At 42.8% G+C, this 57,671-nt stretch carries 54 protein-coding genes, 1 tRNA gene and 1 pseudogene (2 of these 56 cut by a window edge); 21 read left to right on the top strand and 35 right to left on the bottom strand.

Annotation, left to right across the window (positions count from 1 at the left end):
* The 12 genes from JMX70_RS10790 to JMX70_RS10735 form a co-directional block, all read right to left on the bottom strand.
* Positions 1–1,417 carry the 5' portion of an ATP-binding protein gene (locus JMX70_RS10790; protein WP_201592024.1) on the bottom strand. The gene continues 269 nt to the left of window position 1, outside the view, so the window shows 1,417 of its 1,686 coding nt (coding positions 1–1,417); its start codon is at positions 1,415–1,417; its stop codon lies beyond the left edge, outside the window.
* Between the two features lie 366 nt (positions 1,418–1,783).
* On the bottom strand, positions 1,784–2,500 hold the full coding sequence (locus tag JMX70_RS10785; RefSeq protein WP_021812806.1) for a response regulator: 717 nt from the start codon (positions 2,498–2,500) through the stop codon (positions 1,784–1,786).
* Between the two features lie 764 nt (positions 2,501–3,264).
* Positions 3,265–3,681: a F0F1 ATP synthase subunit epsilon gene (locus JMX70_RS10780; protein ID WP_191690707.1), complete on the bottom strand. Its 417-nt coding sequence runs from the start codon at positions 3,679–3,681 to the stop codon at positions 3,265–3,267.
* Positions 3,682–3,796: 115 nt separating this feature from the next.
* Positions 3,797–5,230 (bottom strand): F0F1 ATP synthase subunit beta, encoded by a 1,434-nt coding sequence (atpD, locus tag JMX70_RS10775; protein ID WP_144297510.1) that lies wholly within the window; start codon positions 5,228–5,230, stop codon positions 3,797–3,799.
* 50 nt (positions 5,231–5,280) lie between these two features.
* Complete coding sequence (gene atpG, locus JMX70_RS10770; protein ID WP_201592021.1) at positions 5,281–6,162, bottom strand: F0F1 ATP synthase subunit gamma; 882 nt, start codon at positions 6,160–6,162, stop codon at positions 5,281–5,283.
* Positions 6,163–6,411: 249 nt separating this feature from the next.
* On the bottom strand, positions 6,412–7,956 hold the full coding sequence (gene atpA / locus JMX70_RS10765; RefSeq protein WP_144297508.1) for a F0F1 ATP synthase subunit alpha: 1,545 nt from the start codon (positions 7,954–7,956) through the stop codon (positions 6,412–6,414).
* 91 nt (positions 7,957–8,047) lie between these two features.
* The gene (locus JMX70_RS10760; RefSeq protein ID WP_200662732.1) at positions 8,048–8,671 is read right to left on the bottom strand and encodes a F0F1 ATP synthase subunit delta; all 624 of its coding nucleotides are present in this window, start codon (positions 8,669–8,671) and stop codon (positions 8,048–8,050) included.
* A 13-nt stretch (positions 8,672–8,684) separates the two neighbouring features.
* The gene (locus JMX70_RS10755; RefSeq protein WP_201592019.1) at positions 8,685–9,155 is read right to left on the bottom strand and encodes a F0F1 ATP synthase subunit B; all 471 of its coding nucleotides are present in this window, start codon (positions 9,153–9,155) and stop codon (positions 8,685–8,687) included.
* 130 nt (positions 9,156–9,285) lie between these two features.
* Positions 9,286–9,534: a F0F1 ATP synthase subunit C gene (gene atpE / locus JMX70_RS10750; RefSeq protein ID WP_105244316.1), complete on the bottom strand. Its 249-nt coding sequence runs from the start codon at positions 9,532–9,534 to the stop codon at positions 9,286–9,288.
* A 39-nt stretch (positions 9,535–9,573) separates the two neighbouring features.
* The gene (gene atpB / locus JMX70_RS10745) at positions 9,574–10,449 is read right to left on the bottom strand and encodes a F0F1 ATP synthase subunit A (protein WP_201592017.1); all 876 of its coding nucleotides are present in this window, start codon (positions 10,447–10,449) and stop codon (positions 9,574–9,576) included.
* Between the two features lie 720 nt (positions 10,450–11,169).
* On the bottom strand, positions 11,170–11,577 hold the full coding sequence (locus tag JMX70_RS10740) for an ATP synthase subunit I (RefSeq protein WP_144297504.1): 408 nt from the start codon (positions 11,575–11,577) through the stop codon (positions 11,170–11,172).
* 312 nt (positions 11,578–11,889) lie between these two features.
* Complete coding sequence (locus JMX70_RS10735; protein ID WP_201592015.1) at positions 11,890–12,774, bottom strand: metal ABC transporter substrate-binding protein; 885 nt, start codon at positions 12,772–12,774, stop codon at positions 11,890–11,892.
* Positions 12,775–12,998: 224 nt separating this feature from the next.
* Between JMX70_RS10735 and JMX70_RS12625 the strand changes: the two genes are divergently transcribed.
* From JMX70_RS12625 to gluQRS, 6 genes are all read left to right on the top strand, one after another.
* Positions 12,999–13,547 carry a transcriptional repressor gene (locus JMX70_RS12625; protein ID WP_201592013.1) on the top strand — a complete coding sequence of 183 codons (549 nt, stop codon included), beginning with the start codon at positions 12,999–13,001 and terminating at the stop codon, positions 13,545–13,547.
* A 163-nt stretch (positions 13,548–13,710) separates the two neighbouring features.
* Complete coding sequence (locus JMX70_RS10725; protein ID WP_201592011.1) at positions 13,711–14,448, top strand: metal ABC transporter ATP-binding protein; 738 nt, start codon at positions 13,711–13,713, stop codon at positions 14,446–14,448.
* Between the two features lie 66 nt (positions 14,449–14,514).
* The gene (locus JMX70_RS10720; RefSeq protein WP_144297501.1) at positions 14,515–15,360 is read left to right on the top strand and encodes a metal ABC transporter permease; all 846 of its coding nucleotides are present in this window, start codon (positions 14,515–14,517) and stop codon (positions 15,358–15,360) included.
* 284 nt (positions 15,361–15,644) lie between these two features.
* Positions 15,645–16,484 (top strand): metallophosphoesterase, encoded by an 840-nt coding sequence (locus JMX70_RS10715; protein ID WP_201592010.1) that lies wholly within the window; start codon positions 15,645–15,647, stop codon positions 16,482–16,484.
* A gap of 512 nt (positions 16,485–16,996) precedes the next feature.
* Entirely contained in the window at positions 16,997–17,440 is a 444-nt protein-coding gene (dksA, locus tag JMX70_RS10710; protein WP_068404274.1) for an RNA polymerase-binding protein DksA, read from the top strand.
* A gap of 236 nt (positions 17,441–17,676) precedes the next feature.
* Positions 17,677–18,627, top strand: coding sequence for a tRNA glutamyl-Q(34) synthetase GluQRS (gene gluQRS, locus JMX70_RS10705; RefSeq protein ID WP_201592114.1), 951 nt, complete (start codon positions 17,677–17,679; stop codon positions 18,625–18,627).
* Positions 18,628–18,704: 77 nt separating this feature from the next.
* Here the strand turns inward: gluQRS and JMX70_RS10700 are convergent, their stop codons facing one another.
* Positions 18,705–19,829 (bottom strand): FtsW/RodA/SpoVE family cell cycle protein, encoded by a 1,125-nt coding sequence (locus JMX70_RS10700; RefSeq protein ID WP_191690688.1) that lies wholly within the window; start codon positions 19,827–19,829, stop codon positions 18,705–18,707.
* A 430-nt stretch (positions 19,830–20,259) separates the two neighbouring features.
* The gene (gene murD / locus JMX70_RS10695) at positions 20,260–21,678 is read right to left on the bottom strand and encodes a UDP-N-acetylmuramoyl-L-alanine--D-glutamate ligase (RefSeq protein WP_201592007.1); all 1,419 of its coding nucleotides are present in this window, start codon (positions 21,676–21,678) and stop codon (positions 20,260–20,262) included.
* Between the two features lie 674 nt (positions 21,679–22,352).
* On the opposite strand from murD, the gene JMX70_RS10690 reads away from it, so the two are divergent.
* From JMX70_RS10690 to JMX70_RS10675, 4 genes are all read left to right on the top strand, one after another.
* A complete protein-coding gene (locus tag JMX70_RS10690; RefSeq protein WP_201592004.1) occupies positions 22,353–23,852 on the top strand; it encodes a SulP family inorganic anion transporter in 1,500 nt (499 codons plus the stop codon).
* Between the two features lie 147 nt (positions 23,853–23,999).
* Positions 24,000–24,854 carry a universal stress protein gene (locus tag JMX70_RS10685; protein ID WP_201592001.1) on the top strand — a complete coding sequence of 285 codons (855 nt, stop codon included), beginning with the start codon at positions 24,000–24,002 and terminating at the stop codon, positions 24,852–24,854.
* 449 nt (positions 24,855–25,303) lie between these two features.
* A complete protein-coding gene (locus tag JMX70_RS10680; protein WP_011514651.1) occupies positions 25,304–25,642 on the top strand; it encodes a P-II family nitrogen regulator in 339 nt (112 codons plus the stop codon).
* An 83-nt stretch (positions 25,643–25,725) separates the two neighbouring features.
* Positions 25,726–26,988, top strand: a complete 1,263-nt coding sequence (locus tag JMX70_RS10675; protein ID WP_201591998.1) for an ammonium transporter — start codon at positions 25,726–25,728, stop codon at positions 26,986–26,988.
* Between the two features lie 200 nt (positions 26,989–27,188).
* On the opposite strand, the gene JMX70_RS10670 is transcribed toward JMX70_RS10675, so the two are convergent.
* The 3 genes from JMX70_RS10670 to JMX70_RS10660 form a co-directional block, all read right to left on the bottom strand.
* A complete protein-coding gene (locus tag JMX70_RS10670; protein ID WP_068404286.1) occupies positions 27,189–27,572 on the bottom strand; it encodes a DUF2147 domain-containing protein in 384 nt (127 codons plus the stop codon).
* A 283-nt stretch (positions 27,573–27,855) separates the two neighbouring features.
* Positions 27,856–28,119 carry a hypothetical protein gene (locus JMX70_RS10665; RefSeq protein ID WP_201591995.1) on the bottom strand — a complete coding sequence of 88 codons (264 nt, stop codon included), beginning with the start codon at positions 28,117–28,119 and terminating at the stop codon, positions 27,856–27,858.
* A 74-nt stretch (positions 28,120–28,193) separates the two neighbouring features.
* A complete protein-coding gene (locus JMX70_RS10660; RefSeq protein ID WP_227671250.1) occupies positions 28,194–29,039 on the bottom strand; it encodes a DNA/RNA non-specific endonuclease in 846 nt (281 codons plus the stop codon).
* A 194-nt stretch (positions 29,040–29,233) separates the two neighbouring features.
* Between JMX70_RS10660 and JMX70_RS10655 the strand changes: the two genes are divergently transcribed.
* Positions 29,234–29,324: transfer RNA gene (locus JMX70_RS10655), tRNA-Ser, on the top strand.
* A 619-nt stretch (positions 29,325–29,943) separates the two neighbouring features.
* On the top strand, positions 29,944–30,204 hold the full coding sequence (locus JMX70_RS10650; protein WP_201591991.1) for a helix-turn-helix transcriptional regulator: 261 nt from the start codon (positions 29,944–29,946) through the stop codon (positions 30,202–30,204).
* 79 nt (positions 30,205–30,283) lie between these two features.
* Here the strand turns inward: JMX70_RS10650 and JMX70_RS12620 are convergent, their stop codons facing one another.
* The gene (locus JMX70_RS12620; RefSeq protein WP_201591989.1) at positions 30,284–30,712 is read right to left on the bottom strand and encodes a hypothetical protein; all 429 of its coding nucleotides are present in this window, start codon (positions 30,710–30,712) and stop codon (positions 30,284–30,286) included.
* Between the two features lie 259 nt (positions 30,713–30,971).
* Entirely contained in the window at positions 30,972–31,919 is a 948-nt protein-coding gene (locus tag JMX70_RS10640) for a LysR family transcriptional regulator (RefSeq protein WP_201591987.1), read from the bottom strand.
* Positions 31,920–32,082: 163 nt separating this feature from the next.
* Between JMX70_RS10640 and JMX70_RS10635 the strand changes: the two genes are divergently transcribed.
* From JMX70_RS10635 to JMX70_RS12530, 5 genes are all read left to right on the top strand, one after another.
* Complete coding sequence (locus tag JMX70_RS10635; RefSeq protein WP_045452401.1) at positions 32,083–33,030, top strand: glutathione S-transferase family protein; 948 nt, start codon at positions 32,083–32,085, stop codon at positions 33,028–33,030.
* A gap of 21 nt (positions 33,031–33,051) precedes the next feature.
* Positions 33,052–33,870: a DODA-type extradiol aromatic ring-opening family dioxygenase gene (locus JMX70_RS10630; RefSeq protein ID WP_201591985.1), complete on the top strand. Its 819-nt coding sequence runs from the start codon at positions 33,052–33,054 to the stop codon at positions 33,868–33,870.
* 97 nt (positions 33,871–33,967) lie between these two features.
* Positions 33,968–34,771, top strand: coding sequence for an SDR family NAD(P)-dependent oxidoreductase (locus JMX70_RS10625; protein WP_201591983.1), 804 nt, complete (start codon positions 33,968–33,970; stop codon positions 34,769–34,771).
* A gap of 49 nt (positions 34,772–34,820) precedes the next feature.
* Complete coding sequence (locus tag JMX70_RS12535) at positions 34,821–35,093, top strand: DUF2218 domain-containing protein (RefSeq protein ID WP_227671249.1); 273 nt, start codon at positions 34,821–34,823, stop codon at positions 35,091–35,093.
* Positions 35,094–35,127: 34 nt separating this feature from the next.
* A complete protein-coding gene (locus JMX70_RS12530; RefSeq protein WP_227671248.1) occupies positions 35,128–35,649 on the top strand; it encodes a cytochrome b in 522 nt (173 codons plus the stop codon).
* A gap of 376 nt (positions 35,650–36,025) precedes the next feature.
* Here the strand turns inward: JMX70_RS12530 and JMX70_RS12525 are convergent.
* The 5 genes and pseudogenes from JMX70_RS12525 to JMX70_RS10595 all read right to left on the bottom strand — a co-directional run.
* Positions 36,026–36,271: pseudogene (locus JMX70_RS12525) on the bottom strand (hypothetical protein); the annotation flags it as partial.
* A gap of 255 nt (positions 36,272–36,526) precedes the next feature.
* Positions 36,527–36,964, bottom strand: a complete 438-nt coding sequence (locus JMX70_RS10610) for an MgtC/SapB family protein (protein ID WP_201591980.1) — start codon at positions 36,962–36,964, stop codon at positions 36,527–36,529.
* 134 nt (positions 36,965–37,098) lie between these two features.
* Positions 37,099–37,461: a hypothetical protein gene (locus JMX70_RS10605; RefSeq protein ID WP_201591977.1), complete on the bottom strand. Its 363-nt coding sequence runs from the start codon at positions 37,459–37,461 to the stop codon at positions 37,099–37,101.
* Between the two features lie 193 nt (positions 37,462–37,654).
* Complete coding sequence (locus tag JMX70_RS10600) at positions 37,655–38,248, bottom strand: 2-hydroxychromene-2-carboxylate isomerase (RefSeq protein ID WP_201591974.1); 594 nt, start codon at positions 38,246–38,248, stop codon at positions 37,655–37,657.
* A 36-nt stretch (positions 38,249–38,284) separates the two neighbouring features.
* A complete protein-coding gene (locus tag JMX70_RS10595) occupies positions 38,285–39,013 on the bottom strand; it encodes an SDR family oxidoreductase (protein WP_198328177.1) in 729 nt (242 codons plus the stop codon).
* A 102-nt stretch (positions 39,014–39,115) separates the two neighbouring features.
* Here JMX70_RS10595 and JMX70_RS10590 point away from each other — a divergent pair, with 102 nt between their 5' ends.
* The gene (locus tag JMX70_RS10590) at positions 39,116–39,589 is read left to right on the top strand and encodes a winged helix-turn-helix transcriptional regulator (protein ID WP_201591971.1); all 474 of its coding nucleotides are present in this window, start codon (positions 39,116–39,118) and stop codon (positions 39,587–39,589) included.
* Between the two features lie 695 nt (positions 39,590–40,284).
* Positions 40,285–42,072: a potassium/proton antiporter gene (locus JMX70_RS10585; protein WP_201591968.1), complete on the top strand. Its 1,788-nt coding sequence runs from the start codon at positions 40,285–40,287 to the stop codon at positions 42,070–42,072.
* A 150-nt stretch (positions 42,073–42,222) separates the two neighbouring features.
* On the opposite strand, the gene JMX70_RS10580 is transcribed toward JMX70_RS10585, so the two are convergent.
* From JMX70_RS10580 to arsC, 9 genes are all read right to left on the bottom strand, one after another.
* The gene (locus tag JMX70_RS10580) at positions 42,223–43,077 is read right to left on the bottom strand and encodes a patatin-like phospholipase family protein (protein ID WP_201591965.1); all 855 of its coding nucleotides are present in this window, start codon (positions 43,075–43,077) and stop codon (positions 42,223–42,225) included.
* Between the two features lie 294 nt (positions 43,078–43,371).
* Complete coding sequence (locus JMX70_RS10575; RefSeq protein ID WP_201591962.1) at positions 43,372–43,785, bottom strand: PaaI family thioesterase; 414 nt, start codon at positions 43,783–43,785, stop codon at positions 43,372–43,374.
* 952 nt (positions 43,786–44,737) lie between these two features.
* Positions 44,738–45,520, bottom strand: coding sequence for a hypothetical protein (locus JMX70_RS10570; protein ID WP_201591959.1), 783 nt, complete (start codon positions 45,518–45,520; stop codon positions 44,738–44,740).
* An 89-nt stretch (positions 45,521–45,609) separates the two neighbouring features.
* Complete coding sequence (locus JMX70_RS10565; protein WP_201591956.1) at positions 45,610–48,588, bottom strand: hypothetical protein; 2,979 nt, start codon at positions 48,586–48,588, stop codon at positions 45,610–45,612.
* 63 nt (positions 48,589–48,651) lie between these two features.
* Complete coding sequence (locus JMX70_RS10560; protein WP_201591953.1) at positions 48,652–49,257, bottom strand: hypothetical protein; 606 nt, start codon at positions 49,255–49,257, stop codon at positions 48,652–48,654.
* A 183-nt stretch (positions 49,258–49,440) separates the two neighbouring features.
* Positions 49,441–50,067, bottom strand: coding sequence for a hypothetical protein (locus tag JMX70_RS10555; protein WP_201591950.1), 627 nt, complete (start codon positions 50,065–50,067; stop codon positions 49,441–49,443).
* A 470-nt stretch (positions 50,068–50,537) separates the two neighbouring features.
* Positions 50,538–51,848, bottom strand: a complete 1,311-nt coding sequence (locus JMX70_RS10550; protein ID WP_201591947.1) for an arsenic transporter — start codon at positions 51,846–51,848, stop codon at positions 50,538–50,540.
* Positions 51,849–51,914: 66 nt separating this feature from the next.
* On the bottom strand, positions 51,915–52,727 hold the full coding sequence (gene arsH / locus JMX70_RS10545) for an arsenical resistance protein ArsH (protein ID WP_227671247.1): 813 nt from the start codon (positions 52,725–52,727) through the stop codon (positions 51,915–51,917).
* Positions 52,714–53,121: an arsenate reductase (glutaredoxin) gene (gene arsC / locus JMX70_RS10540; RefSeq protein WP_201591945.1), complete on the bottom strand. Its 408-nt coding sequence runs from the start codon at positions 53,119–53,121 to the stop codon at positions 52,714–52,716. Before arsC ends, arsH begins: the two co-directional genes overlap by 14 nt.
* A 162-nt stretch (positions 53,122–53,283) precedes the next feature.
* Between arsC and JMX70_RS10535 the strand changes: the two genes are divergently transcribed.
* Together JMX70_RS10535 and cls are read left to right on the top strand one after the other, a co-directional pair.
* A complete protein-coding gene (locus tag JMX70_RS10535) occupies positions 53,284–54,078 on the top strand; it encodes a YdcF family protein (protein WP_201591943.1) in 795 nt (264 codons plus the stop codon).
* A gap of 102 nt (positions 54,079–54,180) precedes the next feature.
* A complete protein-coding gene (gene cls / locus JMX70_RS10530) occupies positions 54,181–55,632 on the top strand; it encodes a cardiolipin synthase (RefSeq protein ID WP_201591941.1) in 1,452 nt (483 codons plus the stop codon).
* A 35-nt stretch (positions 55,633–55,667) separates the two neighbouring features.
* Here the strand turns inward: cls and JMX70_RS10525 are convergent, their stop codons facing one another.
* Positions 55,668–56,618, bottom strand: a complete 951-nt coding sequence (locus JMX70_RS10525; RefSeq protein WP_201591939.1) for a putative RNA methyltransferase — start codon at positions 56,616–56,618, stop codon at positions 55,668–55,670.
* A 162-nt stretch (positions 56,619–56,780) separates the two neighbouring features.
* On the bottom strand, positions 56,781–57,671 hold the 3' portion of the coding sequence (gene mraY / locus JMX70_RS10520) for a phospho-N-acetylmuramoyl-pentapeptide-transferase (protein WP_191690664.1). 228 nt of this gene lie beyond the right edge of the window; 891 of the gene's 1,119 nt are visible here — the last part of the coding sequence; its start codon lies beyond the right edge, outside the window; its stop codon occupies positions 56,781–56,783.

The following is a 57,671-nucleotide window of genomic DNA, read 5'->3' as shown; positions in this document are numbered from 1 at the left end:
GCCCATCATCTTCTACGCTGACAAAAGCATTACCTTTTTTCACTCCCGCACTAATGATAATCGTACTCTCAGCATAACGTAAAGCATTCCCAGCTAAGTTCTGAATCACCCGGTGCAAGTAACGTCTATCCGCAACCGCCGTCACTTTCGCATTTGGCAGCTTGGTTACTATCTTAATGGGTTTGCCCAAAGCATTGGTTTCACGCTCAATTTGCTCCAGTAACTCGCGCAGATTGACAGGTTCTAAATCCAGTTTTGGTGAGCCTTCTTCAAGTTTGGCGTACGTTAGAATCTCATCAATCAAACCATTTAGAGCTTCGATATCTTCATCAATATAATCACGCTGCATAAAGCGCGAATCTTCATCATCGGTATCTGCCAGCATATCGACAGCGAAACGAATACGTGCAACCGGCGTTCGCAGTTCGTGCGATACTGCCCGCGTCAGCTCGCGCTGTGATTCAATCAGACGCTTAATATGCGCCGTCATCGCATTAAATGTCGCCGATAGACGCGCAATTTCATCTTGTCCGATGACTTGTACTTTGATATCAAGATTGCCTTTACTGACTTCGTTAACACCCACTTGAATCAGTTGCAGCTTCCGCTCTAGCGGGAAAATAAGCGCATACACGCCTAAGCTGATTAAGAACATACTGATCAAAATCATACTGACAATCAGATTGAGCGGGAACCAGTTAAACAAAGGTACCGGCCCGATTAAAATCGCCATATCATTGATTTCAGACGGCACGACCACTTTAATCGACGAATTACTTTTACTGGTATTGGTATCTTGTAATAAGATGACGACCTCATCGCGGCGCAAGCGTGCCATTTGATCGGGGTCTAAATTAAGAGTATTGATCGCTCTAAACTCTAATGGGAAAGAAAACTTCTCTTCCAATTGAGCTAAACGCGCACGCTTATCGGATAAAGTCGCATAATAAGACAAATCATCGAGCAAAAATACAGCGATAGCACGTACTTGCTGCTCGGTCACTTGCGAGATACGCGCGGTTAAAACGCTCTGGTTATCCGGTAAGCGGTAATAAACATCGGCATAAATAGGCTGGGCAACATAGCGAACGACGGTATTACCTTTTTCAAAACGGCGCAGCTCACTGGCATTAAAATCGACCTCGTTAATAGGCACAATATTAAATTCTGCGCCAAATAAACTACTGGCATCAGACAGCCAATATTCACGCTGTGATTCGCTTTCTTGATGGGCAATGCCTTCAGCAACGATATGAAAAGCACCCGTGGCCATGTTTTCGCGGTAAGATTGGACGCGTTCTTTATTGATCGTATCCATCAACAATTGCGCAAATAATGCCACACACAAACAGACAATGAGCAGTCCAGCATAAATACGAACAAAGATACTGTGTTTAAGAGAAGAAACTAATGACATACGTGCCGTGACCAACCTAATAAAAAATTATTGATAAAGGAAGAAGAGAAATTCTTGCAGCGCAATTTATCTCATATAATCAAAATATCCTAAAAACGCTAAGGTATTGCTGATATCAATTTTTTGTAGCCTCTGTCTGCGCAGGCACAGCAAGCAAGAAAAATTGCTATTAGTAGTGCGTGATGTATCGATATTACTTTTCACTCACTATACTATTAATCTAGCGTCCATAATTATCGCTCAATTAAACCACATAACGCAGCATTTAAGTTTAAAAATTAAAATTTAGACCATAAAAAACCAGCTTTACGCTGGTTTTTTATTAAAAAGTATTTTAGTAAAGAGAATTGTATTAATAATTCGCTGTTAATTGCCTTCTTTAACGAACAAATAGCCTTTACTACGCACGGTTTTGATACGTTTAGGATTTTCTGGATCATCGCCAATTTTTGGACGGATACGCGAGATACGTACGTCGATTGAGCGATCTTGACCGTCATATTCGATACCGCGTAGACGCTCAAAGATATCTTCGCGTGACAAGATACGACCAGCGTTAGACGCGAGTAACCATAATAAGTCATATTCAGCACTGGTGAAATCAACCAATTCATCACCCAAATTGACTGAGCGACCACCGTTATCGATAACCAACTCACCAAACTCAAGACGCTGCGGTACATCTTCTGATGGCGCATTTTCTGAGCGGCGTAGTAAAGCACGGATACGGGCAAGCAATACGCGTGGCTGTGCAGGCTTAGCGACATAGTCATCAGCGCCCATCTCCAGACCCAAAACCTGATCCATATCTTCTGTGCGCGCGGTCAGCATCAAAATAGGATTTTGATAGTGTGGACGTACTTCACGACATACCGTCAAGCCATCGCTACCAGGAAGCATGACATCAAGTACGACCAAATCTGGTTGTTCATTGACAATACGGCGAATGGCGCGATTACCATCGGTTTCAATTGCCACTTCTAAACCATTTTTAACCAAGTAATCTTGGGTCAACATGGCTAAGCGCTCATCATCCTCAACAATCAAGATTCGGGGGGTGTTGTCTTCTTCATTCGTTGTCATTGTTATATCCTCTAATACATCTTATTTAAAAGCGGTGAAAATAAGAGCGGTAAATTAATAGCACCGTAACTCAATCAATTTGTAATCCAATACAGGCAGTGACCGTAACACGGTTACAAACTTGGTAGCACAGTATACTATTAAACACACAGCTTCCTATACTATAGCTTATAGTTAGTAACAAAACCTATAAACTACGTCATTTAAAACGTTAGTTTGCGTCCAAAAATTATACCTCTTATTAACTTTAAAAGGCATAGGATAAATTTTATTCAATCATTCTACTGGTCTTATATCGAACCAACGCTTTAAAAGCTCAAACATTAAATGTTATTGAATGACGCCAAATAACTGCTGGACTTTTAAAATAAAAAATGTGGTTGCTACTCTCTAATATAACCATATATCAGCGTTGCCGCTAGTCACTTTTCCATCATTTTATGAAAATCAGTTTAGTTTTTGATAAATATTGCATCACCTAGGAGATTTTCAAATATAGTCAAAATATCCTAAAACGCGACGGTATTGCTGATATCAATTTTTTGTAGCCTCTGTCTGCGCAGGCACAGCAAGCAAGAAAAACTGATATCAACAGTGCGTACTGTATTGATATTACTTTTCACTCACTATAGTAAATGTCTGAGCTATGGCAAATATTAAACGCTAACTACTAGAAAGCTAACTATTAGAAGAACAAGCATAAAAAAACAGCCCCTCATGGACTGTTTTTATGTTTATAACAAAAACTAAAGCGTAACAATGTGCTAGGCGCGGTTTTTATATTTACGAATAGTCTGCAGCTGGGCGACTGATTCAGCCAATGACGCTAATGCCGCATTGGTTTGTACAGTATCAGATTGGTTGACCAGCATTTGTTCAGCTTTCTTACGTGCTTCAACGATTTTACTTTCGTCAAGATTGTGCGCACGCATCGCAGTATCAGCAAGTACGGTGACCATTTTTGGTTGTACTTCTAACACACCGCCAGATACATAAATAACTTCTTCTTCACCGTTAGGCGTTTGTACGCGCATCGGACCGGGTTTTAGCAAAGTAATAAGCGGGGTGTGACCTGGCAATATACCAATTTCGCCTTCGGTACCACTAGCTATTAACATGCTAATTTCGCCTGAATACAACTCTTCACGAGCACTTACGACGCGACATTGTAACGTTGCCATACTTAATTCCTTACCATCAAAGCGCGATCAAAAAACAGTAAAAACTGCGATGCGTTACTGAGGAGTAGATATAAAGGTTATATTATACCTACTCGTTAGCCCATACTTATAAAACTTACGCTGCAGAAGACTTCATTTTTTCTGCTTTAGCAACAACTTCGTCGATGCCGCCTGCCATATAGAAAGCTTGCTCTGGTAGGTCATCGTATTCACCCGCGATGATTGCTTTAAAGCTAGCAATGGTATCGCGTAATGCAACATATTTACCAGGAGCACCGGTGAATACTTCCGCTACGTGGAATGGCTGTGACAAGAAACGCTGGATCTTACGCGCACGATAAACGACTAGTTTATCTTCTTCTGACAACTCATCCATACCTAGAATGGCGATAATGTCTTTAAGCTCTTTATAACGCTGAAGAACTTCCTGCACGCCGCGAGCAACGTTGTAATGCTCTTCACCGATAACCAATGGATCAAGCTGACGTGAGGTTGAATCTAGTGGATCAACCGCAGGATAGATACCTTGTGAAGCGATATCACGGCTTAGTACCACTGTCGCATCCAAGTGAGCAAACGTCGTTGCTGGTGATGGATCTGTCAAGTCATCCGCAGGTACATATACCGCTTGTACAGAAGTAATTGAACCTGATTGCGTTGAAGTAATACGCTCTTGCAGCATACCCATTTCTTCAGCGAGCGTTGGCTGATAACCAACCGCTGATGGCATACGGCCTAGCAGTGCTGATACTTCAGTACCCGCTAGCGTATAACGATAGATGTTATCAACGAACAATAATACGTCACGACCTTTGCCAGTAGCAGGATCTTTGGTATCACGGAAGTACTCAGCCATGGTCAAACCAGACAGTGCAACACGTAAACGGTTACCTGGTGGCTCATTCATCTGACCATATACCATCGCAACTTTAGATTTGCTAAAGTCTTCAACGTTGACAACTCCCGCTTCTTGCATTTCGTGATAGAAGTCGTTACCTTCACGAGTACGCTCACCAACACCAGCAAACACGGATAGACCTTCGTGTTTAAGGGCGATGTTGTTGATCAATTCCATCATGTTGACGGTTTTACCAACACCAGCACCGCCAAACAGACCAACTTTACCACCTTTAGCAAATGGGCAAAGCAGATCAATAACTTTAATACCTGTCTCTAACAGCTCAGTACTGTTTGACTGTTCTGCATAGCTTGGGGCTTCACGGTGGATGGACCATTTTTCTTCAGCAGCAACTGGACCTTCTTCATCGATAGGACGACCAAGAACATCCATGATGCGACCTAATGTACCCATACCGACTGGTACAGAAATAGGTGCGCCCGTGTTAGTCACTGGTAGGTTACGCTTTAAACCTTCGGTTGAACCCATCGCAATAGTACGTACGATACCGTCACCTAGCTGTTGCTGGACTTCTAGGGTGGTCTCAGTGCCGTCTACTTGCAAGGCATCAAAAATTTGAGGAACTTCGTTACGGTCAAACTCAACGTCAAGAACCGCGCCAATAATCTGTACAATACGACCGCTACTCATTGCGTTCTCCTTGAACTTCTGTATATAGTGGGTTTTATAAAGGGTTTCAATTATGAAACAGCAGCAGCACCGCCAACGATTTCCGAGATTTCTCGGGTAATCGCCGCTTGACGCAGCTTATTATAAACCAACTGTAAATCGTTAATTAGGTCACCAGCATTATCTGTTGCCGCTTTCATCGCAACCATACGTGAAGACTGCTCAGAGGCAATGTTTTCCATTACCGCTTGATAGACAATCGACTCGATATAGCGACCAAGTAATTCATCAATCAAGGTTTTAATGTCAGGCTCGTAGATATAATCCCAGCTCAGCTCTGTTTGTATGCCACTTTCTTCATCACCAAATGAACCCTCTGGTAAAGGTACCAATTGGTTGACAATCGGCTTTTGGGTCATAGCGTTGACAAACTGATTATAGACCACATAAATACGGTCTAATTTACCGTTGCTATAGTCTTCTAACATCGCTTGCACCGGCGCGTTTAATTGCTCAAACGTCGGTTTATCACCATAGTCAGTAACGGCTGAAGTGACTTTACCACCGAAGTTTTTAAAGAAACTCACGCCTTTAGCACCAATAACGGCAAACTCGGCTTGTACGGACTGGTCTTGATACTGCTGAATGCTTTTAGATAAAGCTTTGAATAGGTTAATATTCAAACCACCCGCTAGGCCGCGATCTGATGTGATGACAATATAGCCGACTTTATCAACCGGACGCGAGACCATATATAGGTGTTTGTAATCTGATGAGGCATGCACCAAATGCGAAATAACCCGGCGCATACTATCAGCATACGGGCGACCCACTTCCATGCGCTCTTGGGCACGGCGCATTTTACTAGCGGCTACCATTTGCATAGCGCGAGTAATTTTTTGGGTACTTTTAATACTGGTGACTTTGGCACGTATCTCTTTTAAGCTTGCCATAATGATTCCAATATAAGAGGGTTAAAAAGCATGGGCGTATGCAACAATCGTTTAATATAAAACACTGAACTTATCGAAATAATGTCTTTACATCTTGTGGCATGACGCAATCTTAGACCTTCATTGGTTAAAACAGCGGCGCGATTATCTTAAAGGAAAGTCTTTTAGATTTAAAAATTTTCTTAAATAATGCGCCACTTTTTGCGCTATAAAGCAGAGCGCTAACCACTTCAGGTTTAACCCGTTAAATTAATAACTGTGATTTTGTTTAAAGGTCTCTAAAGATGACTTTAAACGACCTGCGATATCATCATTATAATTCGCAGTGCCATCAATCTCACGCATCAATTCACTCTGCTCATCATGCATATAGCGTAAGTAAGCTTCTTCAAAAGAACCAATTTTTTCAACAGGAACGTCTGCTAAGAAGCCTTCGTTCGATGCATAAATAACTGCCGCTTGCTCAGAGATAGACATTGGCTGATATTGTTTTTGCTTCATCAATTCAGTCACGCGCTCACCATGATCAAGCTGTTCGCGAGTCGCATCATCAAGGTCTGATGCAAACTGAGCAAATGCTGCCAATTCACGATACTGAGCTAATGCAGTACGGATACCACCAGATAGCTTTTTGATAATCTTCGTCTGAGCAGCACCACCAACACGCGATACCGAGATACCAGCGTTGACTGCTGGACGGATACCTGAGTTAAATAGGCTAGACTCTAAGAAAATCTGACCATCAGTGATTGAAATCACGTTGGTTGGTACGAATGCAGAAACGTCACCAGCTTGAGTTTCAATGATAGGTAGCGCGGTTAAAGAACCAGTTTTACCAACCACTTCACCATTGGTGAATTTTTCTACGTATGCCGCGTTTACGCGTGATGCACGCTCAAGTAAACGTGAGTGTAAGTAGAATACGTCACCAGGATAGGCTTCACGACCTGGCGGACGACGTAGCAATAGTGAGATTTGACGATAAGCAACGGCTTGTTTTGATAAGTCATCAAATACAATCAGTGCATCTTCGCCGCGGTCACGGAAGTATTCGCCCATCGTACAACCTGAGTACGGTGCGATATATTGAAGTGCTGCTGGCTCTGACGCTGAAGCGACAACCACAGTGGTATATTCAAGCGCACCAGTTTGCTCAAGCTTACGTACCACGTTAGCAATGGTAGAACGTTTTTGACCGATTGCCACGTAGACACACTTAATACCAGAGGCTTTTTGGGCAATGATCGCATCGATAGCCATGGCGGTTTTACCCGTCTGACGGTCACCAATGATAAGCTCACGCTGACCACGACCGATTGGAATCATGGTATCAACGGCTTTATAACCAGTCATGACTGGTTGATCAACTGATTGACGGTCGATAACGCCTGGGGCGATTTTTTCGACTTTATCAGTCATCTTGGCATCGATAGGACCTTTGCCATCAATAGGGTTACCCAAAGCATCAACAACACGGCCTAGCAACTCAGGACCTACGGGTACTTCCAAAATGCGACCAGTACAATAGGCTTTTTGACCTTCTTGTAGTTTTAGGAAGTCGCCTAATACTACTGCACCAACAGAATCACGCTCTAAGTTAAGCGCCATTCCGTAGATTTCACCTTCAAACTCAATCATTTCGCCGTACATGGCATCTTCAAGACCATGAATCTGCACGATACCGTCAGATACTTTGACAATCGTGCCTTCATTCTTTGCAGTTGCACCCGCATCAAGGTCTTGAATACGCTGCTTAATCAGATTACTGATTTCCGCTGGATTCAATTGTTGCATTGCCTTGTTTCCTTTAATTTATGATAACCCGCCAGTGACTTAAATGCTCTTATATCACGCAAGCTTTATTAAGCTGCACGGATGATTGGCATTAGGCCGTTAGCTGTGTTTTTAACTGTTGTAACTTGCCACGCATCGAATCATCGATAACTTTGTCACCGACTTTAATCGTAGCGCCCGCCAATAGATTTGGATCAACCGACTCGTGAATCACCACGCTCGCATTGAGCGAGTCAGCAAGACGCGTTTGCAGCGTCTGACGCTGAGCATCGGTTAATGGATAAGCAGAGGTCACATAAGCGTCAAGCTGCTTTAAGCTTATTGCCTTGTGACGGCGATAATGCTCATAAACTTCAGGAAGCAGCGCCAGACGCTCTTGTTCTGATAACTGTTTAACGAAGTTACTAAGTGCTACTGATACTTTAGGATAGCTGGCGTTTTGGTCATGACGAGCCCCTTGGGTCTCACCTAATAACTGCTTAAAAGCAGAATCATTCGCGCTAGCTACTTGCGTATCATAAAGATCGACCAAAGCAGCTGACTTATGCTCAGCAGAAACAGCTGGATTGTCTAGCCAAGTACTGAACGACTTGTCATTGACAACGGTAGCGGCAATAAATAAGAAGTTTTCCCACTCATTTACTACCCCGTTTTCATTGGCATAGTCAAACGCGGCTTTAGCGTACGGTCGTGCTAAGGTTGATAAGTCAGCCATGATATCCTCACAATTACAGCTTCGCCGCCAGTTGGTCTAACATACTGGCATGTTTTTGCACATCGACTTTGTCTTGCAAAATCTTTTCAGCGCCAAGAACAGCCAGTTCAGCGACTTGGGCACGTAATGACTCACGTGCTTGATTGATTTCTTGGTCGATTGCCGCTTGTGCTTGCTGACGAATGCGCTCGCCTTCCGCTTGTGCTTGCGATTTTGCCTCTTCAACAAGTTGATTGGCGCTTTTGTTCGCTTGCTCAATCAGAGCAGCAGCTTTGGTCTTAGCTAGATCAAGCTCCTGCTGAACGTCTCGCTCCGCGGTCGCCAAGTCTGCTTTTGCTTTTTCTGCTGCATTTAAGCCTTCAGCGATTTTACGCTGACGATCGTTGATTGCGCCGATAAGTGGTGGCCACACGAACTTCATGCAAAAAACCACAAATATTGCAAAAGCAATGGCTTGACCGATGATGGTAAAATTGATATTCACGTGATCACCTCTTTGTTAATGAAAAATCAGTTTCATTGTTTGGGTTTGATCGCCAAATTTTGACTGACTGTCTTTGACGAGCGTAATAGACAAACTTTGACAACCAAACTTTGACAACTGAGCTTTCTGATTAACCTGCTAGAGGGTTTGCGAATAACAATAGCATCGCAATACCAACACCAATCATTGGAATCGCATCCAAAAGACCTGCTACGATAAACATACGAGTTTGCAGCTGTGAACCAAGCTCTGGCTGACGTGCAACACTTTCTAGGAATTTGCCACCTAACAGGGCAAAGCCAATACCTGTTGCAAGGGCGCCTGCGCCAATAAGCAATGCAACTGCGATAACTGTGTAACCACCTAATACTGGATCCATTGATGTATCCTCTTTACCTATTTATTGATGAGTGTCTAATTAATGTTCAGTTGACGAAGCTAATGATAAGTAAATTATCGTCAGCATCATAAAAATGAACGCTTGAAGGGTAATAATTAAAATATGGAAGATAGCCCATGGTACTGATAGTGCCCACTGAATCCAGAATGGCATCAAGGCAATCAAAATAAATACCAACTCACCAGCATACATGTTACCGAACAGACGTAAGCCAAGTGAAATTGGTTTTGCAATCAAAGTCACGACTTCTAGGATGAAGTTGACAGGGATTAAGATAATTTTCAATATAATATTATTCGAGCTAAATGGATGTAGCGTCAGTTCAGCGAGAAATCCACCGATACCTTTTTCTTTAATGCTATAACCGATAATCAGTGCGAAAACTGAAAAAGCCATACCTAGGGTAATGTTAGGATCAGTTGTCGGTACAATTTTGAAAAAGACGTGATGTGGATCACCTCCACCCGCTCCCATCGCAGCACCGATCTGGCCAGCCAAACCTGGGATGAAGTCGATAGGCATTAAATCCATCAAGTTCATTAACCAAATCCAGACGAAGATGGTTAACGCTAGAGGTGCTATTAGCTTTGAAGTACCGCTATAAGACTCGCGAACGTTGTTATCAACAAACTCAACGATCATCTCAACCGCTGCTTGAGTTTTGCTAGGAACGCCTGAAGTAACTTTTTTGGCAACCATCCAAAAGATGGCACAAAATAAAATACCCAGACCGATTGACCATAACATGGAATCAAGATGGATAGCTTTAAAACCCATCAACCCTGCTTCTTCAGCAGTATAAGCAACTTTCCAACCTTCGCCCGGCAGATAGCCGTACGTCCAATTCGTTAAGTGGTGAGAGATATATTCTGATGATGTTTGCTCGGATGCCATAATGTAAGCTTCTTATTAATCAACGATTTAATCAACTACCAAAAAATATGGTTGTCATCTGATGAGGCGTTTGCGTTGTCACCAATCTGCGATTAAGCAAATTCAGAAAAACACTTACAGCCCTCATGTAACCAATAACATCCAACCCATAGCTCTATAACTACTCTGTTATTCTTAAATAACTGAATAACCAATTTTTTATTGCGGCGGCTCAATTTGATAGTCATGGATAAATTTTAGCTATCAAAAAAGGGCGCACGATTATTCATTAATGGCCCTTGCATATCTACGCAAATTTTTAAGTATGTGTTTACTTATCTTATTTTCATCACACCCAATACGGTGCTCAGCAGCAAGATAGTTAGCTGTCTATATTAATGCAGCGTTGTAATCGTGTAAAGTCAATTATGACTTTTTTATTTACGGTATGAATACGTTAAGCGCTGTTAACGTTCGCTACTATGGCTTTGCGTCTATCCATCAAAGCCGATAATTCAATTGTATTTGAACACCCTATTTAAAAAGAGGGTTACTTATCGCGATTTTTACGCTTAGCTCTAATTAAGCGTCTTTATTCATACTTTTATTGTAAAAACAGTTTTCAGTCACTTAATCATTGATTGATGACTTTATAACAGTAATCTTAGAGAAGCTGGACCGCAGGATGACAAATGTATGTGCTGTATTATTGAGCTATTAAAATTATAATAGCTTATAAAGTTAGCGTATCTGCCACAACATCCAACTGTAACTAATCTGCATTACCATAAAACCGACGAATAGCGCAGGCGCTGATAGAGGTTGTATGGTAATAAAAATTAGTGCAAAACCACATACGGTCAGTAGCCATTTGACCATTTGACCCCGATATAGCTGGCTGACAATATGTCTGCGCGCGCGATATCCGGTATACCAAAAGATAAATCCAGCAAAGACCGCTTGGGTGGCAAAACTGAGTAGCGCACCAATAGCGTTACTCTTTGCGATAACAAGCGTATTGCCGTTATTACCCAACCAAGTAACATCTACTATCCAACCGAGCACAATCAGGATAAATAAAATCCATGCTTGGCGTTTTAGATAAATAGCAATCTTATCTCTTTGGGTGCGTTTGGCAGGCTTGGTCATTGATATTTCTATAGCTCTATAACGTGGGGACAACGCCGCACCGTTGCGACAATATTATCCGTGAATGGCTCACTCTACAGACGTTATCTTTTAACCAAAATAAAACGCCACTTATTATAGGGAGCAAGCAGATTTTAAGCAAGTGAAATATGCCTTTTATCAAGCATTTAGTTATTTAGCGCTGAAAATCTCTCTACAGAGTCAATAAAGTAGCACTAATAACCTCTAAATCCATCTATTCTACCGTTAATTTAACTTGCATCATTTCAAATAGCCTAAAAGCTCTCAGCTTGCTATTAGGGTTACCGATATTTAGGAAATACACTGACGGATTTGCTGTGCCATTGTCTGCCAGCCGCTAACAAAATCTTTACTGTTGCTCATGTCTTCCGCTTGCACGGTACTTTTAACTGGCTGTAACTTTGTAAGCAAACCTTTAGCAGGCTGACTTGGACTAACCAAGCACATTTGTTTTGCTGGGCGCTGCTCATTTAACCAGCGCAACTGACTGGCTTTTGGCGCTAAATGATGGTCAGTACTTAAGCTGCCAATTAATTGGAACTTGGCGCTGTCTTCCATATATTGATAAGCATCATGATAGGCCCAATACGGCAAAGGTTTTTGCGCGTGGTTTGCATGAGCTGACGCCACGGCTTTATTCATGCGCTGGGCAAATTTTTGCGCATTGGCATGATAGAGCTTTTTATATTGCGGATTGGCATGACTGTGAATGACAGCAAGCGCTCGCGTAATGGCTTTAGCGTTTTCAGGATCGAGCCAAATATGCGGATCGAGCGTACCAGCAATGGCTTTGCCTTTAACATCACGCAGCGGATGACGATTAAAGGCGTCGAACTTAAATAACGTAATCGCATTAGGCGCGCTATTGAGCGTGGTGGCTAGGTTGTTTTCTAGCGGCTCGCCAAACCAAACCACAAACTTACTATTTTGAATGGCCTTGATATCGCCGGGACTGATACTGCCGTGATGTCCGACCTCCCCTGCTTGCAATAATTGCTTGGCTGTTGGCGCGCCTTCCGTCACCGCTTGGCTTAATAAAAACAGCGGATAGTTACTGACGCTCACCGTTGCCGCTTGCGCGCTCATCATAAAGGAGGCAAATATAAGCACGCCAGTTATAAACAATCGCTGTAAGCGCAGAGGTAAATGCATAAAGTTTTTAAATAATGGAATCATAATGGCGGCTTTTAAGGTTCAAGGATAAATGACAAAGATAGTTATAAATATTTTGCAACGTTATTCTAGTTATAAAACAGCAGACCTGTGAATAAATGCAAAGGACCTCTCTGTTTTACGTTTTAGTATGTTATACTATAACAATATAAAAAACCATTATAAAATATCCATTAACTAAAAATACTGTTCATCACACCGCTAAACCGTCTTTAGGAGCTTGCTGCATGTCTACTCATTCATCTGTTTGCGCTCATGTCCATGATGTGCAAGATTTTACAGCGTCCGATGTCAATGAGCGTTTACTAGCAGCCAAAGAGCAATGTCGCTCAAGCGGCGCGCGCTTTACGCCGCTGCGTCAGCAAATCTACCAGTTGGTGCTAGAAGCCAATAAACCAGTGGGCGCTTATGATCTAATCACTCAATTGCAGCAGATGCGCCTTGCCGAGCCTGAAGCAGAAAGCGACAGCTCGAACAATCAAGCAAATACTCAAACGCCAAAAAATGTCGCGCCGCCGACGGTTTATCGCAGCTTGGAGTTTTTATTGAGCGAGGGCTTGATTCACCAACTAACCTCGATTAATGCTTATGTGCCTTGTTGTCACCCACGCGCCCAACATACAGCGGCGTTTTTAATCTGTGCCCAGTGTGAGCGGGTACAAGAATGCAGCAGTTTGCCAGTACAAGAAATGATGAGCTTTGCAGAGCAAGACGTTGGCTTTACGGTCGAGCGTAGCGTCATTGAATTGAGCGGTCGTTGCCAAGCGTGTCAGTAAAATAACGGTTTGCTTATATTTTTAACCTGAATTTTAGGTTTACGCTTTCATGCTGAATCATTATTCTGCCATTTCTTAATTGTCATTAATACATCAGTACTGCCTTATGAGCCTAGCAATTTTACCAACCAAGCCATCTGCTATGAATACAAGTGATAAATCCATGTCTAACGCGGCTAAACTGCTGAGCTTAAGTGATGTCAGTTACCATATCGGGCAGCAACGTATCCTCTCGCATATCGATATCGATATCGCTGTTAATGAAACGGTCAGTCTGATCGGACCTAATGGCGCGGGCAAGTCTACTTTAGTTAAACTAATTTTAGGCTTAATCAAACCGACGAGTGGCCAGATAACGCCACACCAAAAATTACAGCTCGGCTATGTGCCGCAGCGCTTTGCCGTGCCGCCTATTTTACCGTTACGCGTTTGCGATTTATTGGCGCAAGCCGATAAAAAACGCTTAACGGCTGAGCAGCGGCAATTTATCTTTGATAATTTGTCGTTGACGCATTTATTGTCGCGGCAAATGCTGCATTTATCAGGCGGTGAAACCCAGCGAGTATTATTGGCGCGTGCCTTATTAGACAAGCCCAATTTATTAATTTTAGATGAGCCGATGCAAGGACTAGACCCTGATACCGAGGTTTGGCTGTATCAGTTTATCGATGAGCTGCCGGAGTTTTTGCGCTGTGCCATGCTGGTGGTGTCGCATGATTTGCATTGGGTCATGAAAGGTAGCAGGCGTGTCATTTGTTTAAATAAGCACATTTGCTGCGAAGGGCAACCAAGCGAGCTTGCGATTAGTTCGGAGTTTCAGAAGCTTTTTGGCCATCATTATGAGCAGCCTTATGTGCATCAACCGCACGCTTGTGAGCACCATGCCCCAAGCGAGATATAATTAAAAAACCAAGCTTTTTAGGCAAATTGCCTTGTTCCTTTTATAAAAACGTTACGGATATCTATTATGACCGCTTGGTTAGCCATCATAGCTCCTGCTTGGATTGCTGGTAGCATTTTAGCGCTACTTTCTGCGCCTTTAGGCTGCCTAGTCTTATGGCGGCGCATGGCATTTTTTGCCGATGCCTTGGCACATGGCACGTTACTTGGTGTGGCGTTGGCAGTTTTGTGGCAATTACCGATGGGCATTGGCATTGGCATCGTCAGTATTTTGGTGGTACTGGGCCTAGTATTCATCGACGATGAGCGTCTGCCGGTCGATGCGGTGCTGGCGGTGGTTGCGGTATCGCTGCTGTGTTTAGGGTTATTAACTTTGACGCAGCTTACCGATCAACAAGCCAATGTTTTAGGTTTTTTATTTGGCAATTTGCTCGAGCTTGACTGGGCAGATTTGCCGTTGATTGCAGTAAGTGTTTTGGTGGGCTTAGGATTACTGATTTATATCTGGCCAGCACAAATCAAGCTTGCGACTCATGAGGCTTTGGCACGGATTCAAGGGATTAATCCGATGCGCCAGCGTTTGTTTTTTATGGGCGTATTGGCAGGGTTTTGTGCTATTGCTTTGCAAGCGGTTGGGAGTTTATTAATCAGCGGGCTATTGGTGTTGCCAGCATTAACAGCGCGTTTATGGTCGGCCTCACCAAAACAAATGGTTGTTATCTCTTTAATCATTGCCCAGCTCGGCGTTACGCTTGGCGTTTGGGGAAGTATTTGGCTAGATATCCAAACGGGGCTTGCTATCGTTTTGGTACTGGCTATTTTATTTTTTGTGGCGCTCATTATCTCAAAGCTAATAAGCAAAAAATCAGGGTCGGAATCCATATTAGCAAAATTCTGGTCCCCACGCCGTTAGCGTTATTTACATGTAGCACCAAATTACCACGTACCTCAGCCATGACATTTAGGTCGTGATTTTGATATTTACTTGGCCTTTGTTGAACTTTATTTCATCAATATTGCTAGAGCTTTAATGCCCATTATGTTATAAACTTTCCTGAATACTATCAATGCGATAGTTGGCGAATTTTTGAGTTAATAAATACTCGGTACACCAATTTAAGATGTTTTTTTAACGAACGTTTTCGTTTCATCATATTTTAATTTATTATCGTTTTGCTTGATAAGGGACTAACCCCCATGCTTAGCTACCCCGCCAGCGCAGTCAGCACGCCCGACGGACAAGTCAATGTTTTGCAAATTACCGATTTGCACTTATCCTCCCACGTGCCTGCGGCGGCTGACGAAACCAGTAGCGAAGTAGCGGTTTGCCAATACAATTTTGAGGCGATTATTAAGCAAGCGTTGAGCGCAGAGCGGCGCTGCGATTTGATTCTCGTGACAGGCGATTTGGTCAATAAAGTACAAGCAGAGATTTACGATCATATTTTTGACGTACTACAAGCAACGGGGATTCCTTTTGCCTGTATCGCCGGCAACCATGACGTTACCGATGAAAACAACAGCGAGCTGCCATTTTTTCAGCGTGAACTGATTGCCAGACCCGCGGACAGACGCTTATTAAACCGTCATGTTATCGAAACCGACCATTGGCAGTTGTTATTAATAGATTCTTCGATGACAGGCAAGGTAGAAGGTGAAGTGACGCTAAGCGACATTGATTGGCTCTGTGAGCAGCTAGAGACATGCGCGAAGCCTGCGCTTATTGCGCTGCACCATCATGTGATAGCGGTCGATTCAGATTGGATTGATCAGCATATGGTGGAAAACGCCGATATTTTTTGGCAACGGCTGGCAACATTTGAGCATCTTAAAGTCATTATTAGCGGGCATACCCACCAAGAGCAAGTCCGCCATCGGCAAGGAGTTACCGTCTACAGTACGCCCTCTACCTGCTATCAGTTTAAGCCTTTTGAAGATGATTTCGCTTATGATAAAAGCGCCCTGCCCGGCTATCGCTGGTTGCAATTAGCCAACAATGGAGAGGTTGCAAGCTGGGTTGAAAGACTAGATACTTGACAACCAGTTTTATTGGCAAAAATTTGGCTAGTATTTAGCTAGTATAATACCGCCAGAGTGTGTATGTTATAGGGCTAGCTAAAATTACTGGTTATAGACAGCTACAGCGTGATTGCTAATATTAGCAACCTAACCGTAAAGCTAAAAATGATAAATAAGTTATATCATAAATAATGTAAAAAATGAGAACGGTCTACATTTAGACAAAATTATAATAGCTAGGACGGCTAAATTGACCACAAGCTAAGTTTCCACAGTCAGTGATTTGTATCTTTATTTAATGGCTAGCATTTAAATAAAAAGATTGATAACAATATACCTGACCATTGATAATCGATAAAACGCTAGCAGAATATCGAAATAACCGTATGTTTAGATCAGCTGTGTTACTTGTGTCACTAAGTGGTAAAACGCTTATAAAAGAAACCATTTATAGCGTTTGGTAAATTGATAACGCCTTGTCTGTTGATAGGTCGTTTTATTGAATTAATTTGAAAAAGTAGGATACCCATATGAGCACCCTGACCCCAAACCCAAATCCAAGTGATGTAAAGTTCACCCCTTATGCGCCTGCCGAAAACGAAGAATACATGTCGGATGAACAATTGGCGCACTTTAAAGCCATTTTATTAGATTGGAAGCATCAATTGATTGGCGAAGCAGATCGTACCAAGACTTATATCCAAGATGAGTCCAGTGCCATGCCTGATATCAATGACCGCGCCACTCAAGAAGAAGAGTTTGCCCTAACCTTGCGAACGCGTGATCGTGAACGTAAGCTGATTCGCAAAATTGATAAATCTATCGCTGAAATTGAAAACGAGGATTATGGATTTTGTGAAACTTGTGGCGTCGAGATTGGCCTGCGTCGTCTTGAAGCCCGTCCAACTGCGACCCAGTGCATTGACTGTAAAACTCTATCTGAGATTAAAGAGCGTCAAAACCAAGGCGCTTAAATCCAGTTATTTTAATAGTCATTAATCATTTAAATACAAATACGAGCGACCATTCATTGGTCGCTCGTTGCGTTTTACGGCGTTATTTTTTATTAAATAGCTTTTAGTGGTTGACACGGCACCAACAAAATACGCATATTTAGCAAATATCTTTTTGGCATCGATTTATTTATTCTATCTATTTCCACTTTCGCTAAGTGTCTATTTTGAAAACATCTGCTACCTCTATGGCAAACATGCCTATTAACCTTACTCTGCCCCAACCTATTGGCCGTTTCGCGCCATCACCAACCGGTGAGCTGCATCTTGGTTCCTTAACCACCGCGCTTGCCAGCTTTTGTCAGATCAAATCTCTTGGTGGCAAATGGCTACTGCGTATCGAAGACACCGATACCGAGCGCTGTGATCGACAGTTTACTGAGCAGATTTTGATTGATTTAGAAGTACTTGGGCTGCACTGGGATGGCGATGTCATCTACCAATCTGAGCGCCTTGATATTTATAATGATTATTTATCTTCAAGCCTATATCCGCTGACTTACGGCTGTCAATGCTCGCGTAAAAGCCTTGAGCGTTATTGGCAGCAAAAAGCGATGGGAGAAAGCATGGACGCAGAGCAGGCACAGGAAAAACTGCTGAACAGACAACGCTATCCGCGCTGTTGTCTAGAGGCAGGGTTTGATAAAGAAAAAAACAAACTGCGTATACAGCTACCAGATTACCGTATTGGCTTTAAAGATGGTATTCAAGGTGTGCAATGGAGCAATCCGCAGCAAAGCTTGGGAGACATGGTGGTGCGTCGCCAAGACGGCATGATTAACTATATTTTGGCTGCTAGCCTCGATGATGGCTTGCAAGGTGTGACGCATATTATGCGTGGCTTGGACATTTTACCGATGACCACCGCGCAAATTAGCATCATGCATGCGGCGCATTTGACAGCTATCGATCATTGGTATCATTTGCCATTGATATGCAGTCCTGATGGTCAAAAGCTCTCTAAACAAAACCTTGCCCAGCCAATTGATACCCGTGACCCAAGTCGTCTAATTGCCCATGCTTTGCAGCTATTACAGCAACCTGCCGTTGATAGAGACACGCCGACAAACATGCTTACCCAAGCAATTGCGCAATGGGACAACTCGCCATTACAAAATATGCAGACTTTTAATACAAGCGACATTTAACAAAAAACGCCGCTATAAGCGACGCTTCTTTATCATCAATAACTGGATTGCCGTAAACACTCTAATCATTACACGACTTAGTAATAACGGCACTGGCTCTTTTCAATCTCAGGGCTTTCTTTATAAATCCTTAGCAATACTGCGACCATTACTAAGCTAATCAGCATCGATGAGCCGCCATAACTGAAAAATGGCATGGTCAAACCTTTGGTCGGAATCGCGCCCATATTCATTGCCGCATTAATAATCGTCTGCGCAATAAACACCACCGCGATACCAAAAGCGGTATAGCTCATGCGCATTTGCCGGCGTTTTAGGGCATTATAACTGATGCGCATCGCACTTCCGATAATCAGCGCCTCAAAGATGAGAATCATCGTGACTCCAACAAAGCCCAACTCCTCACCGGTAATAGCTAGTAGAAAATCCGTATGCGCCTCTGGTAAATGCGACAGTTTTTGCACGCTTTCGCCATAGCCGACGCCAGTAAACTGACCGCGACCAAAAGCAATTAAGCTACGGGCTAGCTGATAATCGGTATCTTGTACATCATCAAAAGGGTCCAAAAACGACATTACCCGTACCAGTCGGTATTGTACGGTCGCCACCATTAATACAGCACCGCCAACGGCCACAGCGCCGAGCGCGATAAATTGTTTATAAGGCGCACCAGCAATATAAAAGATGGCAAAGACCGTCCCAATAATAACCACAAACGAGCCAAAATCTGGCTGCGCGAGCAACAGAACGGTGATTAATCCAACCACGATGGCTATGCGTAAAAACCCATCCCAGCCGTTACGTACCTCAAATGAGCGCCGTACAACGAAGTCTGAAACAAAGATAATCATCACCAATTTGGCAAGCTCTGCGACCTGAAAATTAAAACCGCCGAGCGTGAGCCAACGCTTCGAGCCATTAATAGGCGTACTAAATAAAGTGGCAAATAACAATAACCCTGTGATGGCCAAGAGCATAAACTGGGTTTCGGTTTTATAAAGCCTTTTTAGCGTTACTGCTTTATAAGAAATACCAGCGATAACCAGCCCAATCGCCATGTATAAAAGCTGATTATAAAAGAAATGCAGCTCGCTCATGCCGCGACTAAGGGCAAACGGGATAGAAGCAGAAGCTACCATCAATAAGCTAAGCACCAACATACAGCCAACGCTTGCTAATAAAATGGCGCGCGCTGAGGGCATGGAGAGAACGCCATCTGAGCCAGTAGCTCGCGGCGATTGAGAGTTTGATCGAAAAAAAGAAGAGAGCGCCATAATTTTGTATACACTAACAAACGAGAAAACACGGCGTTATAAAACGCCACCGTTTAAAAAAATGAAGTTGATTTTATCCAATAGATAATAGCAGACAGCAAAGCGGCGACAAACCCCGATTGTTAATCGTTTAGCTTGTCAGTATTAATGGTACAGTGGTTAGCAACATGAATAGCAACGATGGTTTGCAAATCGTTTGTCGTCCGCTTTATTACCTAGTTGACAGTAGCAGCAATTTATAAGCAAAACAATCATTTATCAGAAAACGCTTTCCATTTTTATAACATCAGTAAAACTACTTAAAACCTAACGCTGATACTACTTTAAGTCAAAACGTATGATAAAGCGTCAAGGTGCTTTATGAAGCCTTGTCTAACTGGTTGACCAGCTGACTAAAGTACTTGCCGCGTTCCGCAAAACCACTAAACTGATCGAAACTGGCACAAGCTGGCGACAAGAGCACCGCTTGTACCTGCGATAGGCTGCTTTTTGTGACTTGCTGTATCGTTGCAAAAGCGCCCTCTAGCGTTTGACATTGATGCATATAGACATCATCGTCGTTGATACCAGTGGCGCGTAAATGTTGCTCAATCTGCTGGCTATCTTCGCCAATAAACAACACTTGGCTGACGTATTGATTGATAAATGGCGTTAATTCGCCAAATTGCTGACCTTTACCCTGCCCACCTAAAATTAATAGTAGCTTACCATCTTTAGGCGCATATACCGCTCCTAAGCCCTCGACTGCCGCCATGGTTGAGCCAATATTAGTACCCTTAGAATCATTAAAATAATCAATGCCATCGACCGTAGCCACATATTCGCAGCGATGCTCAAGTCCTGTAAAATTCTGCAAGGTGGCGAGCATACTATCAAGCGGTAAACCGGCAAGCTCGCCAAGTGCTAAAGCTGCTTGCGCATTGAGTAAATTATGCCGGCCTTTGATACGTAGTTTATCTGCCGATAGCAGACGCTCGGTCCCGCGGGCTAGATACGTCTGCCCTTCTGAGTCGGTAATCAGTCCATATTGACCCTTGTCAGGGGCGTGAATGCCCGTGCTTAAGCGTGGCAAATTATCCGCCACTAGCGGCCGCGTCAAGGCATCTTCGCGATTTATCACTACGGACTTGGCGCCTTGAAAAATACGATGCTTGGCTTGATGGTAGCCGAGCATATCGCCATGGCGGTCTAGGTGGTCAGGCGACATGTTCAGTACCGTTGCCACTTGTGCGCCTAAATTGGTCACCGTTTCTAACTGGAAACTTGATAGCTCCAGAACTGCCAACTCCATCTCGCTATTAGGCAGCAAAGTCAGTGCTGGCACGCCAATATTGCCGCCTACGCCAACATTGACCCCAGCATCGGCGGCCATTTGTCCAACCAAGGTGGTGACGGTACTTTTAGCGTTAGAGCCTGTAATCGCAACAATCGGTACGCGGCACGCTTCACAAAATAGCTGAATGTCACTGACAACGGCAATATTCGCCTCTCGCGCCGCAGCAACCGCTGGGGTTTTTAAAGAGATACCTGGACTGATGATAATACGAGCCGCTCGCTGCAATAAATCGGCATCTATCGCGCCAAACTGGCGAATCTCAACAGCAGCAGGCAATTGGTCTGCTAAAGTGGGGCTCACTTGATTGTCGGTGACAGCGACTTGGTAACCTTGCTTGGTCAAATACTGCGCAACCGACAGTCCCGACTGCCCCAAACCGACCACGACTTGTAAACCACTGCCCTTATGGAGTAAGGCTTCTGTTGCGGTGTTAGTGGTCATATCTATTCCCTTTATCTATTGGACGAACAAAATTGTATCAAGTATCTTGGCTTTGTTAATAGTATTGATAATCGCTTTTATAGTGAGCTTTACGCTAAACGTCAGAGCTACAAGCATTCTAAGCCAGTTTGAGCAAGTCTGCCTAAATCTGTCTGAACCTGTGTCAATAAGCCACTTTGGCTGATGAGCATCATAAAGCCATTTCCGCAATTTCGGTACTGGTTTTTTGAGGCTTTGTGTTATTATGCGCCTGTTTTTATATTGCGCCGCTAATGCTATAATAGCCGCCTTAATAAGAACCGCTACGATAGTAAGCGCTCTTTAACCAAATCTTTAATTTAGCATTTTAGTTTAGCATGTTGTCGCCTTTATCGCGCCATTGTCATCGTCCTGCAGTTATGTTTTTTATGCTGAGGTGGATATGACAGGCAACCGCTGCCCCATATTTTGGCGTTTTGTCTGACAAGAGACATATCTTCTTCCACCGTATTTCACGGCAAACACTTATTCATATTTTTAAGAGCTGTTATCCTACTGATTAAGGGTAACGGTTTGTGCGATACCGCTATAAAGGTCGATAACCGTTAGTCTCGATACAATCATTTTAGGGTGACGCTTTATTGCTCGATCATAAATGGTTGTTTTTTTTGCCTCTAACCCTATACAGTTTACTTATGACATCTTTTTTTGGCAGTTTGCGTGAAGAGTGGTTTTCCAATATTCGCGGTGATACGTTATCAGGTTTAGTGGTCGCACTAGCCTTGATTCCAGAAGCGATTGCCTTTTCTATTATCGCTGGTGTCGACCCAAAAGTCGGTTTATATGCTTCATTTTGCATCGCCGTGGTCATTAGTTTTGTCGGTGGACGTCCGGGTATGATTTCGGCGGCGACTGGCGCAATGGCACTGGTGATGGTTGATTTGGTCGCCGAGCACGGGCTGCAGTACTTGCTTGCCGCTACGCTACTTTGCGGCGTCATTCAAATCATCATGGGTATTTTAAAACTTGGTAACTTGATGCGCTTTGTGTCGCGCTCGGTGGTCATCGGTTTTGTCAATGCGCTGGCGATTTTAATCTTTGCCGCCCAGTTGCCTGAGCTGAACCCGATGACTGAGCGCGTCGGCATGACGGTTTATATCATGACGGCGGCAGGCCTTGCGATTATTTACTTATTTCCGCTGCTTCCTAAAATCGGACGCTTGATTCCGTCACCGCTGATTTGTATCGTTGGTTTGACTGCGGTTGCCATGTATATGAATCTTGATATTCGTAACGTCGGTAGCATGGGCGATTTGCCCGATTCTTTACCGGTGTTTTTATTACCTGACATTCCGCTTAACTTTGAGACCCTAGTCATTATCGCGCCTTATTCTATCGCGCTTGCCATCGTAGGCTTATTAGAATCAATGATGACCGCGACCATCGTCGATGAGTTGACCGATACCCCCAGTGATAAAAACCGCGAATGCCGTGGTCAGGGTATGGCCAACGTCGTATCAGGCTTCTTTGGCGGTATGGCAGGCTGCGCGATGATTGGTCAATCAATGATTAACGTCAAATCTGGCGGCCGTACGCGTTTATCAACGCTTATTGCTGGCGTGGTGCTACTCATCTTGGTGGTATTTTTAAGTGAATGGGTCAGTCAAATTCCGATGGCGGCATTGGTAGCGGTGATGATTATGGTTTCTATCGGTACCTTTAATTGGCAATCTATTCGAGAGTTTAAAACCCACCCGCTGTCCTTTAATATCGTGATGCTGGCGACCGTGATAACCACTGTGTTTACCCATAACCTCGCGTACGGCGTCGGCGTTGGCGTGCTGCTCTCAGCGTTGGCGTTTGCCAATAAGATCGGGCAATTCTTAACGGTCTTTAGTGAGTATGACGACAGTAGCAACACTCGTTATTACTATGTGCAAGGACAGGTCTTCTTTGCGTCAACGACGCAGTTTTTGCAGAGCTTTGATACCAAAGAAGCGTTGGACAGTGTACAAATCGATGTTAGCCACGCCCACTTTTGGGACGTGAGTGCTGTCGATACCTTGGACAAACTGGTCATGCGTTTGCAGCGCGAAGGTATTGATGTCAAAGTGGTTGGACTCAACAGCGCCAGCCGTACCCTTATCGATCGCTTTTCGATTCATGATCGCCGAGATATTGGACTGTTAGATTAAACAAAACGGTATTGCTGTTATCAAGCTGAGCGCAATAGTGTCTTTATTGTTCAGCAATTATATTGGTATATAAAATCAGGCTCGCGGCTTAAAGGCACTCCTTTAAACCGTGAGCCTGATTTTATTATTGAGATATGTGGTGCCCTTATGAGTAATTTGAAGCCAGATAGTGTGATTGCTTGCTTGGACTGTCCCAATCATGTGCAAGCGGTATTGGATGCTAGTATGTGGGCCTCTATTCGTCTGCAAGCACCCATTGGTCTGCTGCATTCTGTACCAAGTTTGCAACAAAAAGCTGCCGTTGATTATTCTGGTTGTCTCAATATTGACGATGAAAATGTCTTGCTAGACCAATTCACCGCACAAGAGCATTTGAGCAATAGCGAGCTAAAAGCCCAAGGTAAACTGCTGCTGCATCAGGCCAGCACTTATTGTGAGCAGCAACATCATAAGCTAAAAACCTATACTCTGCATCGCCATGAAAGCTTGAGTGACAGTATTGATTACGTCGATGACAAAGCACAATTAATGGTCATCGGTCATCATGTGACTTGCAAATCAACCTTGAGTCAGCTGATACGTTTGAGCCACTGCCCCATTTTGGTGACGCATGCACCATTTTTGCCCCCAACGACGGCGTTATTTGCTTTTGATAACAGTCCAACTTCGCATAAGCTGCTCAATTGGCTGTGTAAAACGCCGCTTATTCGTGCGTTGACCGTACATATTGTCATGGTTGCTAAAGAAAACTCAGAAAACTGCGATGCACTGCGGGAAGCCTATGCGCGCCTTAAACAAGCGGGTATCAAGTGTAAAAAAGCCTTGCTCGACTGCCGTGATGTGACCGCTGCCTTAAATTACTATCAAAGCAAAAATGATATTGGGCTGCTGATGACCGGCGCCTTTGGGCAACCGCGTCTGCTTGAGCTGCTAAAAGGTAGTGAAACCAAAAAACTACTTGGCAGTACCAAAACCCCGTATTTACTCTTCCCCAAAGCTTAAAACCTTCTTTTTATGTATAAACTTTTGATTTTAAACGCTATTATTCATAATGGCGTTTTTAATAATCGACGTTTTTACAATGCTTACGCGCTTACTTTTCTCCTATCTCTTCCCATTTTTCTTATCAAACCTCTTATCAAATCGTCACATGAAATAAAGTGATAGCCTCCCCAAGGGCTTAAAAAGTTGGTTATAATAAAGTGTTTATTCTCCCAACGTTAAAGGTTGATAACTCCAACTTATATCCCTAAAAGCATAGTTATTGTTGCGATATAGGCAAGAGTTTTTGTCATTATCATGGTTATTTTTAAGCAAATGCGCGCAACCCTACCAACCCCCTTGAGTAGGTTTGGCACAATTCTTGAACTATTTACCATGAGCCTGACAATAATACGAGCCAGCAAACGGTCTCTATTAACCTGCGACATCATCTATATAAGGATTTTTTTATGAAGCTAATCACTGCGATCTTAAAACCATTTAAGCTCGATGATGTGCGCGAAGCGCTTTCTGACATCGGTGTAAAGGGTGTCACCGTCACCGAGGTCAAGGGTTTTGGTCGTCAAAAAGGTCATACCGAGCTCTATCGCGGCGCCGAGTACGTGGTGGACTTTTTACCTAAAGTAAAAGTCGAAGTGGCGGTGATGGATGAGATGGTCGAACCTGCTATCGAAGCCATTACGCGTATCGCCAGTACTGGCAAAATCGGTGACGGCAAGATATTCGTGACCAATCTTGAGCAAGTCATTCGTATTCGTACGGGTGAGACAGGTCCTGACGCTATTTAATAATTAAGCGACAGACCACCTATAAACACTGATTTATAGGTCATCTCGATAGTTATATTGCATATATTCAAGGGGGAATTAACATGCACAACCAAATCTTTGAGCTCCAGTACGCGCTAGATACATTTTATTTTTTAATCTGTGGCGCGCTAGTCATGTGGATGGCCGCCGGCTTCACCATGTTAGAAGCTGGACTGGTACGCTCAAAAAACACCGTCGAAATCCTCACCAAAAATATCGCCCTCTTTGCCACCGCCTGTACCATGTATATGATATGCGGTTATGCCATTATGTATGATGGCAATCTGTTTTTGAGTGGTATTGCTGGCACTGAAACTTTAGTAGCAGATGCATTAGCGACCTCAGCTGAAAATGGCTTTGCTGGCGATGCCGTATATTCGGCCGCCTCTGATTTCTTCTTCCAAGTGGTTTTTGTCGCCACCTGTATGTCAATCGTTTCAGGTGCCGTAGCTGAACGCATGAAGTTATGGTCTTTTTTGCTGTTTGCCGTTGTTATGACCGGAGTTATTTACCCATTAGAAGGCAGCTGGACGTGGGGCGGTAAAGCCGTGTTTGGCCTATTTAGCCTTGGCGATTTGGGATTTTCTGATTTTGCCGGTTCAGGTATCGTCCATATGGCAGGAGCCGCTGCCGCGCTATCAGGGGTCTTGCTGTTAGGGGCGCGTAGAGGTAAATACGGTCCCAATGGTGAGATACGTGCTATCCCTGGGGCCAATTTACCCTTGGCCGCACTTGGCACCCTTATTTTATGGATGGGCTGGTTTGGTTTTAACGGCGGCTCAGTGCTCAAACTTGGCGATATCGCCAGCGCCAATGCAGTTGCGGTAGTGTTTTTAAATACCAATGCCGCTGCTGCCGGTGGAGCCATCGGCGCCCTTATTATCGCGCGCGTTATCTTTGGTAAGGCAGATTTGACCATGCTCTTAAATGGTGCATTAGCGGGACTGGTCGCAATCACTGCCGAACCGTCCACTCCGTCGGCGCTGCAAGCAACGTTATTTGGCATGACAGCAGGTGTTATTGTGGTTATATCAATCCTTGCATTAGATAAAATAAAAATCGATGACCCAGTCGGTGCTATCTCTGTACATGGGGTGTGTGGCTTGTTCGGTCTGATGCTAGTGCCATTGACCAACCAAAATGCTACTTTGCTCGGTCAAATTGCTGGTGCAGCAACCATCTTTACTTGGGTGTTTATCAGTAGCTTGCTTGTTTGGAGCATTATTAAAGTCGTAATGGGTCTGCGTATCTCTGAAGAAGAAGAATATCAAGGAGCAGACATCGCTGAATGTGGTATGGAAGCCTATCCAGAGTTTATAAGGTAACAAGTATTTAAGAGGGTTTTATTGTTGATTTGCTAATCATCGATAAAACTTCTTTAGTAAAAACCTATCCCATCAAAAATCCCGCAAAACCTTTCAGTCTTGCGGGATTATTTATTCTCTAACACTATAGTCTTTAACAGTTTGTCTTTTTATAATGCCCAGTCTAATAACTGACCTTTATAGAGTAAGATTATATTGGCTTATTTCTTTTTCCACGTTTGGCTACGTGAGAATGGACCGATATACCCTTTTAGTTTTAAGGTACTGCCGCTTAGATTGGCGGTCATACGATAGTCTTTACCTTTTTCAGGGTCGGTGATTGTACCGCCACTATATTTACCACCACCGTCGGCCTTTAGGCCTTTGATGATAGTTGTACCAATATGTTTCTTACCTTTAGCGGAGTTGGTATCAACCAAGGTACCAGTTAGGACACCATTAGATTCAGTAATTTTAACCAAACCTTTCGGCTTACCTTCATCATAAGTCTGCCAAGTGGTGTTATGTAATGGGTCAGCGGCAAATGCCATGCTTGCCATACTGATACCAGCAACTGCTAAAGTGGTTTTTGTGAATAATTTCATAAACTGACTCCCTTCATTTAATGATTACTAGAAACGTTGCGTTTCTAATGTCTTCGCTTATCCTTTTATCAACATTCTTTTATTGCAAACCCTTCGATCCTACGCTCATTTTAAGCAAGTAACCTTCATTAATATGCTATTAAATGCTACTAATGATTGGTTTGACAGAGAAATCTCGATCGACATAAGCGATGTCTTGACCCATTATAAGCAATTTTTAGATTTTGCCTAGTAATTTTTTTATAGTTTATTATTTCTCTAAAATCAAAAGCATATCAAACAGTTATAGAAACGGATTGTCTATAATTTTACCCGATTGGTCATCTTTTTGTTTTGACTTATCATCAAAACTACTATATTGATTGCGGTTTTCAAATGCCAGCATGATTTTGCTCGTTAGCTCGTGTAGTTGCTGTGCTTGCTCATATCCACCTTCGTCAAATACTAGATTAATGTCGCCATAAATGATGATTTTATCTTCTTGGTTTTCGATGACTAAATCGCCAATTTGCATACTTTCATGATTATTCATAAAGGGTTCAATCATTTGAGCTTCCTCTACCTTAACAGCAATTTACGTGATTTTGCAATACTGTGAGAATATGGTGATATTTAGACGCCTTATGCTTTTAATTGTGCCATGAGCCAATCGATAATAGCCAGCACAAATAACATCCAAGTAGGCTCTTGTGGTGAGTCTTCGGGTAAATCTGAGCTGTCACCTGCTTTTAACGGCAGAGCAAACGCGCGCGATTTGGTTTGAGCATCTAATACGGGCAACACGTCGATGCCAATCTTGGCGGTTAATTGATCCAGACTAATCACTTCTATACGCTCTGATTCATCATTGGGCGCATAATACACGCCTGCTTGGTTGCTCGCTGGAATATAGACCGCTTTAAAAAAATGACTGGGCACCAGCACACGATCCGCCAGTTGTTTGGTCTTTTTATTTGTAAACGCCACCCCAGTAATGGTATAAACTTCACCGTATTGCTGGGTCAAATAGCGCGTGGCTGACTCGATATTACGCCAAATATAGCGGTTATTGCGCGGCGATTGCGGCGCGATGTTGGCAAGGCTAAAGCTATCGTATTGCTGACTGCGATTGGCCATATTACCATTGGGCGCTAAATGCCCGCGATCATAACCTGAGCCTGAGTAATCGGACAGTTTGGCGCGCATGGATTTTGGCAGGCGGCTTTCTTCATGAAAACTGTCTTCACGATCAATCTCTTTGGCTTGCTGCAAGCGCTTGCGGTCGAGATATTCTGCTGACCACAGCGGGGTGCGTGATACGCCCGAGTACATAACGGCAAAACCGTCCATACATAGCGCTTGGGTGTTATTACTGAGCTTAGGATTGGTAAATTCAGGATAGACGCCACCATAAAACGACTGGCTACATTGGCTGAGGTCGTCCGCGTGTGCAGACGACATCCCTATTAAGACAGTGAATGCTGTCATTATGAGGTTATTTTTAACCCGTGCTTTATCTTTAAAAAAACTTATCATGCCACTTTCAACCATCTATGCCTGCCATTACGTATGCGCTATCCTAGCAGGCAGTTACCAATAAAGAAAGATGCGGCGCAAGTGGTGACATTTTAAATGCTATCCGCTATACTGAGGCAGCCAAAAATCTTGGTCTTGCAAAAAACGGTGAAGTGGGTGAGTGGCTGAAACCGCACGCCTGGAAAGTGTGTATACGTTCATAGCGTATCGAGGGTTCGAATCCCTCCTTCACCGCCAATCTTATAAAACCCCAGTTTTCCCACCTCGCCCCAATTCTACCCATATACCAATCAGACCCCTTATAAATAACGCTTCTAGCGTTTTTTTTATGCCTGCTGTTTTCCCAATCTATCCGAACATAACTCACATATCCCATAGCTTGTGTTGGTCTATGATTTCATTAGACCTCAAAAAGACCAACATTTAAGCTTTATGATTCAGCTTTAGACCAACGTTTTTGTTGTATCTCTTGATTCATACAGCTTGTAGCCATAGGGAATAGACCAACATGTTAAGCGATAGTAAGATACGCAAGCTCAAACCCAGTGAAAAATGCACCCCTGCGCGGCCTGATAAATATAGTGATCAGCATGGGAACTATCAGCATGGGAACTATCAGAATGGGAACTATCAGAACGTGAGCAGCATTGAGCAAGGCTTACGAAAAAGCGTGACAGCAGTGAGCTAAAACCATCGGGCTAGAGATGCGACATAAGAAGGATCTGATCATTCAGCTCCTTCTTTTATTGTTTCATACAAGGCCAGTCACTGGACTACATGAGATGCCGTAAAAAAATATGGGACTCCGTAACTGTATGAGAAGAAAGATTCTCATTAATTTACAAAGGAGATAATCATGCAATTATTAAATGCGAACATACAACAAAACGTATCAACAGCTAGCACTTTACAGATACCTCGCATGATACCGCTCAAGCAGGTAATGCATTATACAGCGCTTAGCAGTACTACGATTTATGAGATGGTCAATAAAAAATCTGATCGTTACGACCCAACATTCCCTGTTCAAGTAAAGCTATCAAAGGGACGTGTAGCATGGGTAGAAAGCGAAGTGGCTGCTTGGATTGAGAGTAAGATGGCTGATCGGATTCACTGATCAAGGATAGAAAATAAGCCGCACTACGCGGCTTATTTTTTTGCTGTCCTTAACCGCATCTAGCTACGTTTAGCCACTTCTAGCTATCTGCAAGATACCAAGTTTGATCTTTAGAAGCCACTAGGGTATCACGGCACATTTTCTGTAATAGATTACGCACCTTGTTTTTACGCTGTTTATCATTTAGTACTTGCGGTAATTTATTAGTCAGCATCTTATCAAAGTCAGCTAGTCTACCCAGACGATAGTCTTGATGACCCATGGCATTGCTTAATGCTTCACGAATACTATAAGGATCATACTGCTGCACCTCTTCAGGAAACAGCGAACCTGACGCCATGTAGCGATAATTGATGTTACGGATTTTGTTATAAACTTCGTCCAAGGCTAACAAAAATGGTGGCGAAAAATGCTCATAGTCTTTTTCAATACCATCAACGCCCTTTAGAATCCAAGTGATATGTGCTTGCGCTGGGCTTAAAAAATACGGGGATTCATAACGTCTCAATAAAATAATCGCTGTGTTAGTTTAGGGAATAGTTACAAGCGGATACTAACAGCAATATCTCAACCGCCGTAAAGTGTAGTAGCATAAAAAATAGCAAGCCGCATCTATCTTAGGAGAAGCTAGTTATCCAGTGCCTCACGTATAGTCAAAATATCCTAAAAACGCTACGGTATTGCTGATATCAATTTTTTGTAGCCTCTGTCTGCGCAGGCACAGCAAGCAAGAAAAATTGATATCAGCAGTGTGTGATGTATCGATATTACTTTTCACTCACTATATTACTGAGCAACTGGCTTTTGGCTATAGACTCATCCCAATAAGGCGGCGCTCCATAATAGTCTTCCATAAAATCGATAAAACACCTGACTTTGTGCGGTAGTAGCTTTCTATGGGCGTAGACGGCATATAAACCTAAGCGTTTAGGTTCAAGTTCAGGCAATACTATCACCAGCTTGCCACTGCTAACTGCTTCACTGACAATAAATGTCGGCTGTAATACCAATCCTGCACCTTCAATAGCTCCTTCTACCAACACATCACCGTTATTACTAAGAAACTCACTACCTTGCTTGAGAATCTTCGCCTTTAATAATTGGTAGACCTCTTCCTTCGCGTCCATGTTCATATAGCTATAATGTAAATAGCGATGATTCTCTAAATCTTCAGGCTTATCGAGTGTGTCATGCTTTTTCAAATATTCAGGCGACGCACACAGAACCACACGAATAGGTGCCACTTCCTTCGCAATAAGTGATGAGCTTTTCAGTTGACCTATACGCAGTGCAATATCAAACCCTTCTTCAACAATATCGACTTTACGATCAGTCAATTGTAGATCGACTGTGACCAATGGATAACGGATCTGAAAGTCAGTGACTAATTTAGCCATATGTTTTAAAGCAAAAGATACTGGCGCACTTATGCGCAACACACCTTTAGGGTTTTGCTGCAAACCACTTAGTTGCGACTCCATATCATCCATACTCAATAAAATCTGCTGCGCATGACCAAAGTAATGACTACCAGCTTCGGTGAGGCTTACTTTACGGGTGGTACGATTCAGCAGACGATTATTTAGCTGCTCCTCCAACTTAGAGACATATTTGCTCACCAATTGAGGTGACAGTTGCAGAGTATTTGCCGCATTAGTAAAGCTGCCTTCGGTCACCACCGCTACAAAGGCACGCATCGCATCGATTCTATCCATATTTTGCCCTGTTTTTCTTTAACTATCGAAATTGAACAATAAAGCCATTATCAACGATATGTTGTTAATTAATCAATATCACCTATCTTACTCTTTTTTTTATGTTGATGGTAAAGTAGGGTCATGCTTTTTAAAAGCAATCATCTGACTAGGAGTAAGTATTATGTTAATCAATGGCAATTGGACTGAAGACTGGCAACCGGTACAAGCAGAAGACGAACAAGGGCGTTTTATTCGTCAAACCTCATCGTTCCGTCATTGGATTACTGCTGATGGACAAGCAGGACCAACGGGTACTGGGGGCTTTAAAGCAGAAAAAGACCGCTATCATCTATACGTAGCGCTGATTTGCCCTTGGGCCTCACGTACCTTGATGGCACGTCAGTTAAAAGGTCTGCAAGATATAATCGATATTACCGTGGTCAATCCGCAGCTTGGCAATCAAGGCTGGCAGTTTGGTGGCTTTGACGGTGCTGACAGTGATCCTATTAATCATGCCCAATTTGCTCATCAACTTTATACCAAAGCAGACCCTCAATTTACCGGACGCGCGACTGTACCTGTGCTTTGGGACAAAAAAACCAATACTATCGTTAATAATGAGTCTGCTGATATCTTACGTATGCTAAATACCGCTTTTACAGAACTCGTGCCAAATTACGTTGACTTGTTTCCAAAAGAACTTGCTGATGATATCGAAGCCCTAAACTTAGTTATCTATGAGAATTTAAACAACGGCGTATACAAAGCAGGATTTGCGACGACACAAGGGGCTTATGAAGAAGCTTATCAGCAAGTATTTGACACCTTAGATATGCTTGAGGCGCGCCTGAGTGATGGTCGTCATTATCTATTTGGTGAGCAGCTGACGGAAACAGATATTCGACTGTTTGTGACTTTAGTACGTTTTGATGCCGCTTATCACGGTCTATTTAAATGCAACCGTAACTTGATCAAAGATATGAGTTCTCTACATGCTTATATGCTACGAATCTTAGCGCTTGATGGCATTTCAGAGACGGTGAGTATCAAGCACATCAAAGCAGGCTATTACTCTATCAAAGCGTTAAATCCCAATGGAATCGTGCCCACAGGGCCTGAACATATTTAGCAAGATAAAGGAGTAAAGTTCATGAATAATGAATCAACCACAGTCAAGCAACCTGTATTGTTTATACCTCATGGTGCTGGGCCTTGTTTTTTTATGGATTGGCAACCAGCAGACACTTGGGATCAGATGGCTGACTTTTTAACCAATAGCTCAAATGGTTTGCCAGAGCGTCCCAAAGCTATTTTAATAGTCAGTGCCCATTGGCAAACGCGGGAGTTTAGTATTACTGCCAGCAAGCAGCCTGAGCTGATTTATGATTACTCTGGCTTCCCTGAGCATACGTATCAGCTGACTTATCCAGCAGCTGGTGCGCCAGTACTGGCTGAGCGGATTGGTCATTTGCTCATCGATGCTGGTTTCAGCAATAAGCAGGACAGTTCCAGAGGTTTTGATCATGGGGTGTTTATTCCACTGAAACTGATGTTCCCTGACGCCGATATTCCAGTAGTACAGCTATCTCTGCGTCATGATTTAGACCCAAAAGTACATCTAAAAGTGGGCCAAGCGCTTGCCTCACTACGTGATGAAGGCGTGTTGATCGTAGGCAGTGGTATGAGCTTTCATAATATGCGCGGCTATGGTGATTCAAGTTTTACCGCACCGTCAGTAATATTTGACGAGTGGCTAACGACAGCAGTTGCAGCTAATGCAGATGAGCGCTTTGCAGCGCTTGCTAATTGGACAGAGGCACCTCATGCATTGGATTCTCATCTATTAGGTGCGGAGGAGCATTTGCTACCTTTAATGGTTGCCGTAGGCGCAGCAGGAACAGATAGTGGTAAGAAAATATATTCTCAGCAAGTCATGAAAACTCAGATTTCAGCCTTTCAGTTTGGATAAATCTATTAATCTGATATTCATTTAATTCTTTATAAACTGATACTCACAAAGCAGCAAACATACATAGACAAAAATTATTTATAAACGGAGAAATATTATGAACATCGGCCTTAATGGAAAAACAGCACTCGTCACAGGTTCAACTGCGGGTATTGGCCTCGCTATTGCAACAGGTCTTGCCAAAGCTGGCGCACAAGTCACTATCGTTGGTCGCGATCAAGCTGGCGTTGATGAGGCGATCAAACAGCTTCAACAAGCTGATGGTGTTAATGATGCCGATAATATAAAAGGCATTGTTGCTGATGCGGGGACGGCTGGTGGCTGTCAGACAATTATCAACACCTTGCCAGAAGTAGATATTTTAGTGAACAATCTAGGGATTTATGGCGCCACCCCTTTCTTTGATATTGATGACAATGCTTGGGAGGAGATGTTCCAAATTAATGTCATGAGCGGTGTCCGTCTGTCGCGGCATTATGCAAAAGCAATGAAGGAAAAAGGTTGGGGTCGTATTCAGTTTATCTCTAGTGAATCGGCATTGAATATCCCAGCTGAAATGGTGCACTACGGCGTGACCAAAGCAGCTATTCAAGGCGTATCACGTGGTCTTGCCAAAGTGTTAGCGGGCAGCGGTGTGACAGTGAATAGTATTTTGCCAGGACCGACTCGAACCGAGGGCGCAAAAGCCATGATGCAAGAACTGGCGGATGAGCGCGGCGTCTCATCGGAGGAGATGGAAGGCATATTCTTAGATGAGAACCGTCCATCAACGCTAATCAAGCGTTTTGCAACCCCCGAGGAGATTGCTAATATGAGTGTCTATATCGCCTCAACACAAGCGAGCGCAACCACCGGTTCAGCACTACGGGTTGAAGGTGGTATTGTAGAAAGTATTGCTTAACGAGGTTTAGACGGTAAGTTTCTATCATTAATAATAGGGGGATTTAATTATGCTAACATCTAGCGCAACGATACAGACACAAAATCCGCAGCAAATAATGAATCGACTGTGCAAGCACTGGGCACATAAGCTGCCCGTTACCCTAAGCTCAGATAAAGGTGAGATTGAGCTGCCCATGGGTGTCTGTCAGATGTATTGTACCGACTTACTGATAGTAACACTCAAAAGTGATGCCGAGCAGTTGCCAAAATTACAGCAAGTTGTCAGTGATCATTTGCTACGTATGGCTGGCAAAGAGACGCTTGTTATCGAATGGGCTTAATTGAGCATCACAGCCAATACAAGAGAAAAAGGTTATGAATATTGATTCGAAAGAGCGCTATGGTCGCATTAGCAAATTTTTTCACTGGAGTACGACAGTATTAATCTTCTGGCAGTTACTCAAGTTCACTGACCGTATCAGCGACGGCAAGCATTGGATCGGTCAGACGTTAGTGCCTTGGCATGTTTCTATTGGTGTTCTATTGCTCATATTAGTTGTCCTGAGACTGATGTGGGTCGCTTCGCAACGCCATCAACGTCCAGTACACGAGCCAATCACTGCCAAGCTGGTTATCGCTGGTCATGGTTTGCTTTACGCGTGTATGTTACTACTGCCGCTAGCTGGAATCATGATAATGATTGGTGGAGGCTATGGCCTAACCGCATTCGGCTTTAATATCTTTGCCGAAGGTGAAAAGGTTGCTTGGGCGGCAACGCTGGGTCAACTGCATGCACCACTGGCTTGGATGCTGACAGCACTAATCATTGGCCACACTGCTATGGCTTTGTATCATCATTACATTAAAAAGGATAACACCTTAAAGCGGATGCTGTAGTGCCTTTAAAATTACTACAAAATAACTCTATTGAGTAGCATAGGGCATCTCAGCCTTTGTTTAAGTTGGATTAGATTTATACACTTTAGTTCTTATAAGAAACGTTATGGTAAAGAAGAAGGCGGTTTATACTGGTGTCATTGAGGCATGCCCTAGCCAGTAATTATCATCATTAATGTGATAAGTGACTCGTAAACGAGTAAAACTATTTCTTACCACACAAACAAAAAACAGCCAGCAATCCACAAATATGAACCCACACTAAATACCAATAATTGTTTATTTAGACTGGCTATTAAAAAGCCCCAAGCCACTTGAGAAAGTAGCTTGGGGCTTTTTAATATTTGAGGCTATATGCAATACAAGGTATCAGTAATTAATCATCACGATCAACGTCGCTTACCTGACTGCGCGTAATCTTACCAGTCATGCTGTCGACAACAACTTTATGAATCTGATTGCCTTTACCAATTTCAACTTTGTAGACAGGCTTGCCAAAATCCATATAGCCACTATTGGCCAATCCCTGCTTAATACGCTCCCTACGCTTATCGTTATCAAGCTTTGCCATCGGCGCCAATAAGTCGATCAACATATCGTTAATTACTCTTAAAATCATCCCTCGTCTTGCAAAGCTAAATCGATAGTTAATCGATTTTTAGCGCTTCTCAGGTTCAATAAAACATGACTGCATAGCACAATTGGTTATGTGTCACCTTTTGAATTTGAAAGCGGTATTATTATAGTTTGATCCTGTCAGGCATCGCTGCCTAACTCAAGTAAATCGGCCTCCGATAAACTCCGGGCGGTTCACCACATCCTTAGACTTTGCTGAACATATTCTTTTAGGTATACCGATTGCAACCAAGAAGAATAACTAATCCAGCTTATCCTTTACCTTGAATGGCTCTGAGAATTGCAGTATTAAGAAATTGACAACCGATAATATGATCGCTATCTCATAACGACCATAAGCAACGGAGATGCCAATAGCAGCAGTATTCCATAAACTTGCAGCCGTCGCCGTCCCCTTTACACTATCATTTCCTTTAAAAATAGCACCACCACCGATAAAGCCCATGCCCGTAATAATCGCGTACATGATTCTCGCTTCAGGCTGTGAGCCATGATAGATATCTACAGCAACTAGCATGAAAGCACAGGATGCAATACTTACTAGTGGAAAGGTTCTGAGCCCTGCACCCTTATCTTTCATCTCACGATTAAGCGCAATCGGCAGCGAAAGTATAAAAGCAATGCCTAATTGAGTAAGGTGATACACCATTAGTTTTAAGCTTAAATCGAATTCAAACATGGCTTATTACGCTCTTTAAAATGATGTTAAATAAACAAGAATAATCGTTATTCTTAATGTGTAGAAGATGGTTTATTGCCACGTATGAGACTTTCCTGAAAAGTGTGTAAGTATTGCTATAAGCTAAATGACAGTTACACAGAATCTGGGATGGTCTCTAGTAAATTACCATCTTTATCGAATAGGCAATCGACCACAACCAGAGGAGTAGCATCCACGCTATCTTTAGCGTAGTAATGCGTTGTAACTTTGAAATTACCGTTATTTAATAGTCTGTAGTCTGTATTTTTGCGGTTAATCTCCATAGACTTAAGGTTTTTAAGCATAGGTTTTGTCGTTTCTTGACACTTCGTTAGCAGTGCAATCTTTGATGTTTTGCGAGCTTGTTCGAGTTCAGTGTCTTTTTCTTCATAAAATGAGTTACTGTCGCTTTGAATCCAAATATAAAATGCTGCAAATGTAATAATAGACAATCCTGTCAGCGTCTCTTTTTTCATGATATGACCCGTTTATTAGTAACAGATGAAGATATTTACCAATATACAATCATAGTTCATTAACCCATACAGTACACCACAAAAGTGTTTATTCAATCAATTTACAATTATAACTAATATTCTTATTGGTCTCTGTCATCATTAGGAAAGAGCACAGTCTAAACGCTCTCAACTCATGCTATACCGCTGCTAGTTAAGACCACTCTTTTAAAGCAGTCTCAACGAAACTTAAGCGATCTTGACCAAAAAACATCTCACCGTTCACGAAGAAACTAGGCGCACCAAAAACACCTCGTGCCACAGCTTCTTCAGTGGTATCTTTCAAACGCTCCTTGACCTCAGTCTCACTAATACGAGCCATAAAATCAGTTGCATCAATGCCTGCCTTAGTCAAAACTTCAGCCACAACCTTGGGTGACTCCATGTTTAGCTTTTCAGACCATAGAGCGTTGAAAATGGCTGCTAAATAAGGCTGGAACTCAGGTTCTTCCAAGTAAGCGGTCGCACCTCTCATCAAATGCATCGTATTCAACGGGAAAAATGGATTGAAGTTAAACGGCACCTCATAAATATTTGAAAAACGCTTAAGGTCTTTGAGCATATAAGCACCTTTAGCAGGAACCGCAGCTGGTGACGCATTACCAGTGGCTTGAAAAACAGCACCAAGCAGCATAGGCCGCCAAATGATTTTAGCGTTGGTGCGCTGTGCCATACTCTCTAATTGTGTCCATGCCAAATAACTGGCTGGGCTTCCTACATCAAAGAAAAACTCTACTTTTTTACTCATCTCAAAGTACTCCTGACAAAATATATTAGAAAGTTTCTAAAAGGTCTCTAGCCATGGGCGTAGATCAAGCTCATGCGTCCAGCTATCACGCGGTTGACAATGTAATTGCCAGTACTGCTCAGCGATATGCTCTGGATTTAAGATCCCGTCTTGATCTTTAAGCGCATAACGCTCAGGAAAGTTGTCACGAATAAAGGCGGTATCAATGGCACCATCAATAATAGGATGAGCCACATGTATACCTTGTGGCCCTAACTCTCGAGCCATGCTTTGCGCCAAAGCACGTAAAGCAAATTTAGCGCCAGCAAAAGCAGAAAAACCTTTACTACCTCGTAAAGAAGCCGTCGCGCCGGTGAAAATAATCGTGCCCTTTCCACGGGGGATCATTACTTTTGCTGCCTCTCTACCTGTGAGAAATCCAGATAGCGCTGCCATCTCCCATACTTTTCGGTAGACTCTTTCTGTGGTGTCTACAATGGAAAAATGGACATTCGCACCAATATTAAATACCACAACTTCAATCGTGCCAATGTCTTGTTCAATATGGGTAAACAGCTCAACCATCTCTTGCTCTACACGCGCATCGCAACCAAATGGCTTTGCTATTCCACCAGCGGCTTCAATATCACTGACTAATGCGCTCAGCTTCTCCACATTCCTTCTGGTCACGCATAAGGTAAAACCTTCTCTTGCAAAACGTTTCGCAACAGCACTGCCAGTGGCATCGCCTGCTCCAATTACAACTGCTACGGGTGCTCTATACATGTCTATTTCCTTATAGGTTCCTTTTTAGAACTAACAAAAATGTAGCTTCCTTTTCAGAGTCTGTCAAGCTAATCTATTACTCATACATGTAGGAGGTAACATATGCGCTGGGATGAACTTGATAAACAGCCTTGCTCAGTAGCTCGCACTTTGGCAGTCATTGGTGATCGTTGGACGCTAATGATTTTACGTGACTGTTTTTTAGGTGTCAGACGTTTTGATATATTTGAGCAACGCTTAGGCATCACACGTCATGTCTTGTCTAACCGGCTTCGTAAGCTGGTTGAGTATGACGTTCTGACAAAAACACCGTATCAACAGCAACCACTGCGTGAGGAATACCGGTTGACAGAGCGTGGTTTAGATTTGCATCCAATCGTTTTGGCACTGGTTAGCTGGGGAGACAAACACATGGCTGATGAACGTGGTGCGCCGTTGCTACATAGACACAATAAGTGCGGCCAAATAATGCATCCCGTAACGGTATGTTCAGAATGCCATGAACCAATAAATGCACGGGATATTAAGATTGAAATAGGACCTGATTGGATAGGTGAGGACGAGTTTGGTATATGAAGAGAGGGTTCTGCCAAGCGGCTTTACAGTTGCTGAGAAATTGCCGTTATTTACTACTATAGTCAAAATATCCTAAAAACGCTACGGTATTGCTGATATCAATTTTTTGTAGCCTCTGTCTGCGCAGGCACAGCAAGCAAGAAAAATTGATATCAGCAGTGTGTGATGTATCGATATTACTTTTCACTCACTATATCTGTTTAACTGCTTGAGCTTTAAATTAGTTTCTGTAGGCCCTGATTTTTTTATGCATGATAAACGCCTGTTATGATGCTTAGTCTACCAAGTTCATCTCTACGGTCTTTTCAGCATAGCTCAATATCAATATCGGGGTGGCTCATTTGAATAGGCAGGTTATTCAATAAAAATCTATCAGGCTTAGCTGCCTGACTTAGAATGTTAAGTTTCCGACCATCTCAGGACAGTTCATTCTTAATGGCCTTTTTAAGAGATCTACTCAAAAATAAGTACTCTAGATTTGATTCTAGATGTTATTCTTAAGGAATGCTTTAAAACCATAACTAACTGCTTGAAAGCAAGGGATAAATAATGTTTCCGTTCTAATTAAATCAGCTTAGTATTATAAGCTTTGGTATTAGAACACTATGCGCTGTCCCCAGCAAAACTAAACTACCGCTATCGCAACAACCCAACTCCCAACTCATCATAACTTATAAAATAGGGCTTAATGAAACATGGATACCTTAAATATCGTGTATCTCGTAGGAGCAGTATTAATTTTCGCCAGTATCATGGCAAGTACGTTATCGGCGCGTTTGGGTGTTCCACTTTTGCTATTGTTTTTAGTCGTCGGGATGCTTGCAGGTGAAGAAGGTATCTTGGGTATTGAATTTTCTCAGTATGCGATCGCCAATTTTGTCGGACAAGCAGCCTTAGCCTGTATTTTGTTAGATGGCGGGTTGCGCACCTCTGTTAAATCATTCCGAGTTGGACTAAAACCCGCAATTACGCTAGCTACTTGGGGCGTACTTGCGACAGTCATGATACTGGGTGTATTCGTCACATGGCTGCTTGATGTCGATTGGCGCTTTGGGCTATTACTAGCGGCAATCGTTGGTTCTACTGATGCGGCAGCGGTGTTTTCACTGCTGCGTAATGGCGGTGTTAAGCTTAACGACCGCGTCCAAGCAACTTTGGAGCTTGAGTCTGGCGCCAACGACCCGTTAGCGATTCTGTTAGTAACTGGGTTGATTGCTTTAAATGTCGACCCCGCTGGGCAGACAGCGCTAGGCTTTTTAGGGCTGCTATTACAGCAGCTTAGCTTTGGTCTAGGAATGGGCTTGTTCTTCGGGTACTTCCTCTCTCGGTTATTACCCAAGATACATTTGGCAGAAGGCATGTATGCCATCTTGATATTATCGGCTGGCTTAGCAGTGTTTGCTGCCACCAATCTACTTGGCGGCAGTGGCTTTTTAGCGGTCTTTATCGCTGGTATTTTGATTGGCAACCATAAGGTACGCTCAACTGAGCATGTCATGCGCGTGATGGACAGCTTTGCGTGGTTATCGCAAGCGGTGTTATTCGTCGTATTGGGTTTATTGGTCACACCATCGAACGTTCTTGAAGTTTGGCCTTATTCAGTGGCCATTGCTGCCTTTATGATTTTAGTGGCTCGTCCTATTGCAGTCTATACCAGTGTTTTACCTTTTAAGTTTAAAAACAAAGAGATCGGTTTCATCTCTTGGGTTGGTTTACGCGGTGCGGTACCCATTACCCTTGCCATGTTGCCAGTGATTGCAGGGGTAGATAATGCCTTTATGCTATTTGATATTGCTTTTGGTGTGGTAGTTTTATCATTAGTATTACAAGGAACAACCATACCGTTTATGTCCAATCTGTTTAAAGTGCGTATTCCAAACAATAAAGACCCAAAAGAAGAGCATGAGGTTTGGGTGTCAGATAGAGCAAGTATTACGCTATATGAATTTGAAGTAAAGTCAGGCGCCTTTGCAATTGGTCGTCATCCAAGGGACATCTCTACGCGCATCAGTCCTGAGGAAATCCGTGTTTTTGCCTTGGTGCGCGGTCAGCAAATTTTAGCGATTAATGAAGACACCAAGCTTAAATTTGGCGACAGCGTTTGGTATGCCATGAGCGGCAATCATGCCGGTCAGATTGCGGATGTTTTTAATGACACGACCTTAGACCGTAGAGCCATCGATGATTTTTATGGCGATTGGTTGCTATCGCCGAATGTCAAGCTTGGGGATGTGCCATTCTTCAGCGATAAGATGAAATTCGAGTCTCTGGACGATGGCTTGAACACTAAAAATGAAGGCAGCTCAAAAAATATGTGGGAACAAACGGTCGCTCAGTATGTCAAAGCAAGCTTAAAGATGGCACCCGTATCGGGTGATACGGTGGTGATTAATGAGGAGTGGTTACTGGTTATCAAGGATGTTGATGATAATGGAAGACTTAGAGCGATTGGCTTAAAACAACAAGAACCCAAGCAGCAGTAGCATAGTCTATATCGCTGTTAGACATAACATGAGCTAGTGGCTGAACGGCAAATATCTCAACCATAAGATACTTATCCAATAGAATTAAGCTGCATTATTTAACAGTTAATGTCTAGATTTAAGCGTTCTGATTTATTAACGGAATTATCATTAAAGTTTATGCCAATCTTCAATCGCTTTGTACCCAGTTTCTAGTCCTACATCATAGCTATAACGGATTTTAGCTTTATCTTTAGATAATCGACTCGCCATATTTTTCAAGTCGGGTGGGCAAACTTCTAAAAACTTCTGTGGTGATGCAGAATGTAAAAATTGCACCGCATCATTATAACGTTGGGTTCGTGTTAATAAGCTTTGGGCAAAACCATATCGTTGCTTAGAAAAATATTTAGCCAACAGCTGATCGCCTTTGCGACCTGCTTTATAGTAATTTTGAGGGCGAGTACGTATTACCATTAGCTGAGCAACACGATCTTGTTGAGCGGCCCAATGCACAGGCAAAGCATCAGCTACACCACCATCGAAATAAGGTTCGCCAAATATCTCGACCGCTTGTCGAGTTAGCACTGGTATAGAACTTGATGCTCTTAATCCATCCAAAACATTGTCTTTACAGGCTTTAATATAGTTAGCTTCACCTGAAATAGCATGTGTTAGCACCATGTAAAACTCAGCATGACTGGCAAATAATTGTGCCTGATTTAGTGGATGCTCTTGTTCTACCACATCCCACATCCACTTTAGATCCAGTAAGTCCCCGCCTTTAAGGAAACGTCCATAATGGATAAATTCAGGTCGAAGTGAATGATCTAAGTAAATCTGCAGGGTGCGACCTCGTTGTGCAGCTAAATAGTTAGCAACGTTCGTTGAGCCTGAGGACACCCCCACACAAAGATCAAAAGGATTAAATTGTTGTTGTAAAAATGCGTCTAAGACACCACTGGTAAATGCGCCACGCATTCCACCACCTTCAACTACTAGTGCTTGTCGATGTTGTTTAAGCATTGAAAACCTCGAATTTTTGTGAATACCACCTTTTTAACTCAACCATTACATAGAGTAATTAAGTGAAGCGCCTCGAGTATATCGGAGGCTGATACTTTTCCAAAAAATCATCTTAAACTACCTAGCTCCAAATTTCACTCATTCAAGTAAAGCTCAGCCATCCCGTCGAGCCTAGCCTTCACCTCTTTCCAGTTCGGCATTACTTGAGTTAGTAAGCGCCAAAAATGCTCGATAACAATATGAATATTATGGGTACTGAGAAGATATGTTTAACAGTGTATATGTATAAGTCATTTAATCATGCTTAGGCGGTACGGAATAGGTACCAACAACATGTGCGACCAAGTCACTAGAGCCCTCTGAATATAAAGAAACTTCGCCTACGATAAGCGTGCGACCTACTTTTAGCAAGCTACACTCAGCAATAATACGTGCTTCTGCTGAGGGTTTACGCAAAAAATTAATGGTCAGGCTTGTCGTCACTGTCAACGGTACAATTCCAATCTTGCCAAGTATAGCTACATAGAGTGCGACATCAGCAATACTCATCAATACAGGACCTGAGACAGTGCCACCAGGACGTAATTCGTCTATACCGATATCATGTGATAAGGTCGAACCACTATTACTTACTGCTTCAACAATACATTTGGTTTGAGGAAACTCTAACGCTAAAAAGGCAGCTATTTCTTCTTTGGTTGCAGACATACATACTCCTAGAGTCTAATTATTCTTATGACCTAACCGACTTTCTCATCAAAGGTTAGTGGTCTGTTACTATCGTCGAACGTAGGGAGTGGATCTTTATTTAAATGAGTTAAAAATATTTTCTAACTTATAGGATAGCATTACTGAAAAGCAAGACAAATAGGAAGCTTCATTACCATCCTAACCATTTATCTCAAAATCTCACGACAATCATCGTCCTCTGATTCTTACCTGCGCTCAGATTTTTCAATCATCTATATCTAAAGTCATCTTTGCAAGGCATCGATCTATCTGATTAACATAAAAGTTGGCAGTATGATTTATACCAGCATCTATCCCAATACTACTCTAATAATTGATCACTCGCTGACAGCTTGCTGCAAAAAAATTGTCACTGCACTGGTAGCAGAATGCTTCACCATCATAATATTGATAATAAGTGAAAAAATTATCTTACGAGTATACAATGAGAATCATGCAGACATCTTGGTTAAGAAACCATTGAAGCTGTTTGGCGTGACTATGACAATACTATATAGTTTAAACTATATGAGTGAAAAATGAGCCTAACTTACTAGAAACAGTTTTCTAGTGATAGTATGTACTTGAAACCAGATTATGGCTTAGAAATATTTAGTTACATTTTACTAAACAATAAATCCCATTATTCACCTTGCATCCAATACTTAAAAGGTGTTGGTCTAATAGTTGGTCTATTAGTTGGTCTATTACTATGCATTAAAATAATAAACCTATATTTATCAAACGCTTATTTAAATCGTTTGACTTCCTCCTTCACCGCCAATCTTATACTGTTTAATCAAAGCCTTCAGTTTTCCTGTCTTGTCCTACCCTATCCTAAATACCCACTAAAAACTTAAGGTTAATGCTTTTTATCTACGTTTTTAATGTGAGTCTAAAAAATCTATTTATTCAATATTTTTACCATAAGTTATTGAGTTAATACACTAATCTGTAGATCATAATTACCTGCAAATCCTACATTGTCACTGTCAGGGGTTATGGTTACTTTAGTACCAACACCAAACCAGCAGTCACGATATCCTTGGGATACATTAGTGAAAAACTGGCCAGAAGTAGGATTTGTATAGTATAAATCGATATTTGCAGTTAAATCTTTCGTTTGGTCTACAGTTGATTTTAACTTTGCACCAGTAATCTTAACGATACTAGTATTCGAAGTAGTATCTGACGCAACAGATGCGGATGAATTATTCAGCTGAAAGGTATTCGGGTTGTTTCTTAGAAAAGTCCTTATTGTTTGGTATTCGCCAGTACAACTGTCATTTTGATCTGTTGAGCGGATATAAAAATTGAACAAACTTGGCGACGAAAATTGCCCATTTGTATTTGGAAAGTTTGCAGATAATTGTTTTAAAGCTAAATTAGCAATATTAAAACCAGTAAGGTTAATACTATTGCCTAATGGAAAGCTTTGAATTTTATTACCCATTGGAATAGCATGGCTACCTTTATCAAGTAGCTGAGATTCAGTGGGTGCAAATCTTAAAGAGGCATCTGGAAAACCCTGTTTACAGAAGTATATTCGGTTTCCACCTGCTGAACCGACAAAGTTAGCAGCGCTTGTAATATTGATACCAGCTGTATCAGGGCATTCTGCTAATGCTGTTTGTGCAATTAAGCCAACCAGTGCTGTTAGACCAATTTTTAACAAAAACTTATGATGATAAGTAGTTGAAGATATTTTAAACATAATAACCTCTGGTTCAACATTATATTATTTCAAAACAACGAAATATTCGATGGTAAGACTAAAGACGAGATTTACTGTGATGCTATACTTTACAATGGCTGTAAAATCATTCGCATTACAAAGTCATTAGTAATGTCTACAGACTGATCGGTGTAACCTTTAACCTTCAGACTATAAGTGTTCGGACTCAGACCAAATGCTTGGAAATATCCATAACTACCAGTTGTCACACTTTGTATAAGAGTGTCGCCTTGATAAATATCAATCACAACCCCTTCTTTAGCATCCGCAAGCTTGCCCGATACCCCATAAGTTTTTTTCAGCTGTATAGGGACTGAGGTAGGTGCGTAGTTGCTGACACGGACGCGCGGAGTCTGTAGCTCACCTGTACTATACTCTAAGGGTAAGTTTTCTGAATCCATCGTCAGTGTATAGTCACCCGCTTTGATATTACTGATTAAATACTGGCTATGCGTTGCCTGCGTCCCGAGTAAACTGGCTTCTACTTGTTGCTTGTCTAGCTCAAAACGCATATTTTCATAATCTATGGGGGTATCGGCATGATGCTCGATATCTACTATGACACTACCCTCGCGCTGACGTGGATAATTGCCAACTTGTAGTCTTTGTTTGGGTGGTTTGAACATATCAAAAGACAACCTAGCATATAGATAGCTATTCTGTGTCCAAGCAGGCAATGAGCCGTCTTCTATCAATGCGTTTCCAATCAATAAATCGTCATAACGGCTACTGGGTATCGCGTCTACATAACGATGCTTGTAGCCCAGACTAAAATTGACCCCTTTACGATTGGTCAATTGCCAGTCAGCTAGCCAGCCAACATGATTATCATATAAGCTATAACCGATACTTATTAGGCTGTCTGCTGAATCGTAGCCCGTTAACTGATTATCTGAATGATGGTTGAATATGCTACTGGTATCAAATCGATAGCTCATATCACCTTGATACAATAACTTATTACTGTCGTTCAAACGGCTAACCGACTGCCCCAAACTGGTACTGTTATTCAACTGATGCTGTAGCGAAAGCGTATCACTGTCATTGTCGCCAGAAAGTCCTATTGTATTGCGTGTTACCGTATTATTTATAAGACTTCTATAGGTATCTTGCCACGAAAAACGATAGCCATAACGATCATCCTTGCTACTCCAGTTAGCACCAGCATTTAACGCATCATTAAATCGATGATTGATACTTGCATAAGCGTAATAATCATCCGCATCAGTCGTCTGGATAGACATATCGTCATAATACTGGTTAAGACTAATATTGGTTCTATCACTCGGGCTATAGTTGAGTAGTAGTTGATGACGTTGGTCATGCAACTGTACAGCTTCATCGGTATCTTGCGAGGATACATTTAGCCCAATGCCATCATATTGTCGGGCTTGATACTGGTAGTTCGCCCACAGTTTTTTGCGTTGATACTGTAGTTGAGCCTGCCACAACTCTTGGGTAGGCGTATTAGCATAGCTGATGTCAGCGTTACTATAAGGCGATAGACTATAATTAGCACCAGCATGCCAAGATACTGAGTCGTTATCTTCGGGTAAGTTTTGGATATTGGTATTGACACCGCCGCGTACGGCTAAGCTATTATTGACACCATACTCAGCATATAGATGGGCCGCAGTATTACTCTCATCGTTGTTTCTTGTATCATTATTAATGAGATTACCACTACGACCGAGACCCAATTCTATTATCAGCTCATCAGTCGCCGCATTGGTGCGCCGTTTACCCAGTATAATGGGGCGTATCTCAAGTGGTTGACGAGCTAATGGATAAGCATAGATTGCCACCTCAACCAGTGTCTCTGTCAATGATAGCTGACTGACATCGAGGTTTAAAAACTCGTAGCGTCCATCCAGTCCAATTTGAACCCGAGCAATAGGCTGACCACTGATACGCAGCTCTGCCACGCCTCCAGCCTCACCTATACCTGTTAAATGCTGATAGTCTTGACTGGTATTTTGTAATAGGCTGCGACTGTCATCGTCAAAATAAGACAGATGCCGTGCGATATTACGATTACTATAAGCGACCAATGCACCGGTAAACTCAGAGCCTGAGGTCTGTGCACCTTGACCTAACGAGTTTGGTTGGTTAATACCAAGGCGTGTGGCTATATGTTCACCTGATTTTGCCCAGTATAAGTTATCTATCTCCCAGTCATCCCAGTCTGAAGGCAAATAGGTGAATCCATTTAAAGCATTTTTTGCAAAGCTATCATCATCCGATAACCGGCCTTTCTTATTGTTTTTAAGGTCGTTAGAGCTATTAAAGTCATAACCAACGGCATTGATACCCCATACACCACCTAAAGCATAACCATAAGCACCAATATCCGCATACATCTGGCGGCTAGTAGACGACTCGCCGTTTTGATCGCTATTGCTTTCGCTGGCACTTAAACTACTGTTAAATGACAGTCCCAGTAATCCTGCACGACTAGGGTGGTAATCAATAGGTGGTTTTTGAGCAACATTATTATCCGATGCACCATCAGTGATTTGTGATGGACGCCATCCCATATTAAGCATAATGGCTAAGTCTGGCTGACTATAATCTGCAGTAATACCTAGTTTTTTTAGAGTGTTAAGCGACAGGTAGGTTTGCCCTTGATAAGAAAGCACTTGGTTGGCAGCAAGCGTCGCATCGCCAATAGGAGTACTAATCTCATAACCGCCAATATTATTAATCGTATTAACACTGTCAGTATTGCTTAGAGGCGCAGGTGAAAACTTGACCTTCGTCAAGCGACTTAAATCATCGATAGATAGAAAATAGTGATCGTTCTTATTAGTAAGTTCAGTATCCGCGCGTGAGTCATATAACACATCTAGACTATCAAGCTCCTGCCCATTAATAACCACGCCAACCAAAGTAGGAAGTAACGATTGCTTATGCTCAGCAGGTAATGCTGAGGGTACAATTTTGGCGTTGATGACAGGAACTTCAGCGAATGATAATGAAGGGTAACTACCCACACAGGGTAAAGTTGCCAAAATCATCATACGTAAATGTGAGTATTTTTTAATCATAAACGCAGCACAGAATCCATGTTGTTGGCATAGCAGGTCGTATCGATATGGCTTAGATGATACTTACTGAACATTAAGATACACAGGTAGCGCATAACGAGAACCAAGCTCAAGGGTGACGCCTTTTCCATCGACACTATAAGTAAGAGGTTTATCAACTTGTTGTTCGATTGACAACATAGCGCTGTGCATACCTTTTCCAAACTCTCTGGGTAAACGCATGGACATACGTACTGTCTGATAACCGCCTGGCGCGATAGTAAACTGTGTAGGATTGATCAAAGTCCACGGCTTTAACGTACTCTCGCTAGGGGCTATAGGCGCGCCCGACTCATCTACATCTATTAAGCTTAGGCTGATTTTTTTGGGCTTACTGCCATAATTATATAAAGTTAAGGACTGATTAAGCTTCGCTAGGTTTTTACTCTGCGTTAATGATACTGTCTCTTTGATCTGAGCAGGTGATATACCTAACTGTGCTGGTGGTAGCTCCTTTTGACGATCATTACTGACAACCATACTGGCTTGACCGGTTTTATCTACGGAGTTATGGACAATCAATTCGGCTTGAACAGACTGCGTACCCGCCAAGGCAACACATAAGAAAGCCGTCACTGATAAAATTGATAATCCTTTACATGACTGCTGCTTTGGATAGGGAGATGTCATTATCCTTTTACCTCAATATAAATTAAAATACAAGCGATGAGCATTATGATCGAAAAACCAATAATAAGTGTATAAAGTTGGATTAAAAGCAGACTGTTGATAACAAAATACCAGCAATCTCAGCTGGTATTTTTTATTGTCTTGAATGAACCTAATACTAAATGTTTTAACACTAACAGTAAATTATTTACCAGTTAAAGTTAGTTTAAAAGTATCTTTGAGATTATCTGCAGGTAAATTTCCTGCTATACCAGCCACGCCACGTGTATTATATTCACCAGAACTATTAGCTGTAGTTAAGTCTAAATTGAAATTAATGTCGCCTAATACTGGCGCCCAACCTGAAGCGATTGTCAAAGTTGCACCAGTACCAGTAACCTTTGTGTTTGTAGAAGCTAAAGCCGCATCTTTAGTAGTAAGAAAAGAGTTTTGATCAGCAACACTTAATAACTTAGAATTAGTATTGTCTAATGTAAGAGTAACGCCCTTATTAGTAGATAGGTTACGTACCGCCCATGCATCTTTTAACGTAACTGCTACTGAGGTAGTAAGTGCATCTGCGGTCGTAGCAACAGCAGGACCAATTGAAACAGCAGTAGATCCAAGTGCTGCAGTTCCCGTTCGCGTTGCATTATCATTGACTACGCGACCAGCATCTGACAAATTCAATACAACATCATCCCAATGATAAAGCACCAATACTTCAGGCAACACTACTCGGAAGTCAGTAGTACCAGTAACAGCTGCTGAAGCAAATGTAGATAAAGACAAAGCTAAACCAGTTAGCGCTATTTTTCCGAAAACATTCATGATGTGAACCCTATGATTAAAACTTATTTATTTTGATTTCTACCAACGATACTATTAGATATTAAGAATCTCAAATAACAGAGCATCTAGTGGCATAAACGATAGTAATATTTATAGAAGGCGTGCTTCTTATTACTCAATAAATACAGTCTATTACATTAAATACACCAAATCAAAAGCTAACAGATGAGCGGTTTATTTATGGTTATGAACGGTAGTCTCAATATGAATGTTCGAAAAAATAGCTACAAAAAAGACATACAAGTGTATTTGAGATTAAAACTAATTTAACTGCGGTCTGTATTCCTTCTACTCAAACATGGTATGAATTTTATGGAAAGTTATTGTCATATTTTTTTGATTATAATTTATGGCTAGCTTCATAAAGCGATGCCAAAAACATCTCTATCTTTAAATCATTAAAATATCTCTCCAATATATAATCGATTTTAGCTTTTATAATTCTTCTTTTAAACACTCGGCAATTGAGGCAACCAAAACACCAATGCCAATAGTGTAGCTAATAACACCGGCGGCGTTATCAGCAGACCGACCTTCATATATTGTCCCCAGCTGATTTTATAGTCTTTTTCTGCCAATACATGTAACCACAATAACGTCGCCAAACTACCAATAGGCGTGAATTTTGGTCCTAAATCATTACCAATGACATTGGCATAAATCATCAACTCTCGAGTAGCAGTGGGCACTTGGGCGCTATCAATCGCCAGCGCGCCTATCAGCGTCGACGGCATATTGTTCATCACAGACGCTACGATGGCGGATAAGAATCCTGTGCCAACCGTCGCAATGAGTACGCCTTGTTGGCCTAACCAATTAAGTATTTGCGCGCCATAAGCAGTAAGTCCTGCATTGCCCAAACCATAAACCACCAAATACATACCAATTGAAAATAATACGATTTGCCACGGGGCTTTCTTAAGAATATTAGTCATAGAAAACTTGGCATCACGTCCGCCTTGCCACCAGCGTCCAGCAATCGCCATTAGTATAAGCGCCGCGGCACTCGTCACTACGGAGATAACCAGCCCGAGCGATTCAGTCGCGAAATAAGCGATTAATAATAATGCCAATAGTGGAAAAGCCGCTCGAAACACCAGCGGGTCTTTGATAGCGGATTGCGGTGAGCTAAGATTTGCCGTTGAGTAGTGTTTAGGAATATGCCGCGCGTAAGCAATCCACAATACCAATAGCGTCGCTAGAACAGAGACGATATTTACCGGTACCATCACCGCCGCATAGCGACCAAAACCAATATCAAAATAATTGGCACTGACGATATTAACCAAATTAGAAGTCACTAATGGCAAGCTTGCGGTATCAGCAATAAAACCAGTGGCAATAATAAAAGCTAAAGCAGATTTGGGGGGAAAATCAAGGCGCAGTAGAATAGCAATCACAATTGGCGTCAGCAGTAAGGCCGCCCCATCATTGGCAAAGAAGGCGGAGATAAACGCTCCTAGCAGCACAATCATCGGAAATAGCAAACGCCCCCGCCCATTGCCCAGCCGAGCGACGTGTAATGCCGCCCAGCCAAAAAATCCCGCTTCATCTAAAATAAGGGAGATAATAATCAGGGCGACAAAGGTAAAGGTAGCGTCCCAAACAATATCCCAGACAATACCAACGTCAGACCAGTGCACCACACCAAATACTAAAGCAACCAAAGCGCCGCCCATCGCACTCCAACCAATGCCAAGCCCTTTCGGCTGCCAGATGACCAAGACCAAAGTTACGATAAAAATAGCGAATGCGAGCATGAAGTAACCTTAATGAGCCAATTGAAGCAATGAAATATTAATAAAGGCAATAATAAAATAACAACGTTAGAGCGATTTTTGATTGACGCGTTGTGAGACTTCCGCAGCGCTTTCAACCCGTTCTGAATAGCGATCGGTCAGATACACCGAACGACCTCGGGTAAGCCAGGTAAATTTGACCAACTCTTCGCAAACGTCAACCACACGCAGATAAAGTGGGGACATTTTCATGCGGTCATTATCGTCAAATTCCAAAAATGCTTTAGGGATAGAAGATTGATTGGGGATGGTAATCATCCGCATCCAGCGCCCAAGAATACGTAATTGATTGACGGTATTAAAACTTTGGCTGCCGCCACAGACTTGCATGATAGCGAGAGTTTTACCTTGGGTCGGACGTACGCCGCCGAGCGCCAATGGAATCCAGTCAATTTGCGCTTTCATAATACTGGTAATGCTGCCATGGCGCTCGGGACTGACCCACAGCATGCCCTCTGACCACTGTGCCAGCTCGCGTAACTCTTGCACTTTTGGGTGGTCGCTATCTGCGTCATCTGGCAGTGGCAAACCTGATGGATTAAACATGCGCACCTCGCAGCCGTACCAACGCAATAGACGGCTTGCTTCTTCAGCGGCTAATCTAGAAAATGAGCGCGCTCGCAGGGAGCCATATAACACCAATATTCTTGGCGCATGGCGTGGGTCATCTTTACCGACCAAAGACTCAATATCAATGGCTTGTATTTGATCAAAATCAACGTTGGGTAAATCGTTTTTAAGTAAATCAGCAGCGGGTAAATCAGTAGCGCCAATATTGCTATCACTTTTATTATTAAGACCGTCTACTATTAAGACTTCTGTCTTTTTATTCTGTAACATGCTTCACCACTTCCCCATTCTCTTTTGTGAAACTACTGACCGGATTTTCCAGTAATTCAAACACTCGCTCTGCCGGTCGGCACAGCACCGCGCCTTTATTGGTAACAACAATAGGACGATTGATTAAAATAGGGTGCGCTATCATGGCATCAATCAATTGCGCATCGCTCAATGTTGGATTGTCTAAGCCAATCTCGCTATAGACGTTTTCTTTACTGCGTATTAGCTCGCGCGGCGTGATGTGCATCAATGCCAACAACTCAACCAAGTACTCACGAGATGGCGGTGTTTTTAGATATTCCACCACATCTGGCGTCTCACCTGAGGCCTGCATAATGGCAAGGGTATTACGAGAAGTGCCGCATTTTGGATTATGAAAAATTATTGGCGTCATAAGGTTCTCCTTTTTACGTTAAAGGGATTGGATTTGGTATGTCTTGATATGACCAAACCGCCATGCAATTAAAACAACGTATAATTAAATAGACAAATAAGCTCTTGATTGAATAAACCCTAAACTACAGCAGCTTTACCTAAACATAATAAATTTAAAACTATGGCAAAAAAATTACTCATTATAGCGCGAGTTGGATTGGTCGTTATCGGTACCGTTATCATGGTTGATTGTGCCGTGTTAATGACGGTTGGCAAAATCAACTTTGGCACCGTGGTACCGTTTTTATTGGGCAGCGCATTTGTCGCCCATGGGATATTTTGGCATGCCATCCGCAAATTTACTAGGCAAAACCCATTTCGCAATCGTCTTTGGTACACGCTATGGCTGCTGTTTTTTATTTGGCTGATAAGCTTTGGCTTATTTGTTTTCTCATTGCAGCAGCAAATTAAAAGGAGCTCGCAGCCTGTATCAGAGGTCGCGGCGATTATTGTATTAGGGTCAGGTACTATCGCCGGTAAGCCAACACCAACGCTTGCTCAGCGTTTAGATACGGCGGCCCCGCTGATTAAAGCACAACCCGAGGCATTGGCGCTGACCAGTGGCGGCATTGGTATGGGGCAGACGTATAGCGAAGCCAGTATTATGGCGCGCTATTTACATGAGAAGCATGGCATTGCTCTTGAGCACATTTTGCAAGAAGGTAAAAGCACCAGTACTGCCGAAAACTTAATTTACAGCCAAGTAATTTTGGCAGCAAAAGAAGTGCCTATCACGGCGCCTATTGCCATTGTGACCAGTGATTTTCATACCATTCGCGCGGCTGCCATTGCCAAGCATCAAGGCTACCAGCGACCTATTTTGCTCGCCAGCCCGACGCCGCTATCGATTCGCTACAATGCGTGGTTTCGTGAGTATTTTGCCTTTGTCAGTGGTTGGCTGTTTGGTGAATATTAATGATAAAAGCCATCAATAAGGCAACTCGGCCAATAATTTAGTCCTGCAATATAACTAAGAGCAACCATAACCTTCATAAATATAATAACAACGGATTCCGCTATGCTCGTCGATATTTTATTAACCATTCACTTTATACTGCTGGTGCTAATATCGTTGCGCGTCCTTGCGCGCCATGACTTAACGGCGCCGGCGCGTTTGGCTTGGTTGGTGATTTTATTTCTCTTACCTTATTTTGGCGTCTTGGTTTATTGGATGTTTGGTGAGGTGCATTTAGGGCGCAACTTCACACGCGAACGTCAGAAAATCATCGATAAATTGCATCGTCATCGCCCAGAGGTACTTGGTAGCGATATGGCGTTATTACATGCCGTTAAGCCTGAGTACCGCGCAGCCTTTGCTTATTCAGCAAAAGCCACCGGCTTTCAGACGACAGTTGGCAATCGCGCTGAGCTAATGGCTGATGCCAATGAGACGCGCACACGTATGATTGACGACTTTGATGCGGCAACAGACCATATCCATGTGCTGTATTATATTTGGCTGGTCGATGGCATGGGTACGGCTACCGCAGAAGCCCTAATTCGGGCAGAAAAGCGCGGCGTCACCTGCCGAGCGATGGTCGATGGCATGGGCTCGCGCAAGATGGTCGGCTCAAAGTTATGGCAAGAGATGAAGGACGCGGGTGTGCAGCTCAGTGTGGCGCTACCGTTAACCAATATCATAAAGGTTATGCTCTTTAGCCGTATTGACTTGCGTAACCACCGCAAAATTACCGTGATTGACGGTAAGGTTGGCTATTTTGGTAGCCGTAACTGCGCCGACCCTGAGTTTCGCGTAAAGCCAAAATACGCTCCCTGGGTTGATATTATGCTGCGTATCGAAGGGCCCATCGTTGCGCAAAATCAGATGCTATTTGCCAGTGATTGGCTAAATGAAAACCCTAATACGCCGCTCGACAGCTTTCCGTACAGCACCGATTTGCAGCCAAATCTGCCGCCCAATGATTTTGCTGCGCAAGTTTTCTCTGATGGCCCGACCCAGCGTCACGGTAACACGCCGCAGTTTTTGGGTGCCTTAATTAGCCAAGCCCAGCATACCCTAATAATTTCTACCCCTTATTTCGTGCCCGATTATTCGCTGGTGAGTATCCTATGTGCAACCGCCTATCGCGGGGTTGAAGTGACGATGGTTTTTCCAAAGAAAAACGACTCCTTTATCGTTGCCGCCACCAGTCACAGTTATTATTGGGAATTGCTTGAGGCTGGCGTAAAAATCTACGAGTATAAGCCGGGGCTGCTACACGCCAAAACCCTGACTGTCGATGGTGAAATCAGCTTGATTGGCTCAACCAATTTGGATTTACGCAGTTTTCATTTAAATTATGAAAACAATATCGTCTTTAGTGATAACAAACTGACCGCCGATATTATGGAGCGCCAATATCAGTATATCGCTGATTCTGATGAAATAACGCTTGAAGAGGTTAACAACTGGCCGTTACCGTATCGGATTTGGAATAATATCGTCGCCACCATGGGACCGATTTTATAAGTCGACCTTTAGCCGATGCAGCCAATTGCCGCCCATTAATGAGCGGGCTTTTTTTGTAAAACATAGACAACAAACTTAGCTTCTGTTGCAAAAGGTTGTACTGCCCCCTCTGCTAGTAGCCGCTGCCTTTTTTCGCTACGGGCCCGATAGGCATAAGGGGTCATGGTCATTAAATCTGCCAATGCCTCTGCCGCTAAACTGAGCTTACTACTGACATGATGAGTCTCTAACAACTGAAAATAAGGCGCTAATTCGTCCAAAAACTTATCAGAATCATGCTCACGGACGTCATCAAATAACGCCTCACGCATCGTTGCCAAATGCCCGATATCGGGCTTGGCAATGATCAAATAGCCCTCGTCGCTTAACACTTCATTAAATGCTTCTGGCAAAATGGGACTAAAGATACTGCTAATACCATCGATACTATGCGCGCGTAGCGGCAAATGCGCCGCGCTAGTCACCAGCGGGTAAATAGCTGCTGCATAAGTCCCATCTTCCTTAGCCTCCTCAGCCCCTTGATACCAAAGACGACCTAAAGCCTTACTGGTTCTCGCCAGCTCTACAACAGCAGGTTTACTGATATCGGCAGCGATAAGCATATCCATACCTGTTTGCGCCATTGCCTGCGTGTAATAGCCCTCTCCGCAGCCAATATCCAGCCAATTAATGGGTTTATTTTTTTGCTTAAGACTGGCTTTTTTTGCCATCAATAACGCTGTCATCTTTTGGCAAATTAAGTCATTTAGTGGCTGATAATGCTCGGCATTTAAAAACCGTTTGCGCGCCTCAATGGATTGCTGACTGTCGCCCGGTGCTTTGGATTTTTTTTGTTGCACAGGCAATAGATTGACATAACCCTGCCGCGCCACATCAAATGGATGAGCGGTTTGCTTAGGGTTCAAACTGCCATTACAGCGCCACGTATCGTCGGCGGGCTGCAGAGGTGATTGACAAAGGGGACAAATAAATAAGCTCACAAGCATCTCAACGTCATCGCAATATGGCTGCCATTTTAACAAAGTTCCGGCTCAACAAGGGATAAATGCCGCAACAAAAAAGTAAGTAGCGTAGGATATAAAAAAGCCATCTTAAATTTTAAGATGGCTTTTGATTTAAAATTTTCTGATTTGAAGCTGTTTGACGAGTTAACGCAGTTTTAAGGTCATTAAGCCAAGAATCACAAGGATTATGGCAATAATCCAAAATCGTGCCACCACTTGGGTTTCTTTCCAGCCAATCTCTTCAAAGTGATGATGCAGTGGCGCCATACGAAAGACGCGCTTTTTACGCAGTTTATACGAGCCAACTTGTAGCATCACCGACAAGGCTTCGGCGACAAATAAACCGCCCATAATGGCAAAGGCAATCTCTTGACGGGTCATAACCGCAATTGTACCGAGCATCGCGCCCAATGCTAGCGCCCCAACATCACCCATAAATACTTGCGCTGGATGAGCGTTAAACCATAAAAAACCTAACCCTGCGCCAATCATCGCGCCGCAAACAATAATCACTTCTGAGTTATAAGCAATATAAGGCACATGTAAATAATCAGCAAAGCGTACGTCGCCTGAGACATAAGCCATGGCGCCTAAACCTGCCGCCACCAAGACCACCGGCAAAATCGCCAAACCATCTAAGCCATCAGTTAAGTTAACGGCGTTTGAGGCACCATTAATTACAAAATAGGTAAAGATAATAAAGCCAATTCCAAAGGGCACAGCCGAGAAAGGAATCATCCAATCTTTAAAAATCGGTAATAGCAAGTCCTGCATCTCACGCGTGGTCGCTATATCTGGCTGCAAGGTAGCAATATAATATAAAGAAATCCCGACGAATAACGCCCCCATCGACAGCCAAAAGTATTTTTTGCGGGCGATCAGGCCTTTGGGGTCTTTATACTTAATTTTAAGCCAATCATCTGCCCAGCCAACTGCGCCAAAGATAATCATCACGATGAGCAAAATCCACACATAGGGATTGTTTAATCGCGCCCACAGTAACGTCGATACGCCAATCGCGCTCAAAATTAGCAC

The organism is Psychrobacter pulmonis, assembly GCF_904846465.1.
GTDB classification, from domain to species: Bacteria; Pseudomonadota; Gammaproteobacteria; order Pseudomonadales; family Moraxellaceae; genus Psychrobacter; species Psychrobacter faecalis.
Note: the sequence above shows the minus strand (reverse complement) of the source record. Positions and strands in the feature narration are given on the sequence as shown.

Bases quoted from the DNA above. Each gene is read 5' to 3' on its own strand.
- cls (WP_201591941.1), top strand. From the start codon at position 54,181: ATGCTCGTCGATATTTTATTAACCATTCACTTTATACTGCTGGTGCTA.
- JMX70_RS10680 (WP_011514651.1), top strand. From the start codon at position 25,304: ATGAAGCTAATCACTGCGATCTTAAAACCATTTAAGCTCGATGATGTG.
- JMX70_RS12625 (WP_201592013.1), top strand. From the start codon at position 12,999: ATGTCTACTCATTCATCTGTTTGCGCTCATGTCCATGATGTGCAAGAT.
- atpB (WP_201592017.1), bottom strand. From the start codon at position 10,449: ATGGCATCCGAGCAAACATCATCAGAATATATCTCTCACCACTTAACG.
- JMX70_RS10720 (WP_144297501.1), top strand. From the start codon at position 14,515: ATGACCGCTTGGTTAGCCATCATAGCTCCTGCTTGGATTGCTGGTAGC.
- JMX70_RS10725 (WP_201592011.1), top strand. From the start codon at position 13,711: ATGTCTAACGCGGCTAAACTGCTGAGCTTAAGTGATGTCAGTTACCAT.
- JMX70_RS10605 (WP_201591977.1), bottom strand. From the start codon at position 37,461: ATGAAAAAAGAGACGCTGACAGGATTGTCTATTATTACATTTGCAGCA.
- JMX70_RS10670 (WP_068404286.1), bottom strand. From the start codon at position 27,572: ATGAAATTATTCACAAAAACCACTTTAGCAGTTGCTGGTATCAGTATG.
- atpD (WP_144297510.1), bottom strand. From the start codon at position 5,230: ATGAGTAGCGGTCGTATTGTACAGATTATTGGCGCGGTTCTTGACGTT.
- JMX70_RS12535 (WP_227671249.1), top strand. From the start codon at position 34,821: ATGCTAACATCTAGCGCAACGATACAGACACAAAATCCGCAGCAAATA.
- atpE (WP_105244316.1), bottom strand. From the start codon at position 9,534: ATGGATCCAGTATTAGGTGGTTACACAGTTATCGCAGTTGCATTGCTT.
- JMX70_RS12530 (WP_227671248.1), top strand. From the start codon at position 35,128: ATGAATATTGATTCGAAAGAGCGCTATGGTCGCATTAGCAAATTTTTT.
- JMX70_RS10595 (WP_198328177.1), bottom strand. From the start codon at position 39,013: ATGTATAGAGCACCCGTAGCAGTTGTAATTGGAGCAGGCGATGCCACT.
- JMX70_RS10585 (WP_201591968.1), top strand. From the start codon at position 40,285: ATGGATACCTTAAATATCGTGTATCTCGTAGGAGCAGTATTAATTTTC.
- JMX70_RS10785 (WP_021812806.1), bottom strand. From the start codon at position 2,500: ATGACAACGAATGAAGAAGACAACACCCCCCGAATCTTGATTGTTGAG.
- JMX70_RS10780 (WP_191690707.1), bottom strand. From the start codon at position 3,681: ATGGCAACGTTACAATGTCGCGTCGTAAGTGCTCGTGAAGAGTTGTAT.
- JMX70_RS10640 (WP_201591987.1), bottom strand. From the start codon at position 31,919: ATGGATAGAATCGATGCGATGCGTGCCTTTGTAGCGGTGGTGACCGAA.
- JMX70_RS10740 (WP_144297504.1), bottom strand. From the start codon at position 11,577: ATGACCAAGCCTGCCAAACGCACCCAAAGAGATAAGATTGCTATTTAT.
- JMX70_RS10660 (WP_227671250.1), bottom strand. From the start codon at position 29,039: ATGACAGCATTCACTGTCTTAATAGGGATGTCGTCTGCACACGCGGAC.
- JMX70_RS10570 (WP_201591959.1), bottom strand. From the start codon at position 45,520: ATGTTTAAAATATCTTCAACTACTTATCATCATAAGTTTTTGTTAAAA.
- JMX70_RS10575 (WP_201591962.1), bottom strand. From the start codon at position 43,785: ATGTCTGCAACCAAAGAAGAAATAGCTGCCTTTTTAGCGTTAGAGTTT.
- gluQRS (WP_201592114.1), top strand. From the start codon at position 17,677: ATGCCTATTAACCTTACTCTGCCCCAACCTATTGGCCGTTTCGCGCCA.
- JMX70_RS10715 (WP_201592010.1), top strand. From the start codon at position 15,645: ATGCTTAGCTACCCCGCCAGCGCAGTCAGCACGCCCGACGGACAAGTC.
- arsH (WP_227671247.1), bottom strand. From the start codon at position 52,727: ATGTTACAGAATAAAAAGACAGAAGTCTTAATAGTAGACGGTCTTAAT.
- JMX70_RS10555 (WP_201591950.1), bottom strand. From the start codon at position 50,067: ATGAATGTTTTCGGAAAAATAGCGCTAACTGGTTTAGCTTTGTCTTTA.
- atpG (WP_201592021.1), bottom strand. From the start codon at position 6,162: ATGGCAAGCTTAAAAGAGATACGTGCCAAAGTCACCAGTATTAAAAGT.
- JMX70_RS10610 (WP_201591980.1), bottom strand. From the start codon at position 36,964: ATGTTTGAATTCGATTTAAGCTTAAAACTAATGGTGTATCACCTTACT.
- JMX70_RS10625 (WP_201591983.1), top strand. From the start codon at position 33,968: ATGAACATCGGCCTTAATGGAAAAACAGCACTCGTCACAGGTTCAACT.
- JMX70_RS10685 (WP_201592001.1), top strand. From the start codon at position 24,000: ATGAGTAATTTGAAGCCAGATAGTGTGATTGCTTGCTTGGACTGTCCC.
- JMX70_RS10635 (WP_045452401.1), top strand. From the start codon at position 32,083: ATGTTAATCAATGGCAATTGGACTGAAGACTGGCAACCGGTACAAGCA.
- JMX70_RS10550 (WP_201591947.1), bottom strand. From the start codon at position 51,848: ATGCTCGCATTCGCTATTTTTATCGTAACTTTGGTCTTGGTCATCTGG.
- JMX70_RS10560 (WP_201591953.1), bottom strand. From the start codon at position 49,257: ATGACATCTCCCTATCCAAAGCAGCAGTCATGTAAAGGATTATCAATT.
- JMX70_RS10700 (WP_191690688.1), bottom strand. From the start codon at position 19,829: ATGCCCTCAGCGCGCGCCATTTTATTAGCAAGCGTTGGCTGTATGTTG.
- JMX70_RS10650 (WP_201591991.1), top strand. From the start codon at position 29,944: ATGCAATTATTAAATGCGAACATACAACAAAACGTATCAACAGCTAGC.
- arsC (WP_201591945.1), bottom strand. From the start codon at position 53,121: ATGACGCCAATAATTTTTCATAATCCAAAATGCGGCACTTCTCGTAAT.
- JMX70_RS10600 (WP_201591974.1), bottom strand. From the start codon at position 38,248: ATGAGTAAAAAAGTAGAGTTTTTCTTTGATGTAGGAAGCCCAGCCAGT.
- JMX70_RS10525 (WP_201591939.1), bottom strand. From the start codon at position 56,618: ATGCTTGTGAGCTTATTTATTTGTCCCCTTTGTCAATCACCTCTGCAG.
- JMX70_RS10590 (WP_201591971.1), top strand. From the start codon at position 39,116: ATGCGCTGGGATGAACTTGATAAACAGCCTTGCTCAGTAGCTCGCACT.
- JMX70_RS10760 (WP_200662732.1), bottom strand. From the start codon at position 8,671: ATGGCTGACTTATCAACCTTAGCACGACCGTACGCTAAAGCCGCGTTT.
- atpA (WP_144297508.1), bottom strand. From the start codon at position 7,956: ATGCAACAATTGAATCCAGCGGAAATCAGTAATCTGATTAAGCAGCGT.
- JMX70_RS10675 (WP_201591998.1), top strand. From the start codon at position 25,726: ATGCACAACCAAATCTTTGAGCTCCAGTACGCGCTAGATACATTTTAT.
- JMX70_RS10580 (WP_201591965.1), bottom strand. From the start codon at position 43,077: ATGCTTAAACAACATCGACAAGCACTAGTAGTTGAAGGTGGTGGAATG.
- JMX70_RS10565 (WP_201591956.1), bottom strand. From the start codon at position 48,588: ATGATTAAAAAATACTCACATTTACGTATGATGATTTTGGCAACTTTA.
- dksA (WP_068404274.1), top strand. From the start codon at position 16,997: ATGAGCACCCTGACCCCAAACCCAAATCCAAGTGATGTAAAGTTCACC.
- JMX70_RS10630 (WP_201591985.1), top strand. From the start codon at position 33,052: ATGAATAATGAATCAACCACAGTCAAGCAACCTGTATTGTTTATACCT.
- JMX70_RS10735 (WP_201592015.1), bottom strand. From the start codon at position 12,774: ATGATTCCATTATTTAAAAACTTTATGCATTTACCTCTGCGCTTACAG.
- JMX70_RS10690 (WP_201592004.1), top strand. From the start codon at position 22,353: ATGACATCTTTTTTTGGCAGTTTGCGTGAAGAGTGGTTTTCCAATATT.
- JMX70_RS10665 (WP_201591995.1), bottom strand. From the start codon at position 28,119: ATGATTGAACCCTTTATGAATAATCATGAAAGTATGCAAATTGGCGAT.
- JMX70_RS10535 (WP_201591943.1), top strand. From the start codon at position 53,284: ATGGCAAAAAAATTACTCATTATAGCGCGAGTTGGATTGGTCGTTATC.
- murD (WP_201592007.1), bottom strand. From the start codon at position 21,678: ATGACCACTAACACCGCAACAGAAGCCTTACTCCATAAGGGCAGTGGT.